The sequence below is a fragment of the Arcicella aurantiaca genome, from assembly GCF_003148625.1.
GTDB classification, from domain to species: Bacteria; Bacteroidota; Bacteroidia; order Cytophagales; family Spirosomataceae; genus Arcicella; species Arcicella aurantiaca.
Map to the genome: position 1 here is coordinate 173,014 of NZ_QGGO01000006.1, position 57,671 is coordinate 230,684.

The window sequence follows — 57,671 nt, forward strand, 5'->3', positions numbered from 1 at the left end:
TTTTTGTTAATAAAAAACCCATGAGAGGCATTACGCTAAAATGACAAAATAGACCAATTAAAACTCCTTTTCCAGTAGTAGCTAAGCCCTTAAAATCATTGAGGCTCATGTGTGTACCCATGCCGAGCATCACCAACTGAATGATAACCAATATTAACGTTTTATCTCTAAGATTTACACCTCCCCAAGTAGTAAAAGCGTTCGGAAAAAGCATTCCTGCCACAACTGCTGTGATAATCCAAGTGGTGTATTGATAGCCTTTTAATGATTCAATAGCCGCAATGCCAAAAGCCAGAGTAAACGCAGTTCCCAAACCACCAAAACGGTATAGCAAGCTATTATTTTGTATGATACCCCAAAGTGTTACGATTAGTGCCAATACGCACAATAGAAGACTTATTTGTTGAAGTTTTTTCATGGGTTATTTTTCATTGTTAGTTGGAGCTAAGTATTAGAAATCAGTTATTGGGTAGTGGCGTATGGCATACGCCAAAGTTGTGATAATGTTGGCGTATGCTATACGCCACTACTCAAAAAATATTTTTGAAGCGAAACCATTACAAAATTGAAGCTAAATATTCCATTGCAATTGGCGGACTTGCCAATATTGGCACTTGCTTTTCGTCATCATTTAGCATATCAACAACTCTTGCCATGCTTGCTTGTGCCAACACAATTACATCAACTTTTTTAGATAATTCTTTTAAAGCATCGCCCACTTTTTGGTCGTGGGTAGCGGCATCTCCACTCATTAAAGCCTCAAAAGCACCTTCACAAAGCACGGCGGTTAAAGCTATATTTTTATTAGCTACTTTGGCACGTCTTTCTACTAAATCGGAAGTTGGGGCTAAGGTAGTTTGTAGAGTTGCAATAACGCCAATTCGGTTGCCAATTTGCACGGCTTTATCTGCCATTGGTTGGTCAACTCTTAAAACAGGAATATCTTGCAAACTTGCGGCAATTTCAACGGCTGGTCCAATGGAAGAACAAGTGTACAGAACATAATCTGCCCCAGCTTCTTTGGCTGATTCTGCATAATTAACAACTCTCGCCGAAGTAGATTTGGTAAGTTCGCCACAAGCAATCGTATTTTTGATAAGGCTATCATCTACAATATTGAAAGTTTTTAGATGGGGTAAATATTTGGCACATAATTCTGCAAAAAGAGGTACAAGCGTGGCTGAGGTATGAATAAGTCCTAATGTTTTTGGCTTCACTGCGTTATTTTCGTTTGAATTTGACATATCTATATTTTTAAATTTTTATTATGTTAGCACACAGTTAAGTAAATAGTTTTCAAATAATTCTTAGCTAAAAATGTTTGATTGAGGAACTTCCCGAAAGTTCTAAAACTTTCGGGAAGTTAAAACGACTTACTTAACAGTGTAGTTAGACAAAAAGTGTAAAGTAATTTTCGCCTCCTACTTGCCCACCTTTAAAGTTTACTTCCAAGCCATCTATCGAAGGATTATCAGAATGAGCTTTGCATAATGGAGCCCCTTTTACCAATGGGGCAATCATTTCTACGGATTTTATTTGCATAGCTCTTGCGGCATAACTGCTTGTATCTCCGCCCGCTACAACTACTCGTTTTATATGACAATGTACGACGGCATATTTGGCAATTAATCCTAAGGCATTTCCCAAAATTTCAGAAGGTAAATTGTCCGTCTTTTTATAGCCTGTATGAACAATTATTTTGTTTGATGTCTCGAACCTTTTTCTTAACTCTTCAAATATTGTTTCATCTAAACAATTACGTTTGCTAATTGCCAAAGCGTCAATAACTATTTCATCAAAACCATGCTGTTTAGCATATTGTATCTGATTGGCACTTATGGGTGAACAACTCCCTGAAACAACCAATAATTTTTCGGAAGGCTCAATTGCTTTCCATTCTTTTTGAGGTTGTAAAAGATTGGTTTCGTTCCAAAAATTGCCCAAAGCCATTTCTACTCCTGAGCCACCAACTGAAAATAGTGGAGAATTTTCTGATGCCATTTGCTCCATAAATGCCCCAATTTTTGGCATTTGTTCATCGTAAAGAGCATCTATCAGTAATACTTTTTCATCATCTATTTTATCCGACCAGTTTTCTAATGATTTTTGCATTTGAACAAAATCAATCAATCCAATTTTCTGTGTTGTTTGTTTGGATAAATGGATACGTAAATCACTTTCTGACGAAGGCGTTACGGGGTGTTTGCTCATGGAAGGGTGACGGTCTAAACGATATACATTGCCTTGACTTCCAATACCCATTTGAGCAAATAAATTTCCAAAAACGCAATACCGACCCAGTGCAGGTGTGCCACCGATTACAGGAATTTTCGGGTTTTGAAAAACAGCTAAACCGCAATCTATTGCCTTGCCGATACTACCAATATGTTCAGCGGAATCAAACGTTGAGCATACTTTATAATGAATGTGTTTGGGTTTGAAGGGTTTTATTGCCGTGAATGCTTCCATCAAAACTTCCTCCATCTCTTCTGGGGGCAATGCTCTTGTTTTACCTGCTATTCCGAAAGCATCTAAATTCGGAAATTGCTTTAAAACGTCATCGGTTGGCGGTTCTATAAATAGCATACTTTTAGCTCCAGCCATAGTAACAAATTCCAGAGCATCGGTCGAGCCTGTAAAATCATCGCCATAAAATGCTAAAAGTATTTTTTTCATGTTGTTATTTTTTAAGATGGTATTTAAGACTCGAATACTTGTTGGCAGAAAACCTCACCCCCAGCCCCTCTCCAAAAGAGAGGGGAGAAAATGGGGCTAATACTCCCCTCTCTTTTGGAGAGGGGGCGGGGGTGAGGTTTTAAAATCTGCGTCATCTGCGTGCCAAATAAATCATTTTCCAAATTTTTCGGCAGCTTTATCAAATTCGACATATTGGCTTCTTGCTTCTTCCAAGGTCAAACCATCAACGGTTGCTTTCCATGCTTGTTGTAAGGCAGTAACTCCCGAAGCTGCACCCATCGGATGAGCCATTATTCCGCCACCTGCCATATATAATAAATCTGTGGTTTGGGTTCTTCGATACGTTTCAAAAGCTTGTCCTCCCCATTGTCCAGACGACACAACGGGCAAGATATTTTTATGCTGATAAAATGGCGTTTTCAGAGATTCAATCGAGTTTACTACGCTATCGTCTGTTTCCCAAAACTTGTTCTGAATACCATTTACGTGTAATTGGTCAACGCCCGCCAAACGCCAAATTTTTTGATAAGCTTTAAAATCAATACCCAATAATGGGTGACGAGTCATCATTCCCCAACCATTTCTATGGGCGTGAATTGCCAATGCTCCATTGTCGCAAATCTTTTTGGTAGCCGATAAGCCAACGCTATTTATGCTAATCATGGCACAAGTTCCGCCAGCATTTACTATTTTTTCATAGCGGTCTTGCATCTCATCAACTTCGCCTGTAATGTTGAAAGCGTACATGATTTTTTTGCCTGTTTTATCAGCACAATCATTGACAACTTTCATCACCGCATTCAATCTATTTTCAAAAGATGAATTGGCAGCCGAACCCATCAATTCATCATCTTTTACAAAATCAATTCCTGCTTCTGCCAATGTTTTTACAATCTCCGCCGTTTGTTCTGGACTCATGCCAATTGACGGCTTTATGATTGTGCCAATCAACGGTCGGTCGTACACATTGGTTAATTTTCTACAACCTTCAATGCCAAATTTTGCCCCCGAATAATGATTTCCATAACTTTCTGGAAGGTCAATGTCCATCAATTTCAAGCCTGTAAATTGAGTAATTTCATACAAATTACCTTGAAGCGTAGAAATCATTACAGGGAGATTAAACCCGAAATTTTCAATACTCCAACTCACTTTTACAATAGCTCTGTGGTATTTGCCATCTTTGCTATTCGCCCCAGGAATGGCAGGTTCAGTAACGGTTTCCAGATGCTCAATACTTTCAACTCTTGCGGCAAATCGTTGCTTTAATTCTTCTGTTTCATTGGGGACTGCCACAAAAGTTCCTGATGATTGTTCGCCTGCTAAAACTGCGGCAGCTTTGGCTACTTCAAAAGGTGTTTCTATATAATATGTTGCTGTAATTCTTTCCATTTTCATTTTAAAAATAGCCTGTAAAACCTCACCCCGACCCCTCTCCAAAAGAGAGGGAAGATTACTCGGACGAATGCTCCCCTCTCTTTTGGAGAGGGGGCGGGGGTGAGGTTGGTAGCACAAATTTGTTCCTAAAAATTATTTAATTGTCTCATATTCAACCATATATTCTTTCCCTTTTTCAACGGTCAATTCATAGTTTTTAGGCGAAATTTCTTTCACAATTCCTTGCTTACAACTTGGCTTTATGGCACTTTTAAAACGTAAAGTACCTGTTCCTGAATCTGCTCCTGAAACGGTAATTTTCTTATCTGAAACCGTTAATTTTACGTCACCTTTTGGTGTTGGCACTGAACCTTCCATCCATTTTAAACCGCCTAATTGTGGTTCAATTAAATAGGTTTCATAAGCAGGTGAAAGCGGTTTTACTCCTAAATAATATTTTCCTAAAAGATAAATTGGACTTGCCCCCCAAGCGTGGCAAAGGCTTTTTCCAAATTCACGACCGTACATTCCGTAATGTTCTGAGCCTTTTTTTGTTGGATTATATTCTTCCCAAAAAGAAGTTGCCCCCAAATTCAACATTCCGCCCCAATAGTCTTTCATTTCTTTCAAAACGTAACTTTGTTCGCCCAATGCACAAAGTGCCTCCAATTCATAAAAACGCATATATGGCGTAGTGATTTTCTGAATTTTATCATTCAAAAGCACATTGTTTTTGATTTCTTGCTTTTTCGATTCATCTAAATAATTGAAGAAAATAGCAAACATATTGGCATAACGAGTTACGTTTTCCGTTTGCTTTCCGTCCACTTGGCTATGCACAAATGCGTGTTTTTCATTGTTCCAATAATTGGCAAAAAACTTAGTTTTTAGCTCTGAACCAATGTTTTTATATTTTTCTGCCCCTTGTGAATCGTTAGCGATATTGGCACACAAAGCCATTGTTTCTAAACTCCTCGTCAATAATAATTGCTCGAAACTTACTTCACCTTTTTTGCTCAAACCTTCTGCCCAGTCGATAAAAATCCAGTCGCCCGCCAAACCTTCCATCATGCCATTTTTATTTCTTCTACCTAAACAATATTCCATCAAAGTTTGCATTCGTGGATATAATTGTTTGATAAATTCTTTGTCACCTGTATGTTGATAATAGTCGTAAATGCCTAAAAACCAATAGAATGTATAATCCATAATGGTATTGATGTGACTCGTCACAGGGTCTTTTCCTCGAAGTGCAAGCAAAGTACGTTTTACCGTTGGAGCATCGAAAAATAGGTAATAATTCATCAAATAACTTTGGTAAGCATCACCTGACCAAATCCAACGGTCACGTTTGATTCCGTCAATAAAAAACTCACGAGTATTGAGATGAAAAGTATATTTGGCAACGTCATAAATCTTATTAATTTGGTCATCAGAACATTTGAAATTTCCTCTTTCTGTCACAGGCAAATATTCATAAAGCATTGACAATGAATCTACTGAAACCGAACCATCATAAACCACATTCACGTAACGAAAGGCTTTTGTTAAATCCATGATAGAATCTTTCTTTTGGATTTGGTTGATTTCCAAATTGTCCAACGTTTCACAGTGTTCCGCTGAGAGGGCTTCTTCTTTTGATTCTCCGTAATAAATGGTCAAATTTCCTTTTCCTTTCAAGCCTTTTAATTTGATAAAACCGAACGTTTCTTTGCCAAAATCAACTAATATTGATTTCGCATTTCGTTCCGTTTTTACAGCAAATTGTTCTTTGGTTGCCAAGGCGAATTTTGAAGGTGGAGTTAGTGGAGAATTGAAATTCCACGAACCTGCTTTTAACCAAGTTGTACCCGATTGGTCTGACGCTTTTCCTGTTTCATCAATCCATTCTTTATCTTCAAAAGTTACCAACCAAGTGGAATCGGAAACGATAGTTTTTCCTTTCACGAAAATTGAGGGAACTCTATCTTGGCAGAAAACTTTTAAGTTGATTCGGTGTTTTCCCGCAGGAACGGTAATTTTTTTAGGATAGCCAGCAAATGCTTTTCCGTCAATTTTTACATTATACTGCCCTTCTACAAAAATCTCAACTTCCTCTGGTGAAGATAAATTGAAGTCTTTATGAAAATCCATGAGGTTATAATGGCTATCCAATTTCCAGAATGGAGGTAAAAACGAACCTCTTTCCGTTCTTCTATTTTGCATTTTATTGCCTAACCAAACTTCATAATCACCTGGATACCAAATCCATGTAGCTTGTTGTGCAAATGTTGGCAATGAAAGTAAAAAGAACAAAAACGCCGACAGCATTTTTGTCAAGGAAGAAAACTTTTGTGTTGACATTGTTTTTGATTTTATGCGTAACACAGACTTCAGTCTGTAATTTTTATTATTAATGTTAGTTTTACAGACTGAAGTCTGTGTTACATTACCCAAAATATAAATATAAACTCACCATCACGAGTGCTAAGGAAATCCATAGAATCCATACTCGGTGAGTAGGTTTAATTCTCTCAGAAATTTCTTGTTCGGTCATTTCATAAATAGTTGGGTTGGTGTCAAATAATGATATTAGAATAGCAACCACAAACAAAAAGGCAAAAATGTAAAAAGATAAAAGCATATAATGAGGCCAAATTGGGTATTTATCAGGCGTAAAAACCCATAAATACAAGATGCCAACACCTAAACTAAATGCTGAACCGAATGATAAAATTCCGTTTACGGCATTGCGAGTTGTGCGTTTCCAAAAGACAGTTAGCAGAAATACCACCGATAATGGTGGTGCAATGAACCCTAAAACCGATTGAAAAACATCAAAAAGATTTAAGCCTTTAATGTTATCAATTGCCAACGCCATCATTATGGCAAACAAACAACCCGCCACAACCGACATCCGACCAACTTTAATGAGTTCTTTATTGGTAGCATTTGGATTTATCTTTTGTGCATATACGTCCATTGTGAAAACGGTACTCAAAGAATTTAACGAAGAGCCAATTGTGCCAACCAAAACCGCAATCAAAACAACAATTACAAGCCCATTCATTCCCGCAGGAAACAGATTTGTAACCATCGTCATATATGCTTCCGAAGGGTCTTTTAAATTTGGGAAAAGAATAAAACAAATAACGCCTGTTAGAATAAAAAGCGGAAGCGAAAGTATTTTTAACCAACCGATAAAATTTACGCCCATTTGCCCTTGTTCCAAATTTTTAGCCCCTAAAACCGATTGCACCATTGCTTGGTCGGTACAAAAAAAGGCAATAGCCGAAACAGGATAACCCAATAAAATGGCTTGCCAAGGGTATTTTGTATCATTGGAAGGATGAATTAGCGACCAATAATTACTCGGAACACTATTGTACATCGCTGAAATTCCGCCTACTTTTATCAAGCCCAAAATGGTTAAAGTCAGCGAAACACCAATCAATAAAATCATTTGAAAAACATTTACTTTGGCAATAGCTTTTAGTCCACCCGCAAAGGCAAATATTCCTGCAAAAAGCACCAAAACAATAACAGATTGCCACATTGGAACACCTAAAATTTGTCTAACTAAAAACCCGCCCGCAAATAAACCCAATGATAACCAAGAGATTAATATTTTAACAAGGGCATACCAAGCTAAAATATTTTGTGTTGATTTTCCGTAACGTTTGCCCATAAATTCGGGCATGGTAGAAACCTTTGCCGCTAAATATTTGGGAGCAAAAACAATGGCAAGCAAGAATAAAAATACAAATGCGTACCACTCAAAATTAACGGCAACAATGCCTGTGCTATACCCAATACTGGCAAAAGCCAAAAGCATAGAAGGTCCAACATTTGTTCCCCACATATTGAAGCCGATACTCGCCCAACCAAGGGATTTATTGGCTAAAAAAAGCGTTTCATCGTCTGTGGTTTTATTAGAAAAACTGGCTCTGTAACCGATGATTATTAAAATTGCCAAATAGGCAATCACAATAATGTAATCTAATGTGGTTAAGCGTTCAACGATATTGGTCATGTTAGTAACACAGACTTCAGTCTGTATGAAATTGTAACACAGACTTCAGTCTGTATGAAATTGTAACACAGACTTTAGTCTGTAAAATTGTTTATTATTAGGTTACGTACAGGCTAAAGCCTTTGTTACTTACCTGTAAAATCAAAATATAGCACTAATTCAATAGCACGTTTAGGCTCTTTTTCGTAATCATAAAAAATGTGTTTCATGCTCATAGGCCCTGTATTTTCAACACGATTTGTCTTTGAGCCAATCCCTGCAATTCCTTGCATAAATGAAATATCGCCACTTGGAAAATTAAGCACATAATTTTGATAAGGGTCGGTTTTGAAAGCAGGCGTAAAGAGTCGGAAGAAGACATCTTCGTTTTCCGTAACAACGGTAAAATCTTGACTTTTTGTTAGAAATTTACACCAATACATATTGGAGTGGTAGCCCTTAAATTCAGGATAAACGAATGGGATTTCGCCTGTTTCGGTAGTATTATAATCCTTTTTCCAAACGCCAAATTGATTCCCTTTCATGCGGTTTTTCCAAACTCGATAAGGTCCATTTCCCATATATTCCACACCTTTAATTTCGTTTTCTGGAAATGAAAAGTTTACGCCAAAAAAGGTCGTCAAATAAGCCGCAGGGAAATAATTAACTTTCATTTTTACCCAACCCGAAGGATAAATAGTCCATTGAAGCGTATTGTAAGCACTTTTTCTATCAAAAGTTGATTCGATAATGATATTCCCATTTTCTGTTTTATGCGTAAAATTTTGAAAGTTTGTAGCTCCTTCTTGAACAATTGGTCCATTGTTGAACGGAATAAAACCTTTTGCGTTTTTCACCCCTTGCAATAATCCCGTTTTCTTATTGAATAGAATGGTCAAATCTTTGCTTTGAACTTCAAAAAGAGAATCTTTTTCAACGATTTGTACAGGTTTTTCGCCCGTTGTTTTTACCATTGATTTTGCAATGTTTTGTGGAAGTACAATTTTAAAACTCCAAGTGAAAATCTCTTTCTTGAAAGCGTCAAAAGCCGTTAGATACAAGACACTATATTGTTGCCAATCTTGCGGTAATGTGATAGAAATTTGCCCTTTTTCAAGTGGTTTTAGATTTGGAGCAATAGCAGTTCCTGTTTTTTCAATCTTGTTTGAAGTGGTTAAATCCTTCAATTTCCAAGTGAATGAGCAGTTTTTGAGATTGGTGAAATGATAACGATTTTCAATATTTAATTTACCGTCAAAAGCAGAAGTGATTTCTTTGGCTTCCATTTTTATTGGACTCCAAACTTCTTTTATCGTAAAATAACTGCCTTCTTTTTCTCGATAAGGCCCAACAATTCCATCAGCCGCACGATTACCGTCGGTGTCTAAAATCCCATTTTTATCAGTTCTGACAACTCCTTGGTCAACAAAATCCCATAAAAAACCGCCTGCTGAAAGGGGTGTTACCCACATTTTTTCCCAATAATCTTCTAAACCTGCTCCGTGTCCGCCGTCGTACATTCCATGCAGAAATTCGGTAGGCATTACAATATGATGACCGTTGTCATAATTCCCAATTCCATAATTATAATCACGATAATGCTGGGTGTCAAAACCGCCAAAATCTTCCCATGCGTGTATTACAGGGCGTTTTTGTATATCTTCTTGTGGAAAAATTGGGTCAAGTTCATAATTGTGTCCACCTTCATTTCCGTTAATCCAAAAGATTACAGAAGGGTGGTTTTCATCGTGAACCATCAATTCTTTCAATAATTTTGTTCCTGTTTTTGTATCATAATTGCCGTGCCAACCTGCCAATTCGTCAAAAACAAAAATCCCTAAGGAATCGCAAACTGTTAAAAAATGGTCGTCGGGTGGATAGTGCGACATTCTTACGGCATTCATGTTCATGTCTTTCATCAAACCAACGTCTAATAAACTGATGCTTTTACTCAATGTTCGCCCTGAATTTGCCCAAAAAGAATGACGATTTACACCTTTAAATTTCACTTTTACGCCATTCACATATACACCGTCACGTTGGCGAACTTCCACTGTTCGGAAGCCAATTTGTTGAGTAATAATGTGTTGAACTTTTCCTTTTTCGATAAAGCTAACCACCAATTTATAAAGATTTGGGGTTTCAGAAGTCCAGAGATTAATGGCAGGATAATTATTTTCTATGCTGATTGTATTTTGTCCCGCTAAAATATTGGCTTTGATAGCTTGCCCTACTTTTCGCCCATCAATGGTGTGTAATTGAGCATTAATTACGGCATTTTCAGACGACGGATTTACGAAAATATTGGCTTTAAGATTTCCACTTGCATCAGCATTAATTGCTACTCTTTTGATGTGTTCTTGCGGAAGAGCTTCCAAAAATACAGGTCGGAAAATACCTCCAAAAATCCAGAAATCACCTTTGCGTTCTGCCTCATTAACCGACTGATTTTCAGAGTGCTTACTTACAGAAACTTCAAGCGTATTGTTGCCTTCTACTAATAATTTAGAAATATCATATTTGAAAGCATAATACGAACCTTGATGTTTTTCACCTGCTAATTGACCGTTAATTTTCACTTCGGTATCAGTCATAACTCCCTCAAAAACAAGGTTTATTACTTTGCCTTTCCATGTTTTAGGAACTTGAAAAACGTGTTTGTACAATCCTTTTTCTTTTCCACGAGAACTATCTTTGGCAAAACCATAATTGTACTTGCCAAAACCTTGCATTTCCCAATTAGAAGGTACAGGAATGGTAGTCCATTTTCCCGAATTTCGTCCTGCGGTACAGAAGAAATCCCAGTTGACGGTATGGTCATTTCCAGTTCCTGACAAATACATTTTCTGAGTTTCTTGTGCAGAAAGTATTTGAGGAAAAACTATGAAGAATAGTAGGTGAAAAAGGTATTTCATAATGATTTTATTTCGTTCTAAAAGGTCTTGCAGGAAGTCCAGCCTGATTAAATAAGTTAGGTTTTGCCGTTTCGTCCCATGCAAATCGTACTGATTTTGGTTTACTTATATTTGGAGCAGTAACAACAACAGAGTTTCCTTCAATTTGAGCATTTGCCTTTACAAAATGCCCATCATTTGCTGCTAATTCAAAAAAAGTTAAGGCTTTTCCGTCTTTACTAAGCAAACCATTTTCAGCATTTTTGAAGGTGATAATTGCTTTATCCCCGTCAATTTTAATTTTCTCAAATTCGGGACCTTGGGCGATAATTCCTTTTTTATCGTAGTCATTTTTTAAAGCCAAGAGAGCCAATCTTTTGCCAATTTCCCATTTATAAGAAGGGTGTAATTCGGTCAGAGAATCAATCAAATCGGTGGTGGTTACATAGTCAGTTTTAGACAAAATTTTGCTCACATTGGCTTGTGCTTCCCAAAAAGTAGGAAGGGTTTTATTATCTAAAATGACCTTTCCTTTCGATGAAGAATATAAATATGGAACAATTTGAACGTAATAAAATGGCATCTTTTCATCGTGCCAAGCATTTCGCCAACTCTTAATTAAGGTTTCTAATTTGTGTGTATATTGAGTAGAATCTTTCAAAAAACAGTTGCTTTCGCCTTGATACCACAGAAAACCACGCATGGCTAATTTTTCCAATGGACGAATCATCGGATTATAAAATTTAGCGGGTTCGCCATCTACCTTTTGATTTTTATAGTATGCTGATTCAGCAAAGGCTTCTTCTGAAATCCAAGGCTCAATTCTACTTCCCGGAATTGCCGAAGAAATCATTCCGATTGGAACGTCCGTTTGTAGATTAATTTCTTTTGCAAAAAAATACCCAACTGCCGAAAACGAACGCAGTGCTGAATCTTTGGCAATACTCCAACCTCGATGCAAAGAATCTGGTTTTACCAGCTCTTTACGGTTTACCAAAAAGATTCTGATATTTGGGTTTTTAGCGAATTGTAGTTCATCCACAGGATTTTGTCCTTCTACATTTGGACGTGTAACTTTGCTATTTTTTCGCATGGTATATTCCATGTTTGATTGCCCTGAACATAGCCATACTTCACCCACTAAAATATTCTGTAATTTGATAGTGTTTTTTCCAGTAATAACCATCTCAGATGGTTTATTTGAGGTTTTTAGTGCTTTTAAGGTTACACTCCAATTGCCATCTGAATCGGTTTTTGTGGTTTTATTTTGACCTGCAAATTGTACCGATACTTGTTCTCCGACGGAAGCCTTCCCCCAAATTTGGACAGGTTTATTTCTTTGTAAAACCATATTATGCCCTAAAACTCTTGGAAGAATTATTTGAGCATTGAGGTTTATATTCGTTAAAAATATACTTAAAAATATGAGTGTTAATTGCTTCATTGTTGGCGTTTAGGTATGACAAGTTTCTCACCTGTCAGCGGAGTTACTCATTTATTTTGACAGGTTAAAACCTGTGCTACTGTTGGAGTAATGTATTTAAAACCTTCTTTTTTACCTTGAAAATTGTTCCGTGTTTATGTCCTTCTGGCACAGAAATCTCTTTTGAAATGTCTGTAAATGTTTTGAAGTCAGTAGTTTTCATGGCTTCGTAGGTTTTTTCTCGATAGGTATCATAATAAATCAACCATTCATTCCCAACTTTCACTACGGCAGGTCCTTCTGTAAAATTTTTAGTAAAAGGAGCGGAAACATCTTTATATTCACCCGTAACAGTATTGCTAAATGCTACTTTAATATTTCTGTTGGGGCGAGTATTGTCTTTTAAAACCAATACAAAATCATCTTCTTTTCGCTTTACAATTACGGCATCAATCACACTGAATTTTGGGTCGATGAATAGTTTTGTGGGAGTAAATGTTTTAAAATCAGATGTTTGTGTGAAATACATTCGATGATTGTTATTTTCATCTTCAATGCCTTTCTCAAAACGATTTGGAATACACGATGCCCAAATGATAGTGAATTGTTTGGTAGATTTATCGAAAAATAACTCAGGAGCCCAGACATTTATAGTTGTTGGTTCATGTTTCATGACGGGTAAAAATTGTTGTTCCGACCAATGAATTAAATCCTTTGAATTGGCATAACCAAACCCTAAATCGCCACGCCAACTGCTTGTCCAAACCAAGTGAAAAGTGCCGTCTTCTCCTTGCACAATGGATGGGTCACGCATTACTTTTTGATTGCCGATGTTCGGTTTTAGTAAAGTCTTATTCAAATCTTTCCAATGATACGCATCTTCGGAATACAACATTCTTAAACCTTCATTGGCAGGTTCATGAAAGGACGTAAATAAATAGACATCTTTTGAACAAGCCGTTGCGAAAATTGAAAGGAATATTAGATAAATGAGGTTCTTTTTCATAGAAAGATTGACAGGTTTTGTCCAAAGTATTAGGTACTAAGTATTAAGACTAAATACAACATATTTTCACTAATTTTCTTAATACTTAATACATTGGACTTAATACATTACATACTTTCAAACTAATTAATTTTAGTAGCTTTAAAAGATTTTAGGTAAAAAATAGCTTCTGGGTCTTGTTCTCCTGCATTTGCTACATCAAAATTTTGGTCGGTTGGCGTGTCTGCATTCGGATAACGACGCACTTCCCCTGTTCTAAACACCACTTTTTTGAAACTTGCCACAGGAGCAAAAAACAATTTTGTTCCCTTTTTCTGACCATTCACATACACATCATACATCCGTTTATTTCGGTCGAGTTCAATACGGAAATCATACTTTTTATTAGGTTCATAATTTTGAATTCCTGAGTTTCTATAACCCACTTTTGCTTTTATTAGACTGTCTGAATCAATGATTAATCTGACTGCGGGTGTGCCTTTTTCATCTTGAAATTCAATGTTCAAAATGCCTTTATTGGTTTGTGCAGGAATGATAGAAAACTCAATGTCAATTTTCTTAGCATTGGGAATTACTCGCTCTGCTTTTGCGTAATCAAATTTGTCTTTATCTCTTAAAGTCAAGGCTTTTGAGCCATCGGGAGCATTTTCTATCTTAACAGAAGCCCACAACGGACTATAAATATTCCAAAGATTTAGGGCATTTTCTTGGGGCATCTTGGCGAAATCCTCCGAAACATTTTCAGTAACATCAGCCGTGACAGGTACTGGAATTTTTGCTACCCAAATATCTTCTTTATTCATGCTGTAAGTTACCCAGAGATTTTTATCAGAGGGTGTGCCGTTCCCTTCCTCAATTCCTCTGACATATTGTGGCCCATAAGATTTAAAATTACCTCCGTAACGCATCGTTGTAATTTCACCATTTACAAGTAATAAGTTATTGTAATCCAAGCCGTTATCACTCGTAGAAATTGCCAAAGGCCAACGAAATTCCGAAGGATTATAAACCGTTGCATAACGTCCATCAGATAGTTTTTGACCCCAAATTTTAGCATTACTATTCACAAAACCAGGGGCTCTCAACGGATTATATTGCCAAGTTTTGCCTTCATCTTTACTGATAGAAGTCAAAGCGTGTTTCCATAATCCAACCACATTTTTATTGGGTAAATGATAATAGCTAAAAGCCTTCAATTCTTTTTTCAGTGGAATTAAAGCATCATCTCGGTCGGCTTCTTCAACCCATTGTTGCATCATTAATGGTGTTCCTAAAAGTTCATCACAAGCCTCTACGAATCCTTTGTCTTTGGCGGTTGTATAAAATGGATATGCCGATTTAGTTTTGTCCCAAGAAGTATTATTTCTGATAAAATAAATTTCTCCAAACTTGCCATCGGGTAAAATTTCACGAACCACTCGCCCAATTCCCTTTCCGTCGTTTGGGTCATCTTTGGCGTCTAAGGCAATTCCATAATAAGCCAAAACTAATAAGCGGTTTTTCTTAGAGACAAAAAAGCCCATTCGCTGGTGCATTACGGCAAATAAGTCTTTGGCAACAGCATTTTGTCCTTCTTTTTTCCAACCATCTGGAATTTTATAAGGAGGAAAAACTACAACGGGCTTCGACCAATTATAACCATCTTTGGAAGTTTGTAAGAATGATTGACTTGGCGGAATATGCTCGCCAACGGGGTCGCTGAGGTATTCTAAGTAAAAAGTATTGTTCCAATAAGCCAACATTGGAGCGTGGTTGTACGTCCAATTACTACCTCCTGCCAATTCTGGATGCTCACGATTGGCTCTAAATGTTTGAATATTATGCACACCCACCGCAGGTGTTAATTGCCCATGATGATAATCCACATTTACAAGTGTATTGCCTGTATAACGCACGGTATCTTGGGCTTTTACGCAAGAAAAAGTAGCAAAAAGTAATATGATTAGTGAATATTTCATGGGTTGAATTAAATGCTTTTTTAGCTTGAAAATTAACTTCCCGAAAGTTTTAGAACTTTCGGGAAGTTCTCCCAAAAACGTTTTGACAGATTAGAAATCTGTCCTACTAAGTGGCAACCAAACGCTCATTTCTGATTGTCCTCGGTTAGCCCAAGCAAAATATGGAATTAAGGTAATTTTAGTGGGTGCAGAACTTTTACTATTAATAGGTTGGTAGAGCGAATTTTTCCATTCTTTTTTACCCAAAGTTTTTACCGTTCCATCAAGCGTCAACATTTCAGCATTGCCGATTTTACTTAATTTTGAAGTCCATTTGGTATTCGTAGGAATTGAAATAGAGCTTAGTTGTTCGTTATTTTGAAGGTCGTTTGACTCTAAACAATAAACAATTGGACCTCTTTTTACGGCTACTTGGTTTCTGGTTTCTTCTACCAATGGATTCGATTCCATCAATTGTACTTCCATCGGTAAACGTAATGATAAAACATCGCCCGCTTTCCAAATTCTTTTGATTTCCACGTATTGCCCCGAAACTACATTTGTTGTTATTTCCTTTCCATTAATTAATATTTGAGCCGAATTTGCCCAAGCAGGAATTCTTAGAAAAAAAGAATATTCAGTATTCTGTATTTTGTTGATTTTCAAGTCAATTGAGCCATTCCAAGGGTAATTTGTTACTTGTTCTAACGATAATTCTGAACCGTTTTCTAAGGTCGTATTCAATTTATTTCCCCCATAAAGATGCACGTAAAGTCCATTATTGACTTGACTATAAAAATAATTACTTGCTTCTGCAATGGTACGCACAACGTTTGGCGGACAACAATTTGATTTACTGATATATGTCTGACGACCGCCATTCCAACGTAATTCATACGGAAAATCATTTGAGGCACGAAGTGGATTTGTGTAAAAAAACTTATCACCTTCCAAGTTGATGCCTGACAAAATGCTATTATACAAAGCTAATTCCATGATGTCCGCATATTTGGCATCACCTGAGATTTGTAACATTCGCCAATTCCAAAGTAAATTTCCAATATTAGCACAAGTTTCATTATGAGCCGAATGATTGGGCAATTGAAATGCTTTTCCATAAGCCTGATGTACTTTTTGAACCGTATCAGGTTTATAAGCAGTACCGTCTGGTGAAACACCATCATATAATGCCCCACAAGCACCTGTGATGTACATTTTGTGATTAATAACATCGTCCCAAACTAAATCAAGGGTCGAAAGCAAGGATTTATCACCTGTTTCTGCATAAATATCTGCTGCCCCTGCAAACAAATAATTGGCTCTTACGGCATGGCCAATCACCTTTTTCATTTGTCTGAAAGGCACACGGTCAGAGTTATCATCTGTGCCTTCTGTTTCGCCTCTAATGTCAATGAGTTTCTTAACTAATGCCAAATAACGTGGCTCGTTTGTAGTGCGATACATTTCCACAATTCCCATATAATGCGAAGGACAAATGGCATTTCGGGCTTGTTCAGGCGAAGCAGTATTATAAAAACCAATCAAAAAATCCGTTGCTTTTTTAGCAATTTCTAACAAATTTGTCTTTCCCGTAGCCCGATAATGAACGCAAGCCGCCGTCATTAAATGTCCAAAATTGTAGGCTTCAAAACTTAATTTATCATCAAACATTTTGGGTTTATTGGTCGCTTTTTGCTCAATAATAGATTTCGTATAAATATATCCATCCTCTTTTTGTGCCTTTCCAATCACCGAAATGGCATTATCCATAAGAACATCCAACTTTTTATCCTTAGTTTGGGCATACATACTTGCCACAGCTTCAAGGGTTTTATAGAAATCTCCATCATGAAAGGAAGGACCTCTAAAACGACCTTTGGCTAAACCCGCAGCAACTTCAAAATTATGAAAAGCATGGCATGAAACGGTGTCATTATAACGATTCCAAAGTGTAGGAACCATCGTATTTTTACAAACCTCAAAACGATTCGCCCAAAAACCATTTGTCCAAGAGACATTGCCCAAATCGACACTTTTTAGTTTTGCAAAATTACTTTTATTGGTGTTGGTCAAGCCTTTGTTTTGGGCTTGTATTTGACTGAAAGTCAATACTAAAACGAATAAAAAATATAACTTATTTGTTGCCCGTGTCATTGTGATTGAAGACTTAGTTCGTCTATTTATATAAAATCTTATCATTGTTTCTACAAAGGTAGTGGGAAGTGCAAGTTTTTTTTTGTACCATTTTTTCAATGTTTTATACCATTTTGTCTTTGTGTTCAAATTAGAAAATCTAATTAAAATAAGAATATTATCAGAAAAATATCTTTAAAAGCCTGTTTTTTGCAATTTGAAAGAATAAAATGCTGGAATAAGTCATTCTGAAATGTTATCCAACTTATGATAATATTGTATGAACTTGAAATTGTATCGTAATTTCGAGAGATTTTAAAAGTAGAATTATACGTGTACATTAGACATAAATTATCTAAACATGAAAAAAACGCAACATTCAATTATTGGTATCATTTTGCTTTGCCTATATTCTATTTGTGCATTCACACAGAATAATATTGATGATTGCAATATTACTTGGAAAAGTCAAAGCAAAAATTCCAGCGAGTCAATGCCTTGTGGTGGGGGAGATATTGGTTTAAATGTGTGGGTAGAAAATGGCAATTTATTGTTCTATATGGCTCGTAGTGGCACTTTTGATAATAATAATTCAGTGTTAAAATTGGGCAGAGTTCGGGTTAAACTTTCGCCAAATCCTTTTGAAAATAGCGATTCTTTTAGTCAAACACTGGTTTTAAAAGATGGAAACGTAGTCATAAAAGGGAAAAAGGATAAACTTGAATCAGCGATAAAGATTTGGGTTGATGTTTTTCATCCAATTATTCATGTGGAAGTTGAGAGTAATCAGCAAACAAAAATGAAGGTTGCTTACGAAAATTGGCGTTTTGAAGACCGCATTTTAAAAGGAAAAGAGAATAATCAAAATTCTTATAAATGGGCTCCACAAGGAATCGTAAAAACTCGGAAAGATAGTATTCGTTTTGAAAACAATAATTTGATTTTTTTCCACCAAAATGCTGATGAACAGTCTGCTTTTGATGTAACCGTAAAACAACAAGGTTTAGATTCACTTAAAGAAAAACTATACAATCCTATCAAGCATTTAATATTTGGTGGTTTTATAGATGTTCAAAATTGTGTTGCTTCTGGAACGTCTTTGGGTAAATATCAAGATACAGATTTTAAAGCTTGGAATTTTGAAAGCAAACAAAAAAGTAAATCGCACGAAATCAATATTTATTTACAAACCGAAAAAACTGAAAAGTTAGAAAGTTGGGCTAATGAACTACAAAAACTCATTATTGATAATCAAAAATCGAAAGAAGCCAATAAAATAAATACACAAAATTGGTGGAAAAACTTTTGGGAAAAAAGCTTTATTTATATCAATTCAGCATCTCAGAAAAACACAACAACTTGGCAAGTTGGAAGAAATTATCAGTTATTTCGTTATCAATTAGCGTGTAATGCTTTTGGAAAATATCCTACAAAATTTAACGGTGGATTATTTACAGTTGACCCAATTTTTACAGACTCTACCTTAAAATTTACACCTGATTTTAGAAATTGGGGTGGTGGTACGCATACCGCCCAAAATCAGCGATTGGTTTATTGGGGAATGTTGAAGTCGGGAGATATTGAAATGATGAAACCACAGTTTGATTTTTATCAGAATATCTTAAAAAATGCCGAATTAAGAACGGAGTTTTATTGGAAACACAAAGGTGCATCTTTTACAGAACAGATAGAAAATTTTGGTTTGCCAAATCCCGCAGAATATGGTTGGAAACGCCCAAAAGACTACGACAAAGGCATGGAATACAATGCTTGGTTGGAATATGAATGGGATACGGTTTTGGAATTTTGTTTGATGATGCTCGAAACTGAACGATTTGAAGGAAAAAACATTCAATCATACATTCCTTTTATAGAAAGTTGCCTGACTTTTTTTGATGAACATTATCAATATTTAGCGAAAAATAGAGGAAGCAAAGCACTCGATGGCGACAAACACTTGATTTTATACCCAAGTTCGGGAGCAGAAACCTACAAAATGGCATATAATTCTACCTCAACAATTACAGGTTTACAAACAGTTTTAAGCAGATTATTAGCTTTGCCAAATGGCTATTTATCCCAAGAAAAAAGAGAGCAATGGGAGGGAATGTTAAAAAGAATTCCACCGATAAATTTTAGAACTTTTGAAGGAAAAACAACCATTTCGCCTGCCAAACATTGGGAAAGAATCAATAATTCAGAGTGTCCACAATTGTATCCTGTTTTTCCTTGGGGAATGTATGGAATTGGTAAAGCAGGTTTAGATACTGCCATCAATACTTATTTATATGACGCTGATGCTCTGAGATTTAGAAGTCATATTGGTTGGAAACAAGATAATATTTTTGCGGCAAGGTTGGGTCTAACTGACGAAGCAAGTCGATTAACTTTATTGAAATTACAAGATTCTCCACGTCGTTTTCCAACGTTTTGGGGACCGGGTTATGACTGGACTCCCGACCATAATTGGGGCGGTTCGGGCATGATTGGTTTGCAAGAAATGTTGTTGCAAACGGATGATAAAAAAATCTATCTTTTCCCTGCGTGGGATAAAACTTGGGACGTTCATTTCAAACTTCATGCTCCATATCAAACAACAGTTGAAGGCATTTTGAAAAATGGGAAAGTAGAATCGTTGATTGTTACGCCTTCAAGTAGGCAAAAAGATGTGGTGTTGATGTTGAAATAAATTAAGCATACAACTTCCCGAAATAACTCCGTTATGAGTTAAACCCAAAATGGATATTGTTTCGGGAAGTTGCTCAATCAAAATAAATTAAAAATTATTTACGGAACTATCAACTATTTGTCGCAGACAAATTTAGACCACAGATTGAACGGATTTTACAGATTTACACTGTGACACACAGTCTGGGACTCACAGTCAGATAAAATAAAGAAAAATCAGCGAAAATCAGTACAATCCGTTTCATCTGTGGTCTATCCATTTATAGTTCCGATTATTTATACGTATAAAGTTGAAGTTTTTGAATTTCATAATCACCAACCGAAATGCGTAAATGTCTGCCTTGATGAATTTGGTCGCCATTCATGTGACGAAGGGTTTTCCAAACATTGTTTTCAAAATAACCTTCATCAACTTTCAAAATACCCACATTTAAGGCTGGATTTTCTAACGATTTAAACGTAACCACTATGCCAGAACCAGTTACATAAAACTCATTTTCACCTGTTTGAATAATGATGGCACTTGTCATAGGCCATTCTGCTGATTTTGCTTCGGGCGACCAACCCAATGTATAATCATGACGAAAAGTGAATTGATATTTTCCTAAATTAACGACAGTTTCTTTGTTTTCATGGTCTAATAAAACCGCTTCAATCTTGCCTTGTCCATGATTTTTGACAAGCAAAGGCGTTATTTGTTCCAACAAAGCATAGCTTTTTCCCAAAGGTTCGTTTTGTGGTTTTTCTGGAGATTCAATTGAAAATGGAGAAAAACCCAAAGCCTCATAATGTCCGATGGCGTACAAAGATTTTGCCATTACGGTATTATCAAAACGGTGTTCTGGAATAAATAAAGTTTCTCCGTGACGGGTATATAAATCATTCCAATGCTTGAAATCAGGGTTATAAAAATCGGGAGAAAGTAAATCCATTGAAGGCATAGCAGCTTTCCAAAGGTCAATGACGTGTGGGAGAGGCCCTGCACTCGGATAACCACTTCCCGGAAGTTTATTTGGTCGGTTGAGTGCGGCATTTACAAACATTGGAATTGGATAGATTTTCTTGCCTGCTTCGGTAATGGTGTTGGTGTATTTGGCAAAATACCAAGCCATAAATAATTCGTCCGTTGCTAAACTTTTCCCAAAAACTTCTTCCCAATTTCCACTATTTTTAAAACCATTTTGTCCCCATCTAACCAAAATTTCGGGGGCTAATGTTGCTTGATTTTTCTTTAAATAATCCATCAAAACTGATGGTACATTACTTTTAAAAGCCTCATTTGCTAATGAATGATAATCACGAGCAGAAGGCAACATTCCAATTTCATTCTCAACTTGAACCATGATAACGGTCTGTTCATTTTTATCAAAATCTTTGATAAATGCCATTAGTTTTTCAAATGCTTTCAAATCGGCTTGAAGATTGTTTTCGCTAAAAGGCGTTAAAATTTCCTGACTTTGGTTTTTGTCATCTTTCGCTCTTGGAAATCTTTCTTGATTAAGTTTTACCCAAGCAGGTACATGGCTCGACATACTATTTTTCCATGATGCAAACCAAAGAAAAACAATTTTAATCTGATTTTTGCGAGCTTCCGTAATCAGTTGTTGCAGTAAAAGATAGTCAAATTTGCCTTCCTCTTTTTCAAGTAATTCCCAATAAACAGGCACTAAAACGGTGTTGAGGTGCATTGCTTTGAGTTTTCCCCAAATTGGTTGCATATATTCAATGGTTGATGCTGAGGAATTTCCTAACTCTCCACCAAGAATAATCATTGGTTTGCCATTCACAATCAATTGGGTGGTTTTCCCTTTTTTCTCGAGATGAGGTAATTGATTTTGGGCAAAATTTGTTTGCTGAAAAGCTACAAAGAGAAGAATCAGAATGAGATTTTTTGGAGAAATTTTCATTAAAATCAATGCTTTTTATGAGGAATTGCGATAAATAATTTGGACTTTAATTTGTCCAACAAATGAACAAACTAAAGTCCGTTTTACTAATTGAAAATGATTATTTATTTTTCAAAGCATTCAAAACACCATAATACGCTGTTTTCTTAGAATAATCTTTGTTAAATAATAAAGGAAAGTCTTTTCCGCCATTTGATAACCAACTTGTATCATCTGTCAAGCCCCAAACAGTAATACCTGCTTGTTGGGTGGTTGGTACGTTTGTCATGTATGATTTTACAATATAAGCATACATATTTGCCTGATATGAAGCAAATTGAGGGTCTAAAACAAAACCAACTTTTAAGTTTGGATTCACACGAACATCTAATTCTGAGACTCTCACTTTCAAGCCTGTCGCTGCTAATTTTTTAAACATATTGTCAATATTAGCAAAAGACGTATTCCAAGAACTGTGCATTTGGGTACCAATTCCATCAATTTTTGCCCCTTTCGCTTTAAGCTGACCAACATAAGCAATCAATGAATCTAATTTTGTAGGATTGTTTTCAAGGTTGTAATCATTGATGTAAAGTTCTGCACTTGGGTCAACTGCTGAAGCGTAATTAAAGGCTTTCAAAGCCCAATCACGACCTAAATATTTTGACCAAAAGAAAATATCAGTTGCATTACTTGCCACAGTAGTATTGGCATCTGTACGTAAAGCACCGCTACCGTCTGCCATTGGTTCATTCACAACGTCCCACGCTTTTACTTTTCCTTTATAACGTGTAACTGTCTGAGTAATAAAGTCTTTCATCGCTTTATCAACCGCAGAAACCAACGCCGTTCCCGTTGGTGGAACTGCTGCCGAAGCATCAAAAACTTGAACATTATCTACTAAATAAGTATTGGCGGTACTTCCAATATCAAATAAAACCATCGTTTTTGCTCCGTTGGCAGTAAATGAATAAGTCTTTAAAACCCAGTCTGTTGAAACTGAATAATCAGCAGAATATTGAGCCGTTGAACCCGTTCCTCCCGTAGAAATTCTCATTTTTCCGCCATTGGTTGCAGACTTAATGAAAAATGTCATGGTATAAACTTTTCCAACGGTTGTGGCAAACTCATCACTTGCTAATTGTACGTTCCAAGGGTTTCCACTTGTGCCAACAACGACCTTTAAAGCTCTTGAACCACTCTGAACTTCTGTTGAACTTTTGGTTTCTACCATTGACGTTCCTCCATTGTATTTTGACCAGTTATTAAAATTATCTCCAGAACCTGTTTCAAAACTTCCGTTAGCTAATAAATTGACTGCCGCTGGTCCAGAACCACCACCTGTTACAATTTTCATGTAAGTAGCGTTTTGGTTTGCGTGCCAACCTAAGGTATGTCCAAATACTTCTAAACCCGCTGCGGTGGCTGCATTGTACATGGCATCAGCTTTTGAAAAGTCGATAGTTCCATCATTTTGGACTAAAGCACCATGTTTCATGTGATACCCAAACGTAACGGTTTTTGCCTCATTGGCTACTGCACCTCTGTATGTGGCATCGTTTAAAAATGGCGTATAGTCAACTGCAATTCCAATCGGGAAATTGGTTGCAGCAGCTTTTAATGTTCCATCTACAACTGGAAATGAACCTGTATTGAGAACATCTACTTCATATTTACTGCATGAACTTACCATAAAACTTGCCGTAGCAATCATTATGGATGAAAAGATTTTATATTGTTTCTTCATGATTTTTAGCGAATTAGTAACCAAGATTTTAATCTGTTAGCAAACACAGAACAGACCGAAAACAGACTAAAGTCTGGGTTACTTTGATGTTACTTATTTATACCCTTCGTTTTGAAATTGTGATTTGTTTTCTTCACAAGTTGCATCTAATTGCGACTGTGGAATTGGGCGTAAATAATGGAAATTACTAATCGTTGTTACATCAGGATTATACCCTTTTGTTTTGGTACGGTCAATCAATTTTCCTCTCAATGCTAAGTCTGCCCAACGGATACTTTCACCACAAAGTTCACGAGTACGTTCGTCTAAAATGAAGTCAAGATTTATGACACTTGCCGTAATTTGATTTTTGGCAATACGAGCATTCAAATCTGCACTTGTTAAGTTAGGACGATACGCTGCACGAGTTCTCAAAACGTTAATTAATTGTGCAGCTTCATCATTTTTGCCAAGAGCCATTGCCGCTTCTGCCGCTAACAAATAAACTTCAGACAATTTTGCTACTACAAATGGACGACCAGAAACATCTTGGAAATTGGCACGATTTACAGCTTCGTATTTCTTTAAAGCAGGGTAAATATTATTAACTCTATTCTGATTTGTGTACATTTCGCTTGGAGCAAAAACAACATATTTCTTCGCTGCTGAGCCTGTTAACGCTTTCATACTTTTAGCGATTTCTTCGGTTGGAGCTAAGTAAAATGCAGTATCTCCTAAGGTCAAACCTAACGAAGCCATATTGCTTACGTAGGTATCATAATCGGCAGTTCCTTTGGTATAAAATGTTGCTACGTAATAAGTATCACGGAAAGTGTGCATGAAACGACTATCGTTAAATTTATCTGCAAAAGCTACATCTAACGTCCAGCGAGTAGGCAAAAATTGGCGTAACGGACGACCATATTGTAATACACGAACAGGAAAAAACGCTTTGCCACTTTTTGTAACGGACTGATAATTAGACACAAAAAAGTTACAAGAAATATTTACTTTTTCGGCAAAATCTGTACTTGGGTTGTTTACCTCATTGGCGATATTATTCAAAGGAGTACGTTCAATTGAGAAAATAACTTCTTTGTTATAATCATTTCCTTCTTTGTGAACATCGCCATAATCTTGCAATAAATCTACGCCGAATTTCGCCTTATTATCAATTACTTGTTTGGCAGCATTATAGGCATTTTGAAAATCCGAAGCCTGTTTAACCGTTGAATAAGCACGATACAAATAAACTCTTGATAATAAATGTAATGCCGCAACTTTTGACAATCTAAATTCTCCCGCAGGACGTTGGTCTGGAAGATTTTCACTTGCAAAAATTAAATCATCAATCATTGCTTTGTAATTCTTTTCCAATAAATCTGTTCCCAAACGATTGAACTTGCAACTTGGCGTAGCATTAAATTTCAATTCGCCAGAACCTAAATCTAATGGAACTGCTCCAAAATTTTGAACCAATAATAAATAGTATAAGGCTCTTAAATATCTGGCTTCACCAACAACTCTTGCCTTTGAAGTAGCATCTAAACTAACCGATGGTGCAAATTCTACTACGGCATTACAAAGGTTAATATTTGAATAATTACGTCCCCAAGGCGTACCAATTGCTCCGTTTGTTGGACTCAAATTGTATGTTCCCAATTCACGAGTTTGGTCAGTTGCTGCTCCTTGGTCGCCAAAACTAAATTCGTCAGTTCCAACATTGGCTAAAATCAAAGCACCTTGTGGCCCAAAATCATAACGCATTCCTGCATAAGCCGTATAAACAGCCGAATAAAGTCCGTCAGAAGTTTTGAAGTAGTCAATCGTAAAAGCTGTTCGAGGCGTTTCTTCTAAAACTTCTCTACAACTCAAAAAACCACCGCCCATGATAACCGATAAGAGAATGGCTGATATTTTATGTTTTATATTCATTTGATGTCAAAAAATTAAAATGTGTTTATTCGTACTTGCCTGCTTAGGTTTTAATGAAGTTTCAACTTGTTGAAAGTTAGATTGTTGAAATTGTAAAGTCTAAAACCCAATCCCTACTTAAAATGAAATGTTAGCACCAAAAATAATTCCTTTGGTCGAAGGCGTAGTCAATCTTACATTCAAGTTACGACTTGAAATATTTCCCGGACCACCACCAACTAATCCTGATGAACCTTGACCGCTTGGTTCTGGATCAATACCACCTTTGTCTAAGTACGGAGCAAATAAAATAAATGGATTGGTTGCCGTAACGTATAATTTCACATTACTCATTTTTACTGTTTTCAGTAACGATTCTGGTAAATTATACGCTAAATTGATACTTCTAATTTTGATGAATGAAGCATCATAATAACCAAGCGTTGAACCTGCCGATAAGATTGGGCTGATTGAAGCAGAAGGCATTGGGAAATCATTTGTTGGATTAGAAGGAGTCCAATAATTTACGGCTAATTGATTTCTACGACCATCTAAAATAGTGGCATAAGTTGACAAAGGTTGATGCAAGGCACTTACCAAAGTTCCTCCCATACGTACAAAGGCAACAACCGATAATTCAAAGTTTTTATAACTAAAACGGTTCGTCATACCACCTTGCCAATTAGCCTGAGAATTCCCGATTACACTTCTGTCTGCGTCAGTAATTTTTCCGTCATTGTTAATATCTTCTAATTTTATTTGTCCCGGAACAGAATTGTATTTAGCAGCAACATCTGCTTCATTTAATTGCCAAATACCAATTTTCTTATAATCATAAATAGCCGTTAAAGGATAACCCACGTGTAAACTGTTGGCAATATTTTGAGTAACCGAACCGTCTAATTTTTCTAATTTATTACGGTTAAATGACAAGTTGAAGTCGGTACTCCATTTAAAACCACTTGCTGATTGAACATTTACCGATGAAAGACTAAACTCCATACCGTAGTTGCTCATTTCCCCGATATTTGTCAAATATTGACCTGTAATACCAGAAGTTGGCGGTAAGGTTACACCATATAAAACGCCTTTTGTGTATTGTGAATAATAATCAACAGAACCCGTGATTCGGTCATTTAACAAGCCAAAATCAAGACCGATGTTTTTGCCAACGGTACTTTCCCAAGTAAGATTGGCATCTGGTAAAGCGTTTACATTGTATCCCGAAACAACCGTATTTCCGAAGTTATATTTGATTGGAATTCTTGAACTGCCTTGAAATAAATAAGGAACAACGCCACCCAAGGTTGAATATGGTCCAATTGACTGATTGGCAGTTGTACCTGTTCCTGCTCTTAATTTCAAGTTTGAAACAATTTCATTATTCTTCAAAAATGCTTCGTTAGAAATATTCCAACCTAAAGAAACCGCAGGGTAAAAAATAGCTTTACGACCAACCGCTAATACTGAAGATTCGTCTTGGCGACCTGTCAAAGTAATTAAATAACGGTCGTCATAAGCATAATTTACTCTTGCCATTGTGGAAATCAAGCCTCTTGACGATTCTGAACCATTCATCAAAGTATTGCTCGAAGCCTGCGATAAATCATAATATTGAATGAAATCAGCCGCTAAGTTTTCACCTTTCGTGTATGTATTATACGTTTGAGATTTCTGAACACTCCATAATCCTGTAAAACCAAATTTGTGTTTTCCAATGGTTTTGTCGAAATACAATAAATGTTCCATCAAAAGCGAGTACGATTTTGCATTATTCATGCTCGCAAAACTTGTTTGTCCAGCTCTGAAATAACTGTCTGCTTTTTGGAATTGTGCGTTTTCTTGGAATGAGAAATCAGCACCAATATTTAAGCGATATTTTAAATTATTCAAGATTTGTACTTCACCATATAAATTATTGAATGTACGTAAACGTCTGGTTTTATCTTCCCAAGAATTAGGGTCAGAATTTAATAACAACGGACTGTACTGATTGGCATCATCAAGGTTTCCAGCGGGAGCTTTAATAACATTCCCATCGGCATTATAGGCTGGCATTAAAGGACTTAATGTCAAAATCGGGAACATCGGATAAACAAATTGCTGACCATTAATGGTGTTAAAAGTGTTGAATGTACTCAAACCAATTTTTAATCTTTTCCCAATTTTAGTATCTGTTGAAGCTTTCAAAGTAAAACGTTCAAAATCTTGCCCCGGCAAAACGGTCGTTTCCTTAAAATATCCACCACCAATGGTAAATAAATTATCGTCTTTTCCACCCGAAGCGGTAATATTATGGTCGGTGATATAGCCAGATTTATACATCAAATCTTGCCAATCAGTTGTTCTTCCTGTGGCGATAGATTCTAATTCTGGAGCTAAATATCCCGATGAATAAACTGATAAATTACGCATGGCTTGGTACTGCGTAGCATTATAAACAGGATATTTACTGATGATATTTGTAATACCGTGATAGCCATTATAACTAACTTTCGTTTCGCCTGATTTTCCACGCTTGGTTGTTACTAAAATAACACCATTGGCACCTCTTGAACCGTAAATAGCCGTTGCAGAAGCGTCTTTCAGTACATCAATCGAAGCAATATCATTTGGGTTAATATCGTTCAAATTTCCTCCTTCAAAAGGAATTCCATCTAAAACTACCAAAGGGTCGTTGCTACCATTAATTGAACGCTCGCCACGAATACGAATTTGATTTCCAGAACCCGGAGTTGAGCCTGTTCTTTGAATTTCCAAACCTGCTACACGACCTTGTAAAGCTGAAACCATGTTGGAAGTTGGTACTTCTTTCAAGGCTTTGTCATTAATTGAAGCGATTGAACCCGTAACATCACTTTTCTTTTGGGTACCATAACCCACAACCACAACTTCTGCTAAGGCTTTATTGTCGGTAAGAAGAGAAATATTAATGACCGTTCTTGAACCAACAGTTACTTCTTGCGTAATGTAACCCACAGAACTAATAACCAAAATAGCGTTAGTGCCAGAGGGATAAGTAATTGAAAATTCGCCGTTGGCATTGGAGCTAACACCTTTTGAGGTGCCTTTCAATAAAATATTTGCCCCCGGTAATCCTGCACCGTTTTCATCGGTAACTTTTCCTTTGACAGTTTGGTCGGCTGAGATTGTCGAGTTGATTCCGCTATTATCATTATTGATTTTTTCTATTTCCTGACTATTGAGAATTATCTGCCCACCAACCACTTGATAATTTATTTGCAATGGACGTAATACCATTTCTAAAACTTCAGAAAGTTTACGTTCGGTAGCATGAATACTTACTTTACGGTTAGGTTGGATTGCTTTTGAGCTATAAACGAATTTTACGTCGGCTGCTTTTTCAAGATTATTTAGGACTTGTTTAAACTCTACATTATCCACTCTTAGACTTACCGTTCGGTTTAGTAAGTCTTGTGTAAAGCTATTTGCTACCGAAATTGAGGAAAACAAACAGACTAAAAGCAACTGACACAAGGAATATTTCATAATCCTAAATAATGGAGGTTTAATTTTTTGATTTTTTTGCATAGTTTTACTTGTTTTTGTTAAATTTTGAACGGTTTGACTGAAATACTTTGGCTATCGGTGCTGCAACACCTTTAGCCTTTTTTGTTTTAAAAGCCTTGATTATTGGGCTTTTGACTAACATCCTTTTCCACTGATTAATATTTTTGTGCCTCTCACTTCGTAGGTAGCTTTTAGGGTGGCACAAATAATATCAAGTTTTGTATAAAGGTTACTTTCTGATAAATCTGCCGTTAATGGACAATTGGTTAGGTGTTCATTTTCGACAATAATCTCAATACCATAAGCCTTTTCCAAATCTTTGAGTACCTCTGCAATGGTAGTTTCATCATATTTGAAAGAAGGCAAAATGGTAGGCTGTGTTGTCCTTAGCGGCTCAGGTTGAATCAACACAGGGTTTTTAACGATACCTGTAACAAAAACTTTGTTTTCAGGAAAATAGCTGACTTGCTGGTTTGGTGTTAGAATTACCCCACTTTTGATAGTTTTGGAAATGTAATCGGCTTTGGTATCTTGCTTAAAAACAGATACTTTTCCCGTTACTACCGCTACCTCAACTTGGTTATTAGGGTTTGTAGCTTTTACCCAGAAACTTGTACCCAAAACCTTCGTTACGATTTCGTTGGCATATACCAAAAACGGTTGCTTAGGGTTTCGTTTTACTTCAAAAAAAGCATCACCTTCTAAAAAAACTTCACGCTTTTCAATTGCCCATTTCTCTGGATAATCAATTGAACTTTTGGCACTTAGCGTAACAATACTTCCGTCGGGCAATAAAACTTTTTCTTCTTTGAGAGTATTATTTTCGTGGTGAACGAAATCTTTGTATTGCTTAGAAATAGTGGTATAGGTAGCATGACTATCACTTTGATTTTGCCAAAAATACCCACCAACACCAATCAGAATCATTACACCTGCTGCAACACGGTAAAAATTATTTTGTTGATACCAACGGATAGGACGAATATTAACATTTTCAGGAAGTCGGCTTTTCATTTTTACTTTTTCCCATAATTCACGCTCCAAGTCATCCAACGACAACGACGGAAAGAGCACTTGATGGTCTTCATCCAACAACTCGTACCACTGTTCTACTAATTTTCGTTCTTGTTCTGAACAAGTACCTTTTAAGTAGTTTTCAAGTATGGTTTTAAATTGTATTTTACTCATACATTTTTGATTTTGAGGATTTCGGGATTTGTAAATACCAACAACGATTAACTTGCCCTTATATACAAGTCAAACAAATGGTACTTAACCGCAAATAAATATTTAAAATCACAGAAAGATTATATAAAATTTACTTTTTATATAAAATATTCTCAAAATAGTACAATGCTATTTTGGACATAAAAAAACTGATAGAAAGGAAGTAATCTTGTAAATGAAGACGCAAAAAGCGTAAAGATTGGGTGATGTGGTACTCGACTGTACGTTCTGGGATTTGTAATTTGGCAGAAATTTCTTTGACAGATTTTTGCTCAAAACGACTCATCTGAAAAATTTCTTTGGTTTTTTGAGGTAATAAAGAAACGGCAGAAGCTAAAGATTTTTCAAAATCTTTTAGCTCCAAAGAGTCATTGGTAGAATTATCGGGAATTTCTAAATATTCAATTTGCGTTTCGAGTTGGCTTTTATAAGCAGAAATAACTTTGAAGCGAATCGCAGCATTTAAGTAAGCACTAACATTGGTTATTTTGAGAGACGCTCTTCGTTCCCACAAATCAACAAAAATCTCTTGCGTAATTTCTTGTGCTAAATCTTGGTCTTGGGTTTTATTGACTGCCGTAACGAAAAGTTTTTTCCAATAACGATGATATAATACCTCAAAAGCCAAGGCATTATCTTCATTCATTAAAGAAATGAGTTCGTTGTCAGAAATAAAATTTTGATTCAAGATTGTAATTAGGGTTAGTTTACTCAAACAAATAATTCAATTGTATCTCTAAAGCAAAAACCGTTTTTTAAATACTGATTGAAAATAAAAATTGTATATCGGTACGGTCATTGCTTCGGATTAATGTTGCAACTCGCTATTAATCAAGTTATTTACTATACGCCATTTATGGAAAATATAAGTTGTTGATAATCAAGGTTGTGAGGGTGAGGAGTCCTGACTTCTAAATCTCAATCCTGCTTACTTCTAAAATTTAAGTCAATGAAACCCCAATTGCTTTTCCAATTCCAAAGGTAATGGTGGCGGCTATTAATCCAAAAATCACTTGTCTAAATCCTGAGTACCAAATACTTTTACCCGTAAATAAAGTTATTGCTGAACCAATACCAAATAATCCGACGGCACTTAATAATGCACTTATCAAAACTGCTTGTAAACCTCCCATAAAGAAAAATGGAACGACAGGAATGATAGCACCAATGGCAAAAAGAACAAATGATGTAACAGCCGCTTCCATTGCTGAGCCTTTCATGTCTTCTACATTGATTCCTAATTCTTCTTTCACCAAAATTTCATGAGCAAGGTTTTTATTTGCCATTATATCTTTTGCCATTTGCTTGGCTTGTTCTTCTGGAATCCCCTTTGAATAGTAAATGAGAGCTAATTCTTTTTCTTCACCTTCGGGATTGGTCTCTAATTCTTCCATTTCAATTTCCATTTGATTTTCAAAAAGCTCTTGTGAACTTTTTACCGAAATCCATTCTCCCAAAGCCATTGATAAAGCACCTGCCAACATTCCAGCAAGTCCTGTCAAAAGCACTTCACTTTGCCCGTTGGTTGCTCCTGCAATTCCCATAACCAAACTGAAATTTGATACCAAACCATCATTTCCTCCTAAAACTGCTGCTCTCAAAGCATTTCCGCCAACGGAACGATGTTTTTTCTCAAATCGGGCTAAGTTTGTCCCAGATATATTTTTGTTGTTATCGAGTATATTTTTCAGAATCGTAACATGGGCAGTGTCAGAAATTGAACTTGCCATTTGGCTCTTTTTTCTTGCCCCAACTACCGCATTAGAAATACTTTTTTCCGTATCTAAAAGCACACCTAAAACATAGTCGTAACCAAAAATCTTTCCTATCAATTTTAGTGTTTTGGCTCTTTTAGAAGGTAATGGCAAATCAGCGAGAGGTAATCCGTTTTTGTTGGCAAATGCAATGGCGTGGCTTTGTTCAATTTCACTCATTTGATAAAATACTTTTGCTATATTTTCATCCTCTTCGTTTTCTGCAAGTAGTTTATATAAAAAACTGGCATCTATTTCAGTTTGAATGCTTTTTAAATCTATCATTTTATGTTTGGATAAGGAAGTATTGCTGGTTTATTCAGCGATAACTTTAATTTACAAGGATTTTTCGGACAAGTAAATATTTGAACAATTTTTCTTAAAAAAACGGAACTGTGTACTTAATGTCGGAAAACCTCACCCGTGCGACAAATAATATATACTTCTTTAAAAAAGTCACCAAACACAATTATATTTGTATTTATCTTGCTAAATTTGATAGATAAATACAAGTATATGATTGGAAGAGATAATCAAATTCAGCAGTTAAAAGAAGCTTTATCTTCTGAAAAATCGTCGTTTATAGCGGTGACAGGCAGAAGAAGAGTAGGCAAAACGTATTTGATTGAGGAAATTTACAAAAAACATTTGTGTTTAACCATCACGGGAATTCAAGGGGGAGATTTGAAAATGCAAATGGTTAATTTTTCTCAAAAAATTGCCGAAGTTTCTTCAATGCCAATTGTGCCAAATCCCAAAAATTGGCAAGAAGTCTTTACATTACTCAAAACGTATTTGCAGTCTCTTTCAACCAAGAAAAAGCACGTTATTTTTTTAGACGAACTACCTTGGATAAACACCGTAAAATCGGGTTTTATTCAATTGTTAGCCCACTTTTGGAATGATTATTTGTCGAAAGAAAAACATTTTATTTTAGTAGTTTGTGGCTCTTCAACATCTTGGATTAGTCAGAAAATAGTAAATGATAAAGGCGGTTTTCATAATAGATTAACTCATCATATTCAACTTTTTCCGTTTACCCTTGCCGAAACTAAACAATTTTTATTGTCAAAAAATATCAAATTAACCAATTCCTCAATTGTTGATATTTACATGGTGATGGGCGGAATTCCCTTTTATTTAGAAAACATCAACAAAGGTGAAAGTGCCACCGTTTGTATTGAAAGAATGTGTTTTAGTGATGGCGGAATTTTAAAAAATGAATACGATAATTTGTACAAAGCAATTTTTGAATTTCCTGCCAACCATGAAACAATCGTTTCGGTATTGGCAACTACAAAAACTGGGATGACCAGAGAAGAAATCATCAAAAAATCGAAAGTAAGCGAAGGAGGACCTTATCAAAGAGCAATGGAAGAACTTTTGATTTCAGGTTTTGTAGTAGAAGAAACGCCTTTTGGAAAGAAAAAAAGAGGTTCAATTTATCGCTTGATTGATGAATATTCGGTGTTTTATCACAAATTCATCAAGAACAATCGTAAGTATCAAACAGGGATTTGGCAAATTTTATCAAATGCCCAAACCTATAAAATTTGGTCAGGCTACGCATTTGAATCCTTGTGTATGAAGCACGTCAATGAAATTAAAAAGGCATTGGGAATTCAGAATGTTTATTCAGAAACGTCGTCGTACCGACACGAAGGCTCAAGCTCAGAAGATGGTTTTCAGATAGATTTAATAATTGACCGAAAAGATGTAGCGATAAATCTGTGCGAATGTAAATATTATGAGGCGAATTTTGAGATTACTAAAAAATATGCTTCACAATTGAGTTGGCGAAAAGCCGCTTTTCGTGCTGCCACCAATACAAAAAAGAATATTTTTACCACAATTATCTCTAACCATGAACTAAAAGAAAATGAATATTCTTTGGACGTAGTTGATGTGAAAATTACTATAAGTGACTTGATGTAAACAATATAAATGGTTTGGTGATAGGCTTTGGAAACAAAAGCATTTATGAAACTCCCAATCAAAGTTTTTCAACTGCATGAAAAATTAAAAAAATAGTCAGATATTTATATCATTCATGAACACACAGAATGAAACATTTCTTTACTTCTCTTAAAATATTACTTTTATTATTCGTACTTAACCACTCATTTAGTCAATCAAATTCAATTAATTTACAAAAAACAGAGAAGCATTTGAGCATTGCTGACGGCTTATCTAACAGACAAATTAATAGCAGTTTTATTGATTCAAATAAAAAGACATGGTTTTTAACGGATAACAAAATCGGTCTTTTCGAATTCGGAAAAATAACAAACTTTCTGCTTTCCGAAACCTTCTCTAATCGTGGGTTTAACTCTGCTTATGAAGATGCAAATGGTAATTTTTGGCTTTCCGAAAATTATGAATGGTACTATCCTTTCAATATTTTAAGGTGTTTTGTTTTCAATCCAAAAACACATCGTGCTGTTCCGCTGAGTGAGTATATTCATCAGAAAATTGCCATTCATTCAATCATTGCTGATGCTCAAAACCGAATTTTTATTGGTACTAAAAATGGAGAAATATTCCAATTTGATGCCAAAAAACGAAGCCTTCAATTACTCTCTTCGCTTGATAAAATGCCCGTTAAATTGTTGTATGCTGGCAAAAAGGGAATAATTGCCTGTATCGAGCAAAATGCACAGAAAGACAAAACACTTTTACAACTTGACTTTAATGGCAATATTTTAACGAAAATAGATTTGAATAGACAATTTGTTAGGTCTGTTTTAGAGGTTCATAATCAACTATTCTGTGTAATTCTAAAAAGAGAAAGTATTCTTTTAAAAGAGATAGGAGGTATTGCTCAGATGGAATTTTCTACATCGTATGAAGCCTATTTGAATAATGTTTTCTTTGACAAAACCAATAATTTCTTTGTGGTGAATCAAGGGAATTCTATAAGTTTTTTTGATTCTACATTCAGGTTTGTATTGAAAGAACAATTCAATTTTTTGATACATGACATCACACAAGATAGTTATGGAAATTTTATTTTATCTACCAATAATGGTGTTAATATCGTTCAATTCAATGAAAGGAAATTTCATACATTTCTCAAAAACAATGAGTCAGAAAAAATAAACGAAAACTTTTCATGCAGGAAAATTATAAAAATTGACGAGAATCAAATTATTGTCAATACCAACAAAAAACGACAGTTAATAAATATCAAAACGGGTACAATAAAGCCTTTACATGACTTGAAAAATGATATTGCCCAAGACCCTCATTTTGTTTTGGCAAGTTTGAAAGCCAGTAAAGGGAATTTATTATTTGGAGAAGACGCTTTAGTGAAAACGAATCTTTCAACCATGAAAGATGAAGTGTTGTGTAGTTTTGATAACATAAAAATTTGGTCGATTGCAGAATATAAAAATGGGTATTTGATTGGTCTGGAAAGAAAAGGAATTCTTTATTATGACAATCAAACAAAGAAACTCATTCCTTTTTCAAAAGTGAATCAAGCATTTGAAACCGCAATTGTTTATGATTTTTATATTAACAAAAATGAAGTTTACATTGCTTCGGAGGCAGGTTTTTTTCAACTTTTAGATGAAAACAGATTAAAAAAAGTACATTTTCCGATGGGCGAGAATGTACAAATGACTTGTTTTTCAATACAAAAAAATCGGAATCAACTATTACTTGCTACACTCAATGGAATTTGGATTTACGATTTGAAAAGCCAACAAATGCAGCGATTCATTCAAGAAAAAAAGTATTTACGCAAGAAATATTTATCTGCCTATTTCACGAGAAACGGCGTCTGGGCAAGTACCGAAGAAGGCATTTGGCACTTTGATAATCAAGGGAATTTAATGAAAATATATACCGTTGCAGATGGGCTAACCTCCAATGAATGTAATCGGTTAGCTCATTTTCAAGACGAAAAAGGGGTGCTATATTTTGGGGGAATCAACGGATTAAATATTTTTAATCCAACAGATTTTTCAAATAAAATTGAACGAAAATTTTCATTACAGTTAGACTCCATTTCTACCTATCGTGATACTACCCAAAGCAGGGTGATTCCAGAATTTAAAGACTCATTTTTACGGTTAAATCGGGGTGAGAATACCCTTAAAATGACTTTTTCATTTGAAGATTTCAAATTTAATTGTGAAAAAAAGTATTATTACCGAACAGACAGGTCGTTAACCAAAGAATGGCAAATGTTAACAGACCGTCGTTTGCTCATCAATAACATCAGTTATGGCAATACTACCATAGAAATTATGGTGGTAAGTTGCGATGATTTTCTGAATGCCGATACTAAAAAAATTACCATCAATCGCCCCAATCCCCTTTATATGACTTGGTATTTTTGGGTAATAATCTTTATCCTTTTGAGTGTCCTAACGTATGGGATGATAAAATATTCAACTTATCAACTTAAACGTCGGAATAAAATATTACAACAAAAAGTAGATGAACAAACCTTGTCATTACAAGAAAGTTTGAACCTAAAAGAAACGCTTTTAAGTTTGCTTGTACATGATGTGAGATACCCCGTTCAGAGTTTTTATGATATTACTAAAAAGATGGCGTATCTTATCAAAAAAAATGATGTAGAACGTTTGCTTTTGCTTGGCAATGAGACAGAAAACAAAAGTCGAAAAGTGCTTTGGCTTATCGATGAACTTGTTTATTGGGTAAAAAGTACCAACAAAAGTTTTTCAATACAAACACAAGATTGCCATTTGGGGCAATTAATTCAACAGATTTTTGAGATTTATGCAGATGAATTGCAAGAGAAAAAGTTGACTTATAAAATTGAAAATGCAAATACCAGAGCCAATATTGAGCAAGGATTGTTTGTAATAATAATGAGAAATCTAATTTTTAATTCAGTTATCCATTCAAAACCTGAAACAGAGGTTGGTATAATAATTGAGCAAAATGAGAATAATTGCTACAAAATCATCATTATTAATGAAATAAATCATAACAATGATGTATCAAATAAAGGTTTGGGTATTGGAATGACTCTGTTGTTGCCTATATTGAAAAACGCTAATTTTAAAATTGAAAGTGAAAAAAACCGCTATGTTTTTACAAGTAAATTATTGATAAACACCCCAAAATGATTTCATACAATTGTTTAGTATTAGAAGATACACTTGGTGACCAATTAGCCATCGAGATGATTCTTAGCGAGTTTCCTCAAATTGAGGCTACTTATGTAAATTCTCCTAAAAGCTTTTTACAAGAACTTCCCAAGAAAAAATATCAAATGTTTATTGTGGACATTATCTTGAATGATTCACTCACGGGAATTGACTTGATTCATTCAATTACGGATGTTTCTGCATGGGTAATTATTTCGAGTTCGATGGAGAGCCGAGATTATTATGAAGATTATAAATCCTTGAAATTCAATAAATTCTTTATAAAAAAGCCAATTGAAGAATTTGTGTTCAAAACCAATATTGAATCATTTTTATTTAATAAGCAGTCGGCAAAAGCGGAAGGAAAAAAAGTGGTAGAAGATAATTTTGTCATGTTAAAACAAGGGAATTATCTGCATAAAGTTATTCATACGGAAATTTTATTCGTAGAAACCTCCGACCATGCTACAACCGTTTACACGCCTAAATGTAAATACACAACCTACACCTCACTAAAGCATTTTGAGGAATTGCTCAAAGATTTAGATTTTGAAAAAATCAATAGAAATACATTGGTCAATATGACAGAGGTAAAAAGAATAAACGTAAAGGAAAACTTTGTAGAAATAGACGCCCATCAAATTCAAATTAGTCGGGGAAACAGACAATTCTTGATTGATAAATATACTGATAAAACGGTGTAAATGAATAAGAAACGCCCATTCACGTAATAAATATTACCACTCACGTAGTTAAATGAGATAAGTCATTGCTTTTTTTTTGAGTTGTGAATAATCTTTGTGAAATACCCATTAAAATCACAAAATTATGAAACAATTTAATTGCCTCGTTTTGGAAGACTCCCTGTCTGACCAACTATCTATTGAGATGTTATTAAATCAATATCCAGAAATTAAACCGTATTATACCAATAATCCTCAAGATTTTGAATATGAAATGGCTAATCATGAGTATAAACTAATTATTACAGATATTAAACTAAAAGGAAATGTAACAGGAATAGACTTGATTCGTCCGATAAAAGACGACTCCATGTGGGTAATTATTTGTAGTGCTTATAATAGCAAAAAATACTACGAACAGTACAGACCGCTTCCCTTTACAAAATTTTACCTTCAAAAACCCTTAGATGAGTTTATTTTTAAGACTCATATTGAATCATTTCTTTTTGCTAAAAATGAAAAAGTAGAATGACATAAAATCTTACAAGAAAGAAACAGATGAATCGCTCAGAATAACATTTTGGGCGATTCTTTGTTTTTAGACTATGATACAATCTGTTTTACAGCATAACAACCTCAAAACAAAAATACAATTGTTTGATTTTTGTAAGTTATGATTTGAAAAACATTATTTTTCATTGATTTATTCATATATTTTTGTTAAATTTTACTAAAAACGGAAATCATATATACTTATGTCTAAATACACTCTAAAAATAAATGGGAAAACTCAACAGGTAGATGTTGACCCATCAACCCCAATTTTATGGGTTTTGCGTGACCATCTAAATATGCCGGGTACTAAATTTGGTTGTGGAATGGCTCAGTGTGGTGCTTGTACTGTTCATTTGGATGGTTCGGCGGTTCGTTCTTGTAGCTTACCTGTTTCTGCGGTTGGCAAATCTGCTATTACTACCATTGAAGGTCTATCTGCCAATGCAACACATCCAGTACAAAAAGCATGGCTCGAACACGATGTGGCTCAATGTGGTTATTGTCAGTCGGGGCAAATTATGTCTGCGGCTGCTTTGTTAAAAGACAATCCTAATCCAACAGATGAAGATATTGATAACTACATGAGTGGAAATATTTGTCGTTGTGGAACATATTTGAGAATTAAAGAGGCAATCAAAGCTGCTGCTAAAAAGTAACCTTTAAGCAAAATGAAAATGGAAAATAAAAACGCATATAATAGACGGTCGTTCCTAAAATCTTCAGTAATAGCAGGTGGTGGAATGATGCTTAGTTTCAGTTGGTTTTCGAGTGCAAAAGCGGCTGAAAAAGTAGCTGAATTGAATTTAGCTGAACAATGGTCTGAATTAGCGGCATATATCAAAATCACGCCTGATAATGTCATAAAAATATTAGTACCCAATCCAGAATTTGGACAAAACGTAATGACTTCTCTACCGATGATGGTGGCTGAGGAACTCGACTGTGATTGGAAGAATGTAGTCGTTGAAATGAGTACGCACGACAACGTAAAATATGGCCCACAGTTTACAGGAGGAAGTAATTCGATAAGAATGTACTGGAAACCTTTGAGAAATGCAGGGGCAGCAGCAAGACAAATGCTGGTTGAAGCGGCGGCTCAAACTTGGGGAGTTCCAGCTTCTGAAATCACAACAAAAGCAGGCGTTTTATCTCATTCGAGTGGAAAAACTGCTAAATATGGTGAAATGGCGGCTAAAGCGGCAACTATCGCAGTGCCAAAAGATGTCAAATTGAAATCGCCAAAAGACTTTTCAATCGTAAGAAATTCAAAGAAAAACACTGAAGGAGAGAAAGTTGTAACAGGAAAACCGCTTTTTGGAATAGATTACAAAGTAGATGGAATGTTAATTGCGATGATTCAACATCCACCTGCATTTGGTAAAAAATTAAAATCATTTGATGCCACTGCTGCCAAAAAAATGTCTGGTATCAAAGACATTTTTAGCTTCAAATTGTACGACGAAGGTTTTGAACAAGCTGGTTTTGATACCAGTACTTTTAATGAAATGGTTGCCATTGTCGGAAATTCTACTTGGGAAGTGATGAACGCTCGCAAGAAAATAGTATTTCAATGGGAAAATGCTCCAGAGGTTAAAAATGTAATTAATGGTTGGGGCGGAAGAAAAACCGAGCAGATTTCTCCTGCGGGTTTAGAAAGTTCCAAAAGCCAAATGGTCAAAATGCAGGAAATGGCTAAAAAACCTGCCAAAGAAATAAGAAAAGACGGCGACCCAGAAACAGCTTTCAAAAATGCTGCGACAGTTATTGAACGCACTTACAATGCTCCTTTCTTAGCTCATAATACGATGGAACCGATGAACTTTTTTGCCCATGTTCAGGCAGATAAGGCATTGGTAGCAGGGCCTTTGCAAGCACCAGGCTGGATGGAACCAACTCTTGCTAAGATTCTAAATCTTCCTGCTGAAAAAATCGAAATTCAAATGACTCGTATGGGCGGTGGTTTTGGACGTAGAGCATACGCTCAGTATGTCTATGAAGCGGCTCGTATTTCTCAAAGAGTGAAAGCTCCTGTAAAATTGATTTATTCTCGTGAAGACGATATGAATTATGGTATTTATCGCCCGATGTACACTGCAACTTATCGTGCAGCTTTAGATGCGAATAAAAATCTGATTGGTTTTCATGTAACAGGTGGTGGAATTCCTGAAAATCCTGTTCATGCCAATCGTTTTCCAGCGGGTGCGGTTGATAATTATTTAGCTGACGGTTGGGAGATTCCTTCAAATATTACCATTGGGGCATTCAGAGCTCCACGCTCAAACTTCAATGCAGCCGCAGAACAATCATTTTTAGATGAACTTGCCGAAGCAATGGGAAAAGACCCTATCGAAATGAGATTGGAAATGCTGAAAAGAGCAAAAGAAAAGCCAGTGGGAAAAAATAACGAATACGACGCTGCTCGTTATATCGGTGTTTTAGAATTATTGAAAGAAAAATCGGGTTGGGGAAAACCTGAAAATGCAGGTAAAAAACGTGGCGTTGCCGCTTATTTCTGCCATGCTTCTTATGCAGGTCATGTGGTTGATATGGTTATCAGAGACGGACAACCTTATGTTGAATCTGTAACAAGTGCCGTCGATTGTGGTGTTGTAGTCAACCCAGATGCGGCACGAAATATGGTTCAAGGTGCGGTTGTGGATGGAATCGGAAATTCATTTTACGGAGCATTGACTCACAAAGATGGTGCTGCCGAACAAAGTAATTTCCATAATTACAGAATGATTCGCCATAATGAAGCTCCTAAGAAAATTGATGTTCATTTTGTAGAAAACGACATCGACCCAACAGGACTTGGTGAACCGCCTTTTCCTCCAGTTTTCGGGGCAGTTGCCAATGCTTTGTTCAAAACAACAGGCAAACGTCACTACAATCAACCATTTTTGGCTGAGCAACCGAAATCTTAATTAGGGGTTGGGATTTAGGGGTTAGGATTTAAAACTACCTAATCCCTAAATTTATAGAGTATAACGTATCAGAATATATTTTGGAATAATGTTGTTTAGATTAGACAACTTTTTTGAAAGTTGTCTAATCTAATTTCAATACGTCATGCCGTTGTCTATCATTCTATCTATTTAAAAATGACACCTTATTTTCTTTTTGTTCCTACTGAATCATACACAATTACTTTCTCCCATAAATGCGAATAATCAGCTACAAATTTTAAATGAATTGGGTGTTTTTGATAAATTTCTTCTTGTTCTAAATTATCAAAAAATAATAACCACGATACTGAATAACCTCTCTCAATAACACTTCTATTGGTGCTTGCAGGCGTGCCAATATGTACCATTTTAATTTCTGGCACTTTTGATAAGGCTTCCAATCCTTCTAATAATTTCGCTTTATCGGCTTCACTACTTGGGTTTTTCAACCAAAAATATACATGATGAACAAATATTTCTTTGCTTGCCATTTTTTCTGAAGCCTCAGTAGTAGAAACTGCAACCGATGCTAAAGCAGTAGTTTGTAAAAAGTTGCGACGTGTTGTTTTTTTCATTGAATGTTATATTTAAAATTTATAAAAATAATTTCTCATAAGCCTTTGGCATTGAAGCAATTGGCTTTATCCGAATATCTCGATAGAAAACTTCTGCGGCTTCACTCTGCAATTGAATTTTGCCACTTGTAAGTGGAAATTCTTTGCCATCTTTTTGAATAAATCGTGAATTCTTTAAAACCATTACCACTTTTCCGTTTACAATATGCAGACTTTTTCCTTGATAACAAATAAGGTCTATGGTAGTCCATTCTTCATTTGGGCTTTCATAATTTCCAGAACGCATACAATAATAATCACCACCACTTTTGAATGTTCTAAAATCTTGTTTTTCATCCGCAATTCTATTCATAATTCCTTCAGAGGGAAGTGAGCGAATATCAATAGAAGAATTAGCTTGACACCAAAAATCACCTGTATGCCCTTCCATGATTTGAAATTCTTGTGAAAGCATCCATGAACGCCAATATTCAACTCCTGCTTCACCAACAGAATGATAAAGAATACCCGAATCACGAAGTTTATTTAAACGTGGCTCATATTTCTTATTCCCCCATTTTACCTGCAAAGTGAGATGATAATTGTCATAAGATTTTTTTGTAAATAAGCATCCATAAATCTCTCCACTTACCTTTAAAACACGTCCTTGTGGCGTATTCAAAATAGTAAAAACACCTGTGTTATCTTTGTTATAACCAATTGGTTTAATATCGTTTCCTAAAGAATCTTTTGGTATTTTTCCATTATAATTGTCCTTATGGCGATAACTTAAATAATTTTCCCATTGACTTAAATTATCATCTAATAATGATGCCCATTCTGATGATTTTTGGACAGAAGTATTGAGAAAAAGAGGAATTATAAAGCATAATAGAATAAAAGAGCGTTTCATATTTATATTTGTTAAAGAGTATATTTAAAATACTATTGCAAAACTATAATTTCTGAAACGCAAATTTGTTGTAAAAATCCAACATAACTTGGTGTTTTTCAAGACTAATGATTATATGAAAAGATACGTCTTACATACGCCGTTTAATATCTATCATTTTGAGTCCAAAAAGTGGATGCACGCTATTCATAAGCATACTTATTTTGAAATTATTTTTATCATCAAAGGAGATGGAATTCATAACATCAATGGAAATACTTTTCAATATGCTGAAGGAGATGTTTTTCTTTTAGGCCCAGAAGATTACCATGATTTTGAAATTAATACCCTTACAGAATTTTGTTTTATTCGTTTCAATGAATCATTCTTCAAAAATGAAACGCAAGAAAAAGATAATATGTGGTATCAAGTACGACAAACACTTTTATATACTTCGTCCCAAAGTCGTGGCTCTATTGTTCAGAACAAACAGGATAAGCAAAAACTGAATCATTTATTAACGGTTTTGGAAGAGGAATATGAAAATCAACAAAACCAATATTTTGAAATTATGCGTGATAGTTTGATGCGAAGTATGATGATAATTTTGGCAAGAAATCTATTTGGACAAACCTCCAATAATACTATTAATAAGGACTCCGTAGAAGCTATTTTACTATACATTAAGCAACATATTTATAAGCCAAACGAACTGAATATTGAACATTTAGCTAATGTATTTAACTACGCTCCAGATTATATTAGTATCTTTTTCAAAAAGCATACAGGCGAATCTCTAAAACAGTACATAACCAAGCATAAAATCAAACTTATTGAAGCTCGTTTATTGTATAGTCAAATGACCGTTTCAGAAATTGCAGACGAATTTGGTTACACCGACGAAAGTCATTTTTGTAAACAATTCAAGAAATTTACAGGAAGTACACCTACGGCTTTTCGGAAAAAAGACTAATTTATTTGATTTAAAAAGGTTAAATTTTAATCAATAGACTTCCTGCGAAGGTGTTTTACGACTTAAAACACTTTAGCGGGAAGTCTAATAAGTAATTGCTCTGTTAAAATTCAGAATTGTTTAAACTTTTCAAGTAGAATCATGGAATTTCGTGTATTTATTAAAAAGTGTCTAAACAGTTTCAATATTCGTCAACTAATTTTCGGTATTTTATGAAAAAAATATTGTTAAGTATCACGCTCATTATTACATTTTTCGTTGGGGCAAAATCACAAAAAAGCGTTGTAAAAAAAGATAATCGTCCAAACATTGTGTTCATTTTAGCCGATGATTTAGGCTACGGTGATATTGGAATAAACGGACAAAAACTCATCAAAACACCCAATATTGACCGTTTGGCTAAACAAGGTGTTCGGTTTACACAGTTTTATGCAGGTACGAGCGTATGTGCTCCGTCACGGTCGGCATTACTTTCTGGGCAACACACGGGGCATACTTATATTCGTGGAAATAAAGGCGTTGACCCCGAAGGACAAGCTCCTATTGCTGATTCGGTTTTAACGGTTGCTGAAATTTTACAAAAATCGGGTTATCAAACCGTAGCCTTTGGTAAATGGGGCTTAGGGCCAGTTGGTTCAGAAGGTGACCCCAATAAACAAGGTTTTGACCATTTTTTTGGATATAATTGTCAGAGTTTGGCACATCGGTATTATCCAAATCATCTTTGGGATAATGGAAAGAAAATCGTTTTAGAAGCGAACGAAAATCTTACAAAAAACAAAGAATATGCTCCTGATATTATTCAAAATAAAGCCTTAGATTTTGTTAAAAATAGAGATAAAAACAAACCATTTTTCTTGTTTTTGCCTTATATTTTGCCACACGCTGAACTTATCGTTCCAGAAGACAGTATCTTTTTGTACTACAAAGGAAAATTTGAAGAACAACCTTACAAAGGAAAAGATTATGGGGTAAATGCCAATACAACTGCCTATGTATCACAAGCTTATCCTCATGCAACTTTTGCTGCAATGGTTACCAGACTTGATTTATATGTGGGACAAATTTTGGATAAATTAAAAGCGGAAGGTTTAGATAATAACACTTTAGTCATTTTTACGAGTGATAATGGGCCACATCGAGAAGGCGGAGCAGACCCTTTATTTTTTAATAGTGGGGGAGGATTTAAAGGTTTTAAAAGAGATTTGTACGAAGGCGGAATCCGTGAGCCTTTCATTGTGAGATGGACGAATACGATTCAACCCAATTCTACGAATAATCATATTGGTGCGTTTTGGGATATTCTCCCTACGTTTACAGATATTGCTGGTGTAAAATCCCCTAAAAATATAGATGGCATTTCCTTTTTATCAAGCTTAAAAGGAAAAGGAAACCAAAAAACTCATGATTTTCTCTATTGGGAATTTCACGAAAATGGAGGAATACAGGCAGTCCGACAAGGTATTTGGAAGGCGGTAAAATTGAATGCTGCTCTCGATAAAAATGCTGAAATTGAACTATATGACTTGTCAAAAGACCCTCAAGAAAGTAAAAATATTGCCAAATTATTTCCTGAGAAAGCCAAAGAATTAGGTAAATTAATGACTTCTTCACATACAGAATCGCAATTATTTCCTTTTGATCAAAACGGTAAATAATAATTCGACACTATTTTTTCAAAGCCTTCATATTCAATTATGAAGGCTTTTTTATTGAAAACCAATACCGTAAGATTAGGACAGAGAATGCTAAGGAGTTTGATAGATTTGTTCACAATTTCTAATCGTGATTTAGCAGACAAATCCAAAAAAATCTAAAATTTAAACTATTTTCAAAATACAAGGTAGGGTATTACAAATCCCACTTGTCTATTTATTGAAAGCACAAAATCAAAGAGAATGAATTATCTTTCTAAATCTGACAATGCTATAAAAAATATAGAATTAAAGCCTTCCTCAGACAGCCCGCCGATATTAAAAGAAGATTTAATGATTCGAAAGATATTCGAGGAAGATACACGTATGGGTTGTGAAATCCTGTTCAGTAAATATTTTTCGATGCTTTGTAGTCATGCCACAAGGTTGGTTTACTCCAGAGAAGTTGCTGAAGATATTGTCTCAGAGATTTTTTGTCATTTATGGAAAGAACAAATTTTTTCACAAATAACGGGGTCATATAGGGCATATCTTTTTAAAGCCGTCAGACACCGTGCTTACAATTATATTCGATGGGAAATGAGCCGACAGTCGGATGTGGAAGTATTTGAATTAGAGATAATTCACCCGCAAATGAACTCAGACGATATGATGGAATTTGAGGAATTGAGCGAAAAAATTAACGAAACAATCAATGGATTACCCACTCAATGTCGAAATATCTTTTTGTTAAATCGCTTTGAAAATAAGAAATATAAAGACATTGCAGAGGAGCTAAATATTTCAGTAAAAGCAGTTGAAGCACAGGTTTCCAAAGCATTAAGTATTTTAAGAAAAGCACTCATCGAAGAATCTATTTAAAATCAATCTTGAAAATCAAATATCCTTTTTAGTTAACTATTTGATTTTGAGTGAATGACATGAAAGAGAACATTACTGAAAATATATTGTACGATTATTTTGCGGGAAGGTCAACGCCACTGCAAAAAAAAATGATTAAAGAATGGCTCTCTGATTCTTCAAATGAGGACATTTTTTATTATTATTTAGCTCAATGGGAAACCAAACGTCCTCAATATGAGGCAGATAGAGAACGTGGTCTTGCAAGTTACAAGGCATTTTTGAATGATGGAAAAGACTATCCATTTTATTCAAAAAAACCACAAAAATCTAAGAAATTCTTATTTCTAAATATCAGAAATTTTCTAATTGCCGCTTCAGTTCTTTTTGTGTTGACTTTTGGCTTTTATGTTTCAAAGGATTTTTTCCTTTATAAAACGTACACAACCAAAAACCAAAATCAGGAAACAATTTTGCTTTCAGACGGCAGTAAAGTGATTTTGAATGCCAACTCTTCCATCAAAGTTCCGAATGATTTAAAGGAAAGTTCTTTGCGTGAAGTTTGGTTGAAGGGTGAAGCTTTTTTCTCGGTAGCACATAAATCTGCCAATACCAGATTTATTGTTCATACCGAAAATCTAAATATTGAAGTGTTAGGAACAAAATTTAATGTTCAGAACAGAAGAGGAAAAACTGAAGTAGTTTTAAATGAAGGTAAAATCCGATTGACCTCAAATGAAGGCGGAAAATCTCAAATTAAAACTGTTTTAATGAAACCAAACCAATTGGTAAGCTTTGCCAATGCGGATACTGCTTTGCGAATTCAAACCGTAAAATCAGAAAATTATAGTGCTTGGCATAATAATAAACTGGTTTTTAAAGACACAAAACTAAGTGATGTGGCTCACACTTTAGAAGATTTTTATGGCGTAAAAATCATTATTTCAGATGATAAAATTAATAATCGAGAACTCACAGGGACTCTTCCAAACGACGACCTTTCTGTGGTATTAAAAACATTAGCTGCCACACATAATATTGAAATAATACAATCAAAAGACCAAATTATTTGGCGATAAAACTTTCTTAAAATCTCTCAAGTATCAAAATCCTAATAATTATGAATAAACGTCTCTACGTGATTTTTTGTGTCATTTTTGAAATATTACTATTTCAGCAAAATATATCACATTCCCAAGCGATGACATCAATTGCGGGAAATGTACAAGTTACATCGACCAATCATCACAATAATCAGCTCTTTCTCAGTAAGTTACTCCATGACTACGAAAAGCAGTTTAAAGTATATTTTACCTTTGAAAGTAATCTGATTAAAAACCAAATTGTTAAAAATGACTTTAAAGTTTCGGATAATTTAGAAGAAAATTTGAATCAAGTTTTAACGCCATTAAGCCTAAAATACACGAAAGTTTCTGATAAATATTACACCATTTCTCAGGGTTTCTTGCAAAAGAAATTAAAAGCTAATTTACTCACTGAAAACAAGTTACAAGTCAATTTAGAAGACAAAATGCCCGTTAAAATTACCATTTCTGGAACAATAACAGATGAAAATGGTGCAAAAATGGCAGGGGTTTCAGTGTCAGAAAAGAATACCTCAAACGGAACAATTTCTGATAACAATGGTAATTATTCAATTACCGTTCTGAATGAAAATGCAATTATTACGTATAGTTTCATAGGTTACTCGTCTCAGGAGGTTGGCGTTGGCAAAAAAGATAAAATAAATATCAAAATGTTGCCAGATGTTCAAGCCTTAACAGAGGTAGTAGTAGTAGGATATTCTACCAAAACAAAAGAATCTTTAACGGGTTCAATTTCAACGGTTACTTCAAAAGATATTGAAAATGTGCATGGTGGTTCAACGGTGAGTTCGAGTTTAGCAGGGAAAATTTCGGGTGTTACTTTCAAAATGCCAGATGGTCGCCCCGGAGCAAGTGCCAATATCCAAATCCGTAATATGGGAACACCTTTGTATGTAATTGATGGAATTCAACAAGACGGAGGGCAATTTAACAACCTTGCTCCAAACGATATTGAAAGTATAACCATTCTAAAAGACGCTTCTGCGGCAATTTATGGGGTACGTGCTGCCAATGGCGTTGTGTTGGTAACGACCAAAAAAGGAAAATTAAACCAAGAAACAAGAATAAATATTGATGCTTATACAGGTGGACAAAACTGGACGAGCTTTCCGACAGTTTTAAATAATTCGTATGATTTCATGCAAAATAGAGCTGCCGCCGAAGTAACTTCTTTTGGCTCAACTTCTATTACACAAGCTGAACTTGAAAAGTATAGAATGGGCGAGTCAGCAGGAGCGGCATACAGAAGTTTTGATTGGAAAAATTTTATCATCAATAGCAATGCCCCACAAACGTCGTTAAATGCCAATGTTACAGGAGGTTCAGACAAAGTTAATTATTATTTGTCGGCAACAAATCTTTATCAAAATTCAGTTTTAGGTCGTGAATATTTGTTTAATCGTACTAATATTCAAAGTAATTTAACGGCTCAAATTACGAAAAGATTAAAAGTGGGTGTTCAAATTAACGGACGTATCGAAACCCGTGAAAATCCCGGTGTTCCCGGTGGAGATGATTATAATTTGGCTCGTCAGTCACTTTACATCAATACGCCTTTAGACCGCCCTTATGCCAATGACAATCCTAATTATCTGAAAGACAACGGCAATAAAACCAATGCAAACTGGGCATTTTTGAATTACAAAATCTCAGGAAAATACAAAAACGATTGGCGAGTTTTACAAAGTAATTTTAGTGCAGAATACCAAATTCCCGGCATAGAAGGGCTTACGGTGAAAGGATTTTATTCGTATTATTTAGCGGACTATCTTTTAAATAATCATGAATACACTTTCAACGCTTATACGTATCGTCCTGAAACGCAAATTTATGAACGTACAAACGGTAGTACAAACCCATGGAGAGAACGTGAACAGATTAAACAAATTAATACTACGGGACAATTACAGTTTACTTATTTTAACAAATTCGGGAATCATTCTATTGGAGCAACCTTCGTAGCGGAACGTTTATATACCACTCGTTTACGCAATTGGATTCACGCAGTACCAACTACCAACGCTTTGCCATTAATCTATTTTCCAACGGCTGATAGATATGATGATAGCGACGACCAGACGGCTCGTTTGGGTTATGTTGGAAAAGTAGATTATAACTATGCCGATAAATATTACATAGAATTATCGGCAAGAAGAGACGCTTCCTATCTTTTTGCAGCTGATAAAAGAGTTGGATATTTCCCCGGCGTTTCTGTGGGTTGGAGAATTACCAACGAACCTTTCATGAAAAACCTTTTGAAGGATAGAACTGACATTCTTTCAGATTTAAAATTGAGAGCTTCTTATGGTATTTTGGGAGACGACAGAAATCCGAATGATTCAAATAGTCCACTTGTTCGTCAATTTGGTTATTTAGAAGGATATAATTACAATCAAGGAACGGCTATTTTAGGAAATGCTGCCGTAGTAGGTTCTGCTGATGCGGGTGTACCTGTGACTAATATTTCATGGTTGAGAAGTGAAGTGAAAAACTTCGGGATTGATTACAGCCTTTTTAACAGAAAATTATCAGGTTCATTTGATTTTTTCTATCGTAAAAGAGACGGACTTTTAGCTTCTAAAACAGATATTGTTGTGCCAACTGAAATTGGATATTCGTTACCTCAAGAAAACCTAAATAGCGATTCGCAAGGTGGTGGAGAAATGTCATTATCATATTCTACAAGTATCAATGAGTTGAAAATTAACATTGGCGGAAATATTAGTTACTCACGTTCAAAAAATGTTGATTTTTATAAACCAGCTTTTAATAACTCTTGGGACCAATACAGAAACTCGGGCGTAAACAGATATAAAAATATTAACTGGGGATACGAAGTAGTTGGACAATTTACATCACAGGAACAAATCAATAATTATCCTGCCAACATTGATGGAAGAGGTAACCGTACTTTATTACCGGGAGATTTAATTTATAAAGACCAAAATAATGACGGAAAAATTGATGAATACGACCAAAGACCAATCGGTTTGGGTTTAGGCACTCAACCAAATATTAACTACGGAATTAATTTAGGTTTAGCTTATAAAAACTTTGATTTAAACATTGATTTCTCAGGAGCAAGCGGATACACGTGGAATCAGAACTGGGAAACTCGTTGGGCATTTCAAAATAATGGGAACTTAAATACCATTTTCTTAGATAGTTGGAGAAGAACAGACATTTATGACGTTAATTCTGCATGGATTCCGGGAAAATATCCTACAAACCGTTACAACGTAGGGACAAGTCACAGTAATTATGCTCCAACATCATCATTCTGGTTACACGATGTTACGTATTTGAGACTTAGAACTTTAGCATTAGGATATACTTTGCCTGTGAAAATTTTGAGCAAGGCAAAAATTAGAAAAATGCGTATTTACGTGAATACTTACAACCTTTTATCATTTGACAACCTAAAACAATACGGTGTTGACCCTGAAGTTCAAGACGATAATGGTTTACAATTTCCTCAAAATAAATTTGTAAACGTAGGAATCAACCTTTCACTATAATTTATAAAAAACATTCTCAATGAAAAAATATATATACGTTTTCCTCTCTTTTCTGGTAATTGGAACAGGAGGATGCTCAAGTGATAGTGAGTTTTTAGATATTTCGCCAACCTCAATTTTAAGTAACGAACAGGCTTTTTCAGACCCTGCACAAGTATTATCAATTCTTGCCAATTTGTATAATCGTCAGGTTGATATTACCAGTTTTAATAACTCTTGGAGTTCATTTGTAGATTTTGGAGAAAGCTTCCCTTCTGACGGGAATTATTCTACCGTACAAAATAACGGTTGGGGTTATGGCAGTTGGGGAACTTGGGATTATGGTTATATCAGAGACTTAAATTTGTTCATTAAAAGAGATAGTGCCGCCACTGCATTGTCGGTAGTTGATAAAGCCCGTTTCTCAGCAGAAGCCCGTTTTTTAAGAGCCAATTATTATTTTGAAATGACTAAAAGAATGGGCGGTGTACCCTTAATTTTAGAACCACTTTTGTATGATTTCAACGGCGACCCATCGTATCTGAGAAAGCCACGTGCCAAAGAATATGAAATGTACGATTTCATTATTAAAGAAGCTGAAGCAATTAAAAACGACCTTCCTGCCAACTTAAACGATAGGTCACGTGCATCAAAAGGAGCAGTTTTGGCAATGGAAGCAAGAGCAGCCTTATATGCGGCTTCAATTGCAAAATACGGAGCTAATACGCCTGTCGTGAAATTATCAGGAGATGAAGTTGGTATTCCTGCAAATAAAGCTGATGGCTACTACCAAATTGCTCTGAGAGCTGCCAAAGAAATTATTAGTGGCTCAGCAGGTGGATATGCACTTTATCAAAATAAACCTGATTTAGCCGAAAATTTTGCCAACTTATTTTTGGATAAAGAAGTAAATAATAAAGAGTCGATTTTCTTTGAAGACTATAAATTAAAAACTTCAAAAGTTCACAACTTTACCACAAGCAATCAACCATTTTCATCAGGAGAAGAATCGGCAAATGGTGATGCAGGACGTATTAATCCGTCTTTAAATTTGGTAGAAAATTTTGAAAAATTAGATAATACTTTTGCTCCAATGGCACATCAAGATGCTAACGGGCAACCTATTTATTACAACAATCCAATTGATATTTTTGCAGGAAGAGACGCCCGTTTGGCAGGAACGATAATTTTACCCGGTTCAGCTTTTAAAGGTCAGCAGTTGGATATTTGGGCAGGATATAAATTAGGAAACGGACAAGTGGTGACTAACCAAGACGCCAGCAGATTTGTGGCTTTACCGAATACCTCAAATCCTGTTCAAGTTTTAGGAAAAGACGGGCCTTATAATGGAAATGTAAACCGTACACAAACAGGTTTTTATATCCGTAAATACCTTGACCCAACACCGGGAGCAGGTTCAAGAGGGACAAATAGTGCAGTTGCTTTTATTCGTTACCGATATGCAGAAGTGCTATTAAATGCCGCTGAGGCAGCTTTTGAGTTAGGTTTAAATGCTGATGCCGTAAACTATATTAATCAAGTGAGAGCAAGAGCAGGTTTAACAATTCCGTTAAAATCTTCAGATTTAACTTTTGATAGAATAGTGCATGAAAGACGTGTGGAATTGGCTTACGAAGGACATTTCTTATTTGACATGAAGCGTTGGAGATTAGCTCATGTTGTTTGGGATGGCGGCAAAATGACTACTTCAGAATTAGTATCGAATATCGGAAAAGCAACAAAACGCAACACACAACCTTTCGGATTGTGGCCTTATAAATTTTATGACCCTACAAGTCCGAATAACGGTAAATGGGTTTTTGATGTAGTTTTACCAAATCTTGTAACAGGTGCAAACAATTTTCAGTTTGGTAATTATTATTCAGCAATTGACAACAACATTATTGCGGCGAATCCAAAATTAGTGAGACAGCCCAATCAATAAGTTACTGATAAACAAAAGATTATAAATATGAAAATTTCACATATATTCATTTTTGCATTAATGCTAACGGCTTTATTTTCTTGTGAAAGAGATAATTATCAGCCACCATCTGTTACCCTAAGCGGACGATTAGTTTATAAAGGAGTTCCGATTCCCTTAGAATATAATCAAGTTCCGTATCAACTTTATCAATATGGTTTTGGCAAAGTTGGTCCTATTAGCCAATCTTTTACGCAAGACGGGGCATTTTCTTCATTGCTTTTTGCAGGAGATTATAAATTCACGATAATTAATGCAACTGTACCTTTTAAATGGCCACAAACAGTTGCAGGTAAACCCGATTCATTAACCATCAATTTGTCGTCAGATAAAACCATGGATATTGAAGTGACACCATATTACATGGTTCGTGATGCTAAAATTTCTGCGGCTTCAAATAAAGTTAATTCAACTTTCAAAATTGAAAAAACACTTTTAGATGCCAGTGGTAAAAATTTCAGTAGAGCAGTATTATTTATTAATAAAACTCAGTTTGTGTCAACTAATGATAATATCGCTTCTGTTTCAATAAATGCCTCAGAAATCACAGACTTAAATAATGTAAACTTGAGTGTAAATATTCCGAGTATCGTTCCCACACAAAATTATGTTTTTGCAAGAGTGGGCGTACAAATTGCTGGTATTAATAGTTGGGTATTTTCTCCGATTCAAAAACTTACATTTTAGAAATTTATGTAGTTAATTTTCAGTACATTGGAGAGGAATTAGACATACAATTAAGGATTGTTAGCATTTCTACATAAATAGTTTATTTTTTATTAAAGCACATTGGATAAATAATAGATTCTACACTTATTCCCCAATCAAAATTCAAATTTTTATCTTTTTAAACATGAAAAAATTACTTTTATTACTGTTGTTGATTAACGTTTTTCAGGCAAATGCACAACAATGGACGGCAGAAAAAGCAAATACTTGGTATGCCAAACAACCGCTTTTTGTTGGAGCAAATTTTATCCCAAGCACTGCCATCAATGAACTTGAAATGTGGCAAGCTGAAACGTTTGACCCTGTTACTATCGACCGAGAATTGGGTTGGGCTGAAGGTTTAGGCATGAATATTATGCGAGTTTTTTTACATAATATTCCTTACGAAACCGATAAAGCGGGCTTTTTGAAAAGAATGAATGAGTTTTTGACCATTGCCGACAAACATCATATCAAAATCATGTTTGTGTTGTATGATTCTTGTTGGAATGACGACCCAAAAGCTGGAAAACAAATGGAGCCAAAAGTTGGGGTTCATAATTCGGGTTGGGCAAGATGTCCGGGTACGAAAATGTTATTCGATTCAAGAACTTGGGGAAGATTAGAAGATTACACAAAAGGTGTTATTGGGGCATTCGCCAATGATAATCGTGTAATTGTATGGGATATGTACAATGAACCTTCAAATTCGGGTTATTTAGATGCGGTAGTGCCGCTTTTGAAAAAGTCTTTCGAATGGGCAAGAGCAGCTAAACCATCTCAGCCAATTACAGCAGGTTGGTGGCACGACCACCCTTTGAGTAATGAATTTATGTTGAACAATTCGGATATTATTACCTTCCATAATTATCGTTCTCCAGAAGATTTAGAAAAAGCAATCAAAGGTTTTCAAGAAACCTATAAACGCCCTGTCATTTGTACAGAATACATGGCTCGTAAACACAAAAGCACTTTTGAAACTTGTTTGCCTATCTTTGAAAAATATAAAGTTGGAGCGATTAACTGGGGCTTAGTGAAAGGAAAAACTAATACTATTTATGCTTGGGACGAACCGCTACCAAGTGGAGAAGAACCCAAATTATGGTTTCATGATATTTTCAGAGCAGACGGTGCTATTTACAAACAAAGTGAAGTAGATGCTATAAAAATGACTACGCACAAGAAGTAAATGGTAAAGGAATCCATGTAGGGTTCTCGAAAATAATTGAAATGGCAAAACAATAGTCGTAAGTTATGATTGTAGATTTTTTCTACCATAGCTTACGACTATTCTTTTGCTGAAATAAATTTCGGGGGCTATAAAATCTCCCGAGCCTACGGCTCTTTATTATGGCTACAACTTAACAAAATAATTCAGCTAAGAGCTATTTACTTTTTGCCTTTTAAAGTCTCAAACTCTAATGCTAACATGATAAATGGCCCTACCGATTTGGGGTCATTATCTCTTTTTACTTCTTTGCAATAATATTCGTAGCTTCCATCTCTGTACGGATTTCCACCCAAACCAGCTCCCGCACAAGCATCTGTGATGCTAATCTTTTGGTCAGATTCTACCCGAATAAAGTGCTTTAAAATTCCTGCATAGCCTTTTTGTGCAGTTTGGATGTATTCTGGCTGAATATATTTTCTTTTACCTGCTTTTATCAAAAAATAGACAAACATAGTAGATGCCGACGATTCCAGATAGTTTTCTGGTTGTTTGCCAACGTCCATCACTTGATACCACAGTCCTGAAGAAGAATCTTGATATTTTTTAAGTGTTTGAGCCATTTCTTGAGTTATTTTCAAAATGGTTTTGTATTGTGGATGTTCCTTCGGAAAATAATCAAGCACATCAACCAATGCCATAGCGTACCAACCCATGCCACGCCCCCAAACATGAGCCGATTTGCCTGTTTGTTTATCAGCCCAACGTTGTTCTTTGCTTTCGTCCCAACCATGATGATAAAGCCCAGTTTCGAGATTTTTATTATGCTTATCAATCAAAATAATCTGATTCGCAATATCTGAAAACAATTCTGGCTCATTAAAAACCTTAGCGTATTGTGCCAAAAAGGGCGTTCCCATGTATAAACCGTCTAACCACATTTGATGCGGATAATGTTTTTTATGCCAAAAACCACCTTCTGAAGTTCTTGGATGCGTTAGCATTTGGCTACGTAACAATTTGATGGCTTTTTCATATTTTGCCTCATGTGTTTTTTCATAAATGGCAAAAAGAAATTTTCCTGCATTGAGAGCATCAATATTGTAGGCATCAACTTTATACGTTTTGATACTTCCATCTTCATTGATGAGGTCGTCAGCGTATTTTTTTATGTAATTGTAATATTTTTCATTTCCCGATTGTCTCCAAAGTTGTTCGAGAGAACTACAAACTAAACCATTACAATAACCCCAGCGAGGGTCTTTTGAAAAATCAAGCATCCAACCTTCTGGATTTCTTAGAATATCCGAATCCGCCATTCTGACAGACCAAGACTCTTTAGATTTTGTAGCAAATGCCAAAGTACAAATCAGTACTATAATGGCAGAACATTTAACGAAAATTGTTTTCATAAAATACATAATTTTTAATTACCACATCATTGAGTAATGTTTAATAAGTTTCTTCAACTTCCCGAAAGTTCTTTACCCGCAATGGATATTGTTTCGGGAAGTTCTACAAGATTTTGGGATAAAAATTATCCAGATATACTAATAATACTAACCCAAGCCCAACTTAATTAAGAAAATATCCCTTGAGATTTTAATTTCTCAAGGGATTGTTAAATAGATTTGAGGTTTAATGTTTTGGAGCAATAAAGGGTTTGTCAGAAGACAAATGATAGCTCACAGATTAAACAGATTTTTGCATTCTATCTGTGTAAACCTCTGTAAAATCAGTTCAATCTGTGGGCTAAATTTGTCTGGGACAAATAGCTGATAGTTTAAATATTTTATTGATAACCAGCGTTTTGCGTAAATTCTGCTTTGTTGGTTACGGCATCTAATTGAGACTGTGGAATTGGTCGTAAAACGTGGTAACTACTCAAGTTTATAGCATTATCTGGAGCATAAGCTTTAATTCTTTCTACTAACTTTCCAGTACGTTTAAGGTCAAACCATCTCAATTGTTCTCCTGCTAACTCACGAGCCCTTTCATCAAGAATAAAATCCAATGTTACCTGTGCAGGCGAAATTTGCATTGCCGCAGCTTTTCCAGTTTTAGCGGCTCTTGTACGTAAAACATTGATATAAGTGGCAGCATCAGTATTATTACCCAATTTCATTTGTGCTTCAGCGGCTATTAGATATACTTCAGCCAAGCGAATCACAAATACATCTCTGGCACTTTGAGCTTCGTTCAAACTTGCCCGAGTAGCATCCATAAATTTTGATAATGAGGGGTAACGTTGATTATCTTTTACTGTTCCGTTGGCATTAAATATTTTGCTTCTATCATAAATTTGATATTTACGAGTGGCTTCAAAAGCATCAGGAATTTCTTTTCCTGTACAATAAACGGCAGTATCTCCAATGCTCATTCCTGTTGGACGGGTGGTTGCATTTGCCTTCCAAATTTGCTGAAAAGAAGCATCATATCGAGCATCATTTTCATCAAATAAATCTAACAAATAACGAGTAGGCATATAACGCACGAATGGTCGTCCGTTGGTAATATCTCGAAGCATTCCCGGTCTGTCGTCATATTTCATAATAAAAAGCAAATGCCCATTATTACTGCCTCTACCATGCCCATAAGGGTTAAATGTGCTATTCACAAGGTCGTTCAATGCCAAATTGGTAGAATAGTCAACCACATAAATGGCTTCTTTATTTTTGAGATTAGTCATTTTCCACAAATCGGCATAGTTAGCTTCCAATTTATAGCCATAATTTCCATTCAAAACTGCTTGTGCCATCTCCAAAGCCTCTTTATTCATTCCTCTTGTGAGGTAAATTCGA

General features: G+C 35.4%; 37 protein-coding genes (2 of these 37 only partly in view). 15 read left to right on the forward strand and 22 right to left on the reverse strand.

Translation table 11 applies throughout. The features are described from left to right. From LV89_RS07640 to LV89_RS07690, 11 genes are all read right to left on the reverse strand, one after another. On the reverse strand, positions 1 to 418 hold the beginning of the coding sequence (locus LV89_RS07640; RefSeq protein ID WP_109742281.1) for a bile acid:sodium symporter family protein. It extends 857 nt beyond the left edge of the window; the window shows 418 of its 1,275 coding nt (coding positions 1-418); its start codon is at positions 416 to 418; its stop codon lies off the left edge, out of view. 139 nt (positions 419 to 557) lie between these two features. Beyond that, positions 558 to 1,244 carry an aspartate/glutamate racemase family protein gene (locus LV89_RS07645; protein WP_229201487.1) on the reverse strand — a complete coding sequence of 229 codons (687 nt, stop codon included), beginning with the start codon at positions 1,242 to 1,244 and terminating at the stop codon, positions 558 to 560. A gap of 145 nt (positions 1,245 to 1,389) precedes the next feature. Continuing rightward, positions 1,390 to 2,676 carry a four-carbon acid sugar kinase family protein gene (locus LV89_RS07650; RefSeq protein ID WP_109742282.1) on the reverse strand — a complete coding sequence of 429 codons (1,287 nt, stop codon included), beginning with the start codon at positions 2,674 to 2,676 and terminating at the stop codon, positions 1,390 to 1,392. Between the two features lie 171 nt (positions 2,677 to 2,847). Further along, positions 2,848 to 4,089: a ribulose-bisphosphate carboxylase large subunit family protein gene (locus LV89_RS07655; RefSeq protein WP_109742343.1), complete on the reverse strand. Its 1,242-nt coding sequence runs from the start codon at positions 4,087 to 4,089 to the stop codon at positions 2,848 to 2,850. 138 nt (positions 4,090 to 4,227) lie between these two features. Then, positions 4,228 to 6,417: an alpha-L-rhamnosidase-related protein gene (locus tag LV89_RS07660; RefSeq protein ID WP_109742283.1), complete on the reverse strand. Its 2,190-nt coding sequence runs from the start codon at positions 6,415 to 6,417 to the stop codon at positions 4,228 to 4,230. A gap of 85 nt (positions 6,418 to 6,502) precedes the next feature. After that, entirely contained in the window at positions 6,503 to 8,086 is a 1,584-nt protein-coding gene (locus LV89_RS07665; protein ID WP_109742284.1) for a sodium:solute symporter family transporter, read from the reverse strand. Between the two features lie 125 nt (positions 8,087 to 8,211). Next, the gene (locus LV89_RS07670) at positions 8,212 to 10,980 is read right to left on the reverse strand and encodes a glycoside hydrolase family 2 TIM barrel-domain containing protein (protein ID WP_109742285.1); all 2,769 of its coding nucleotides are present in this window, start codon (positions 10,978 to 10,980) and stop codon (positions 8,212 to 8,214) included. A gap of 7 nt (positions 10,981 to 10,987) precedes the next feature. Next, positions 10,988 to 12,403: a sialate O-acetylesterase gene (locus tag LV89_RS07675; protein WP_170117754.1), complete on the reverse strand. Its 1,416-nt coding sequence runs from the start codon at positions 12,401 to 12,403 to the stop codon at positions 10,988 to 10,990. Positions 12,404 to 12,479: 76 nt separating this feature from the next. Beyond that, positions 12,480 to 13,388 (reverse strand): glycoside hydrolase family 43 protein, encoded by a 909-nt coding sequence (locus LV89_RS07680; RefSeq protein ID WP_109742287.1) that lies wholly within the window; start codon positions 13,386 to 13,388, stop codon positions 12,480 to 12,482. A 122-nt stretch (positions 13,389 to 13,510) separates the two neighbouring features. Further along, entirely contained in the window at positions 13,511 to 15,346 is a 1,836-nt protein-coding gene (locus tag LV89_RS07685) for a sialidase family protein (protein ID WP_109742344.1), read from the reverse strand. 90 nt (positions 15,347 to 15,436) lie between these two features. Continuing rightward, entirely contained in the window at positions 15,437 to 17,479 is a 2,043-nt protein-coding gene (locus tag LV89_RS07690) for an aceric acid hydrolase (protein ID WP_109742288.1), read from the reverse strand. 340 nt (positions 17,480 to 17,819) lie between these two features. Between LV89_RS07690 and LV89_RS07695 the strand changes: the two genes are divergently transcribed. Next, on the forward strand, positions 17,820 to 20,147 hold the full coding sequence (locus LV89_RS07695; protein ID WP_109742289.1) for a DUF5703 domain-containing protein: 2,328 nt from the start codon (positions 17,820 to 17,822) through the stop codon (positions 20,145 to 20,147). Between the two features lie 271 nt (positions 20,148 to 20,418). On the opposite strand, the gene LV89_RS07700 is transcribed toward LV89_RS07695, so the two are convergent. The 7 genes from LV89_RS07700 to LV89_RS07730 all read right to left on the reverse strand — a co-directional run bounded on the left by LV89_RS07700 (position 20,419) and on the right by LV89_RS07730 (position 32,469). Next, positions 20,419 to 22,053: a GH35 family beta-galactosidase gene (locus LV89_RS07700; protein ID WP_109742290.1), complete on the reverse strand. Its 1,635-nt coding sequence runs from the start codon at positions 22,051 to 22,053 to the stop codon at positions 20,419 to 20,421. 100 nt (positions 22,054 to 22,153) lie between these two features. After that, positions 22,154 to 23,779 carry an endo-1,4-beta-xylanase gene (locus LV89_RS07705; RefSeq protein WP_109742291.1) on the reverse strand — a complete coding sequence of 542 codons (1,626 nt, stop codon included), beginning with the start codon at positions 23,777 to 23,779 and terminating at the stop codon, positions 22,154 to 22,156. A gap of 93 nt (positions 23,780 to 23,872) precedes the next feature. Then, on the reverse strand, positions 23,873 to 25,693 hold the full coding sequence (locus LV89_RS07710) for a RagB/SusD family nutrient uptake outer membrane protein (RefSeq protein WP_109742292.1): 1,821 nt from the start codon (positions 25,691 to 25,693) through the stop codon (positions 23,873 to 23,875). Between the two features lie 117 nt (positions 25,694 to 25,810). Continuing rightward, positions 25,811 to 29,224, reverse strand: a complete 3,414-nt coding sequence (locus LV89_RS07715) for a TonB-dependent receptor (RefSeq protein ID WP_109742293.1) — start codon at positions 29,222 to 29,224, stop codon at positions 25,811 to 25,813. Between the two features lie 114 nt (positions 29,225 to 29,338). After that, a complete protein-coding gene (locus tag LV89_RS07720; protein WP_109742294.1) occupies positions 29,339 to 30,391 on the reverse strand; it encodes a FecR family protein in 1,053 nt (350 codons plus the stop codon). A gap of 130 nt (positions 30,392 to 30,521) precedes the next feature. Further along, on the reverse strand, positions 30,522 to 31,118 hold the full coding sequence (locus LV89_RS07725; RefSeq protein ID WP_109742295.1) for an RNA polymerase sigma factor: 597 nt from the start codon (positions 31,116 to 31,118) through the stop codon (positions 30,522 to 30,524). A 253-nt stretch (positions 31,119 to 31,371) separates the two neighbouring features. Beyond that, entirely contained in the window at positions 31,372 to 32,469 is a 1,098-nt protein-coding gene (locus tag LV89_RS07730) for a VIT1/CCC1 transporter family protein (protein ID WP_211321175.1), read from the reverse strand. A gap of 231 nt (positions 32,470 to 32,700) precedes the next feature. Here LV89_RS07730 and LV89_RS07735 point away from each other — a divergent pair, with 231 nt between their 5' ends. The 6 genes from LV89_RS07735 (at position 32,701) to LV89_RS07760 (ending at position 41,472) form a co-directional block, all read left to right on the forward strand. Continuing rightward, complete coding sequence (locus LV89_RS07735; protein ID WP_109742296.1) at positions 32,701 to 34,119, forward strand: AAA family ATPase; 1,419 nt, start codon at positions 32,701 to 32,703, stop codon at positions 34,117 to 34,119. 128 nt (positions 34,120 to 34,247) lie between these two features. Next, positions 34,248 to 37,289: a ligand-binding sensor domain-containing protein gene (locus LV89_RS07740; RefSeq protein WP_109742297.1), complete on the forward strand. Its 3,042-nt coding sequence runs from the start codon at positions 34,248 to 34,250 to the stop codon at positions 37,287 to 37,289. Beyond that, positions 37,286 to 38,014, forward strand: a complete 729-nt coding sequence (locus LV89_RS07745; protein ID WP_109742298.1) for a LytR/AlgR family response regulator transcription factor — start codon at positions 37,286 to 37,288, stop codon at positions 38,012 to 38,014. The genes LV89_RS07740 and LV89_RS07745 overlap by 4 nt, the downstream gene beginning before the upstream one ends. 124 nt (positions 38,015 to 38,138) lie before the next feature. Further along, positions 38,139 to 38,525 (forward strand): response regulator, encoded by a 387-nt coding sequence (locus tag LV89_RS07750; RefSeq protein ID WP_109742299.1) that lies wholly within the window; start codon positions 38,139 to 38,141, stop codon positions 38,523 to 38,525. Positions 38,526 to 38,748: 223 nt separating this feature from the next. After that, the gene (locus LV89_RS07755) at positions 38,749 to 39,204 is read left to right on the forward strand and encodes a (2Fe-2S)-binding protein (protein ID WP_109742300.1); all 456 of its coding nucleotides are present in this window, start codon (positions 38,749 to 38,751) and stop codon (positions 39,202 to 39,204) included. A gap of 18 nt (positions 39,205 to 39,222) precedes the next feature. Then, entirely contained in the window at positions 39,223 to 41,472 is a 2,250-nt protein-coding gene (locus LV89_RS07760; protein WP_109742346.1) for a xanthine dehydrogenase family protein molybdopterin-binding subunit, read from the forward strand. A gap of 185 nt (positions 41,473 to 41,657) precedes the next feature. On the opposite strand, the gene LV89_RS07765 is transcribed toward LV89_RS07760, so the two are convergent. Together LV89_RS07765 and LV89_RS07770 are read right to left on the reverse strand one after the other, a co-directional pair. Next, positions 41,658 to 42,068: a Dabb family protein gene (locus tag LV89_RS07765; RefSeq protein WP_109742301.1), complete on the reverse strand. Its 411-nt coding sequence runs from the start codon at positions 42,066 to 42,068 to the stop codon at positions 41,658 to 41,660. A gap of 19 nt (positions 42,069 to 42,087) precedes the next feature. Continuing rightward, a complete protein-coding gene (locus tag LV89_RS07770) occupies positions 42,088 to 42,960 on the reverse strand; it encodes a 3-keto-disaccharide hydrolase (protein ID WP_109742302.1) in 873 nt (290 codons plus the stop codon). A 115-nt stretch (positions 42,961 to 43,075) separates the two neighbouring features. Between LV89_RS07770 and LV89_RS07775 the strand changes: the two genes are divergently transcribed. From LV89_RS07775 to LV89_RS07810, 8 genes are all read left to right on the forward strand, one after another. Beyond that, positions 43,076 to 43,912 carry an AraC family transcriptional regulator gene (locus LV89_RS07775; RefSeq protein WP_109742303.1) on the forward strand — a complete coding sequence of 279 codons (837 nt, stop codon included), beginning with the start codon at positions 43,076 to 43,078 and terminating at the stop codon, positions 43,910 to 43,912. A 212-nt stretch (positions 43,913 to 44,124) separates the two neighbouring features. Then, a complete protein-coding gene (locus LV89_RS07780) occupies positions 44,125 to 45,570 on the forward strand; it encodes an arylsulfatase (protein WP_109742304.1) in 1,446 nt (481 codons plus the stop codon). A 330-nt stretch (positions 45,571 to 45,900) separates the two neighbouring features. Continuing rightward, positions 45,901 to 46,428 (forward strand): RNA polymerase sigma-70 factor, encoded by a 528-nt coding sequence (locus LV89_RS07785; RefSeq protein ID WP_158279535.1) that lies wholly within the window; start codon positions 45,901 to 45,903, stop codon positions 46,426 to 46,428. Between the two features lie 59 nt (positions 46,429 to 46,487). Next, positions 46,488 to 47,486: a FecR family protein gene (locus LV89_RS07790; protein WP_109742306.1), complete on the forward strand. Its 999-nt coding sequence runs from the start codon at positions 46,488 to 46,490 to the stop codon at positions 47,484 to 47,486. 41 nt (positions 47,487 to 47,527) lie between these two features. Beyond that, positions 47,528 to 51,031: a SusC/RagA family TonB-linked outer membrane protein gene (locus LV89_RS07795; protein WP_211321176.1), complete on the forward strand. Its 3,504-nt coding sequence runs from the start codon at positions 47,528 to 47,530 to the stop codon at positions 51,029 to 51,031. A 19-nt stretch (positions 51,032 to 51,050) separates the two neighbouring features. Beyond that, positions 51,051 to 52,955, forward strand: a complete 1,905-nt coding sequence (locus LV89_RS07800; protein ID WP_109742307.1) for a RagB/SusD family nutrient uptake outer membrane protein — start codon at positions 51,051 to 51,053, stop codon at positions 52,953 to 52,955. A gap of 27 nt (positions 52,956 to 52,982) precedes the next feature. Next, complete coding sequence (locus LV89_RS07805; protein WP_109742308.1) at positions 52,983 to 53,681, forward strand: DUF3823 domain-containing protein; 699 nt, start codon at positions 52,983 to 52,985, stop codon at positions 53,679 to 53,681. Between the two features lie 166 nt (positions 53,682 to 53,847). Further along, the gene (locus tag LV89_RS07810) at positions 53,848 to 54,891 is read left to right on the forward strand and encodes a glycoside hydrolase family 2 TIM barrel-domain containing protein (RefSeq protein WP_109742309.1); all 1,044 of its coding nucleotides are present in this window, start codon (positions 53,848 to 53,850) and stop codon (positions 54,889 to 54,891) included. Between the two features lie 200 nt (positions 54,892 to 55,091). Here the strand turns inward: LV89_RS07810 and LV89_RS07815 are convergent, their stop codons facing one another. Beyond that, the gene (locus tag LV89_RS07815) at positions 55,092 to 56,282 is read right to left on the reverse strand and encodes a glycoside hydrolase family 88/105 protein (protein ID WP_109742348.1); all 1,191 of its coding nucleotides are present in this window, start codon (positions 56,280 to 56,282) and stop codon (positions 55,092 to 55,094) included. A 380-nt stretch (positions 56,283 to 56,662) separates the two neighbouring features. Then, positions 56,663 to 57,671, reverse strand: the 3' portion of a protein-coding gene (locus tag LV89_RS07820; protein WP_109742310.1) for a RagB/SusD family nutrient uptake outer membrane protein. The gene runs 641 nt beyond the window's last position; the window shows 1,009 of its 1,650 coding nt (coding positions 642-1,650); its start codon lies beyond the right edge, outside the window; it ends in the stop codon at positions 56,663 to 56,665.

Excerpts from the sequence above, each read along its gene's own strand:
- LV89_RS07645 (WP_229201487.1), bottom strand. The coding sequence starts at position 1,244 with ATGTCAAATTCAAACGAAAATAACGCAGTGAAGCCAAAAACATTAGGA.
- LV89_RS07650 (WP_109742282.1), bottom strand. The coding sequence starts at position 2,676 with ATGAAAAAAATACTTTTAGCATTTTATGGCGATGATTTTACAGGCTCG.
- LV89_RS07655 (WP_109742343.1), bottom strand. The coding sequence starts at position 4,089 with ATGGAAAGAATTACAGCAACATATTATATAGAAACACCTTTTGAAGTA.
- LV89_RS07660 (WP_109742283.1), bottom strand. The coding sequence starts at position 6,417 with ATGTCAACACAAAAGTTTTCTTCCTTGACAAAAATGCTGTCGGCGTTT.
- LV89_RS07665 (WP_109742284.1), bottom strand. The coding sequence starts at position 8,086 with ATGACCAATATCGTTGAACGCTTAACCACATTAGATTACATTATTGTG.
- LV89_RS07670 (WP_109742285.1), bottom strand. The coding sequence starts at position 10,980 with ATGAAATACCTTTTTCACCTACTATTCTTCATAGTTTTTCCTCAAATA.
- LV89_RS07675 (WP_170117754.1), bottom strand. The coding sequence starts at position 12,403 with ATGAAGCAATTAACACTCATATTTTTAAGTATATTTTTAACGAATATA.
- LV89_RS07680 (WP_109742287.1), bottom strand. The coding sequence starts at position 13,388 with ATGAAAAAGAACCTCATTTATCTAATATTCCTTTCAATTTTCGCAACG.
- LV89_RS07685 (WP_109742344.1), bottom strand. The coding sequence starts at position 15,346 with ATGAAATATTCACTAATCATATTACTTTTTGCTACTTTTTCTTGCGTA.
- LV89_RS07690 (WP_109742288.1), bottom strand. The coding sequence starts at position 17,479 with ATGACACGGGCAACAAATAAGTTATATTTTTTATTCGTTTTAGTATTG.
- LV89_RS07695 (WP_109742289.1), top strand. The coding sequence starts at position 17,820 with ATGAAAAAAACGCAACATTCAATTATTGGTATCATTTTGCTTTGCCTA.
- LV89_RS07700 (WP_109742290.1), bottom strand. The coding sequence starts at position 22,053 with ATGAAAATTTCTCCAAAAAATCTCATTCTGATTCTTCTCTTTGTAGCT.
- LV89_RS07705 (WP_109742291.1), bottom strand. The coding sequence starts at position 23,779 with ATGAAGAAACAATATAAAATCTTTTCATCCATAATGATTGCTACGGCA.
- LV89_RS07710 (WP_109742292.1), bottom strand. The coding sequence starts at position 25,693 with ATGAATATAAAACATAAAATATCAGCCATTCTCTTATCGGTTATCATG.
- LV89_RS07715 (WP_109742293.1), bottom strand. The coding sequence starts at position 29,224 with ATGCAAAAAAATCAAAAAATTAAACCTCCATTATTTAGGATTATGAAA.
- LV89_RS07720 (WP_109742294.1), bottom strand. The coding sequence starts at position 30,391 with ATGAGTAAAATACAATTTAAAACCATACTTGAAAACTACTTAAAAGGT.
- LV89_RS07730 (WP_211321175.1), bottom strand. The coding sequence starts at position 32,469 with ATGATAGATTTAAAAAGCATTCAAACTGAAATAGATGCCAGTTTTTTA.
- LV89_RS07735 (WP_109742296.1), top strand. The coding sequence starts at position 32,701 with ATGATTGGAAGAGATAATCAAATTCAGCAGTTAAAAGAAGCTTTATCT.
- LV89_RS07740 (WP_109742297.1), top strand. The coding sequence starts at position 34,248 with ATGAAACATTTCTTTACTTCTCTTAAAATATTACTTTTATTATTCGTA.
- LV89_RS07745 (WP_109742298.1), top strand. The coding sequence starts at position 37,286 with ATGATTTCATACAATTGTTTAGTATTAGAAGATACACTTGGTGACCAA.
- LV89_RS07750 (WP_109742299.1), top strand. The coding sequence starts at position 38,139 with ATGAAACAATTTAATTGCCTCGTTTTGGAAGACTCCCTGTCTGACCAA.
- LV89_RS07755 (WP_109742300.1), top strand. The coding sequence starts at position 38,749 with ATGTCTAAATACACTCTAAAAATAAATGGGAAAACTCAACAGGTAGAT.
- LV89_RS07760 (WP_109742346.1), top strand. The coding sequence starts at position 39,223 with ATGGAAAATAAAAACGCATATAATAGACGGTCGTTCCTAAAATCTTCA.
- LV89_RS07765 (WP_109742301.1), bottom strand. The coding sequence starts at position 42,068 with ATGAAAAAAACAACACGTCGCAACTTTTTACAAACTACTGCTTTAGCA.
- LV89_RS07770 (WP_109742302.1), bottom strand. The coding sequence starts at position 42,960 with ATGAAACGCTCTTTTATTCTATTATGCTTTATAATTCCTCTTTTTCTC.
- LV89_RS07775 (WP_109742303.1), top strand. The coding sequence starts at position 43,076 with ATGAAAAGATACGTCTTACATACGCCGTTTAATATCTATCATTTTGAG.
- LV89_RS07780 (WP_109742304.1), top strand. The coding sequence starts at position 44,125 with ATGAAAAAAATATTGTTAAGTATCACGCTCATTATTACATTTTTCGTT.
- LV89_RS07785 (WP_158279535.1), top strand. The coding sequence starts at position 45,901 with ATGATTCGAAAGATATTCGAGGAAGATACACGTATGGGTTGTGAAATC.
- LV89_RS07790 (WP_109742306.1), top strand. The coding sequence starts at position 46,488 with ATGAAAGAGAACATTACTGAAAATATATTGTACGATTATTTTGCGGGA.
- LV89_RS07795 (WP_211321176.1), top strand. The coding sequence starts at position 47,528 with ATGAATAAACGTCTCTACGTGATTTTTTGTGTCATTTTTGAAATATTA.
- LV89_RS07800 (WP_109742307.1), top strand. The coding sequence starts at position 51,051 with ATGAAAAAATATATATACGTTTTCCTCTCTTTTCTGGTAATTGGAACA.
- LV89_RS07805 (WP_109742308.1), top strand. The coding sequence starts at position 52,983 with ATGAAAATTTCACATATATTCATTTTTGCATTAATGCTAACGGCTTTA.
- LV89_RS07810 (WP_109742309.1), top strand. The coding sequence starts at position 53,848 with ATGAAAAAATTACTTTTATTACTGTTGTTGATTAACGTTTTTCAGGCA.
- LV89_RS07815 (WP_109742348.1), bottom strand. The coding sequence starts at position 56,282 with ATGAAAACAATTTTCGTTAAATGTTCTGCCATTATAGTACTGATTTGT.